Consider the following 57,671-nt stretch of genomic DNA (forward strand, 5'->3'; position numbering starts at 1 on the left):
AAATACTACAACCATTACAGATATCAATGGGGATTAAAAAAGATGACCCCTGTTCAGTACAGGAATCATCTTTTGAAGACGGCCTAGCTCACTCTTTTTTAGTGTCCTTGACAAGGGTACCAGTTTATAAGGCTAGCCCCTCCTTTTCATCCATATTACGCACTCCACATGTGTCGTCTGCTGGTCGTAGTAAGTGCCAATTGAGTAAATGCTAGAAATTAATCATTTGGTTTCTTTTTCTCTAACGATATCCAAACTAGACCAAATGCGATTAATAGTGCACCTAGAATTTGAATAACGGTAATCGACTCTTTAAATACTACATACCCCATTATTGTTGCAGTTAAGGGTACAAGATAGCGAAAGAAGTTAGCCTTCGTTGCTCCAACCTTAAACATACACAAGTTCCATAAAATAAATGCAAGTACTGTACATATAAGTACGTTAAATGCGATTACTATAAACTGGCCTGCAGCTAGATTAGTCCATTCAGTTTCGCCCCAATAAGGGAGTGTAAATGGAAACATAGCAATAGAACCAATTGCTATCGTCCAGGTACTTATTCTTAATGCTGAATAATGCTTCATCAATGACATCGACATCAGATTATAAATAGCGCCTATTATACTGACGAGGAATGCAAATAAATTTCCAAGCATATGTACAGAAGACAGATTAATCTTCTCTGTTCCACCTACAATAACAATTGAAACACCTACTAGTGCTAAACAGCCACCTACAATAATACCTTTAGTGAGCTGCTCTTTTATAAGAAGTGGTGCAAGAAGTGCAACAAAGATTGGCCAAGGTGCAACATTTAAAAGTGATGCATTCGCTAACGTTGTTAGCTTTATTGAATAAACAACCAATAACTCAAGAACTGCTATACCAAGAATTGATACAATAATCAACTGTGGGATATGTCGTCGCTCAATCCCAACGCTGCCTTCACGCCATTTAAGAAGGATAAAGAAAAGTGGTGCTGCAATACCAAACCGCAAAAACGTAAATACAATCGGGTGGAATGAATCCAAAGCTAGCTTCGAAATCCCAAAATTACTACCCCATATTATTGCTACAAATATTAATCCTAAGTAGTGCCATTTACGCCCCATGATGTTCTGATGTCCTCCGATTAATCTAATTTATAAGTGCATTAACTACTTTAGTATACATGGAAGCACTCTATAAACAACCACAAAATATGGTAAAGCTTATCATTACTGATAAGCTCTCTGTAATCTACGTTGTGGACTTTTTCAACGTAGTGAGATTAAATCATGAAGAACCTTGCTAATCACTCAAAAACATCACAACACAAAAAAACCCTTGCTACGCAAGGGTTCCCAATCACACTCTATATTCTTTTCAACCACGCCACGCACTCCACATGCCCCGTATGCGGGAACATATCAACCGGCGTTACCTCCACTGTGCGATATCCACCATCCTCAAGCACGCGCAGATCGCGCGCTAACGTCGATGGGTTACAGCTCACATATACAACTCGCTCTGGCTGAATCGCGAGGATCGTCTCCAGCAGCGCTGGATCACAGCCCTTGCGCGGTGGATCGACAACGATGACATCGGCATTCATACCTTCCTGCTTCCAGCGTGGAATAACGACCTCTGCTGGGCCTGCTTCAAACGTCGTATTGTCCAATCCATTCAGCTCCGCATTGCGCTTTGCATCCTCGATCGCTTCAGGCACAATCTCTACCCCATACACATGTCCCGCCTGTCTTGCGAGAAATAGTGAGATCGAGCCTATACCGCAATACGCATCGATGACCTGCTCTTTGCCTGTAAGCGCCGCATATTCCACCGCCTTGCGGTACAGCGTTACGGTCTGCTCAGGATTCACCTGATAGAACGAACGCGCTGATATCGCAAAGCGCAGTCCATCCAGCTCATCATAGATGACCTCACTACCCCATAGCACCTCGGTGCGCTCGCCGAATATCGCATTCGTTACTTTATTGTTAATGTTATGCACGATGCTCTTCACATTCGGGACACGCTTGCGCAGCTGTTCAATCCACTCGGTCTTGCGCGGCAGCTTCTCTGTATTCGTGATGAGTACGATCATAATCTCGCCTGTCACAACACCGATACGTGTCATCACATGACGCAGCACGCCGCTGTTCGTATCCTCATCGTATGGCTGAATGTTCAGCTCCTTCGCAAGCTGCTTAACGATTGCGATTACCTCATCATTAAGATCCTTCTGAATAAGGCAATTGTCCATATCGATAATACGGTGACTGCCCTTCGCATAAAAGCCTCCGACAAGCTCACCGTTATCTGCCGCAAGTCCAATCGGTACCGCTGCTTTATTGCGATACCTCCACGGATCACTCATGCCTATCGTATCATGCACGATTAAGCCAGCACGGTAATCAGCACCTGTATGTGGGTTAAGCGCATCATCTTTTTCAGCTTCACCTGTAACTGCTTCCTCCGCTACATTCAGTTTCCCGATTCGCGTCAGGCTGTCGATCACATGCTGCCTCTTCCACTTCAGCTGCGCTTCATAATCGAAATGCTGTAGCTGACACCCGCCACACTGCGCATAGATTGGGCAAGCCGGCTCAATGCGCTGCTCGCTCTTCGAATGATGGGACAGCAGCTTCCCATAGCCATACTGTTTTTTGCTCTTCAGCACCTTAGCCTCGACACGCTCACCTGGCAGCGCATGCGGGATGAACAGGGTGAAGCCCTGCTCTGTACGTCCGACACCATCACCATCATGCGTTAAGCCGATCATATCGACGGTTACAACTTCATTTTTCGCATGCAAGCCCTCAGCTGCCACTGGCTTGCTGCTGCGTTTTTTTCTATGCTGTTCTGTTTGTTTTCCTTGCTTACGCTTCATACTTACTCTCCGCTCTACGCTCTATATGCTGAGCCGCCTACACTTTATCTTATCATTCGATAACTAGCTGTAGGTCGACTCCCCTGTTTCATCCATATATATCTCAATATGCAATGGTAAATTTTCAAATACGGCTGGCAATGTTCCACCATACTCTCCATCGAGGTTCAGCTGAACCTTATCTGGAGATGTGACGGTTAAACGGTTTGTGCGGAAATGCACGACATGAGGATCTCCAAAATGCTCTCCGCGCAGCGCTAATGTGACGAGCCGAATAAATTCAGCTAAATTGCATTTGCGCACAAGCAGTACATCAAAGAGCCCATCATTCAGCTTCGAATCTGGAGCTAGCTGCTCAAATCCGCCTACCGAGTTGCTGTTGCAAATAAGGAACAGCATAAACTCACCAACAAATTCGCCTACACCTTCAGCTTCAAAGGTAAGCTCAGTCGGACGAAGATGCACCATCTTCTCCATCCCCTTTAAATAATAAGCAAGCTGACCAATCATCGTCTTCAGCTTGATCGGCACATCATAGGTCAGCTCCGTTAAGAAGCCGCCACCTGCAATATTAATAAAGTAGCGTTCATTCGCACGACCAACATCGATGTTTTCTTTATATTGATTAATGATAAGCTCACAAGCATACTCCCAGTGCTTTGGGATGCCCATCGCTCGAGCAAAATCATTCGTTGTCCCTACAGGTATAATGCCAAGCGGCAATCGATTCGGCATATTGGCAAGACCGTTAATAATCTCGTACAGTGTGCCATCACCGCCCGCTGCGATAATCATATCGTAGCCGCCTCTTGCAAGCGACCTCTCTACCTCCGCCGTTGCGTCGCCCTCGCCCTGCGTCGCATAGCAGGATACCTCAATACCGCCTTCATCCAGCTTCTGCAATATATCGGGCAATCTACGGCGCATCTCTTCTCTACCTGAGGTAGGGTTGTAGATTAATCTCGCTCTTTTCATTGCGTGCACTCCTTATCCAATGCATAGCTTTCGAACCTTCTGCAAAGCAGCTTAGACATCTCTGAGTGTGGAAGCAAGGTCGACCCTTTATACGTATAGTCTAGCCCATCTAACCGAGCTGGAATCACATGTCTTGTAAAATATCCTGGGCTAATAAACAGCGGAATAACGATCACATGAGGAGTTATCTGCTGCAGCTCAACTAGTGCTGCTCGTGAACCTTCTGGCAATAGCGGCGCGTAGGCAACCTTTTGCACGCTAAGCTTATCGCCTAACACAGCTGCAAGCTGCTTCATTCCCGCTTCCCACTTTTCATAAAAGTACGTCATACTGCTACCATGACCAAGCAGAAGCACTGCCTCCTGGCGCTCAGGATTCAGCTGCTCCTCGATCTGTTCCTGCAGAATACGCACCACTTCTGGCTCAACACCAATCGGCTCATCGAAGAAAATATGTGCCCCAAAACGAAATGGCTCCAGATCACCAATAAAATCACACGCCGGCTCAAATCCGAACGCCTGCTTGATCTCATCCACATGAGAGCTTCCACTAGAAACAAATAAAGGCATTACATGAATATGTGTAACGCCCTCCTTCTCAAGTGTATCTATTCCGTCTTGGATCAGATGCCCCTCAACCAATTCTAGATAGGAAGAATAGACTGGTATTACGCTTCGTCTTGCCCGCTCCGCTTCATCTGATGCATTCGCCAGCCACTGCTGCCTAGCTGCTTCAACCGCTTCATCAACAGCCTTCACCCATGATTGCTCTCTTGAGCCGTGACTTATAACAAGAATACCGTGCTTCATGTTCATCATTATTTCTTAATGCGGTCAAGCGCAAGCTTATACCCGTCGTTGCCGTAGTTCAAGCAGCGTTTTACACGTGAGATTGTTGCTGTGCTCGCACCAGTTTCCGTTTCAATTTGATTATAGGTGCTGCCGTTACCGAGCATGCGGGCAACCTCAAGACGTTGTGACATCGATTGGATCTCATTCACCGTACACAAATCCTCGAAGAACACATAGCACTCTTCCACATCCTTCAAGGTTAATATCGCTTCAAAGAGCTGATCGATCGATTTATCATTTAACTTTTTTAATTGCAAAGGGATCTCTCCTTACGGTCTGTATTTCTAATATTTATTGTAGCTTGATTTAAGCAATAGTTCAAACATTACCGTGTTCACGCTTTAAAGAATTACAGACTCTGCCAATATGAACATTTGTCTAATTTATTTCTGTTTATCTAGGCGAATATCCAGACCACGCTAATGCCTATCTCATATGCTATCATAACGAAATGTAAAAGGTTGTGATTGAAGATGAATTCCTCTCCACATACGCAAGCCTATGCTTACCGGAGAAATCCAGCACAAAGCGTTCACGCCTCAACCTTTCATCCTCAGCAATTCGGACATGGGCATGGGCATGTTGGCACGATTACTCAGGCTCGCCCACCACAAGGACACTATTCAACAAGTGCTAGCATTTCTCCGTTTCAGGCAGCACAAAGCAATGCTGTTGCCGTGCAGGAAGTAGAAACGAATACGGAAAAAGAAAAGAAGCCTTCAAGCGGCTTTAGCCTTGCCAGCCTAACTAAATACGCCAATATTGATGAATTGAAAGGTCTCGTTGATCGGTTTGGAGGACTAGAAGGAATATTAAGTACGGTTACGACAGTGCAAAAGGTCGTCAGCACGGTTGGTCAGATTGCGCCAATGGTTAAGGTTGTCACCGGTGTACTAGGTAAAAATAAAGCAGGTGCCGCGCCACCTACTGAAGCCTCTATCCCAGCTAGACGCCGAGTAAGGACAACGACAAAACCACGTTCGACTAGATCGAACCGTTCAGCACCACCAAGACGTAACGGGCAAGGTAGATCGAATTCAACACGCAGATCTTCCACTCCCTTAATGAAGCGTCCACCGTCACGTTAAGCTTCCCGAAGAACAGAAGAGACCTCAGGTTCATCATAGGATGAGCACTGAGGTCTCTTAGTTGTATTATAAAAACAATGCTTTATATAGATAGAAGCAGCCCATTGCAATACCAGAAGAAATAGGAATCGTTATAAACCAAGCGATAACAATTCGTCCAGCAACGCCCCACTTCACGGCTGCAAAGCGCTTCGCACTTCCTACCCCGAGAATCGAGGATGTAATGACGTGGGTTGTACTTACAGGCAAATGTAGGAACGTTGCGGAAATGATTACGAGCGCAGAGCCCATATCCGCAGCAAAACCGTTGATCGGTTCGATCTTAAAGATTTTTGTCCCCATCGTCTTAATAATTTTCCAGCCACCAACTGCAGTACCTAGTGCCATCGCAAGCGCAGCAGAAAATTTAACCCATAGTGGCACGTCCATATTATCCTGAATGCCAGCTGCGACTAGAGCGAATACGATAATCCCCATCGCTTTCTGTGCATCGTTCGTACCGTGTGAGAACGATTGAAATAGCGCAGTTACAACTTGTCCAGATCGGAAGCCCTTATTGATTGAGTGTGGACTCTTTCTTGCAAATATGATTTTAAGTATAGACATAATAATAAAACCAGCAACAAATGCAATAAGCGGTGAAATTAACAATGCTTTAAGAATATCTAAAAATCCATTAGCATTAATTTTGTCAAAGCCTTCTGCGGCAATGACCGAACCAGCTAATGCTCCGATTAACGCATGTGAGGAGGAGGAAGGAATTCCAAACCACCATGTGATAAGATTCCAGGCAATTGCACCGATAAGTGCACAGATAACCACCTCAACCCCATGCTGCAAATCCGCTGGGTTAGCTACACCGCTACCGATCGTTTTCGCTACGCCAGTAAAAGTAACAGCACCTAAGAAGTTCATCACTGCAGCAAGCATGATAGCAACTCTTGGCTTAAGTGCACGCGTAGAAACGGAGGTTGCGATTGCATTTGCTGTATCATGAAACCCGTTAATAAAGTCAAATGCTAATGCAAGAAAGACAACAGCTATTAATACATATATTTCCATCTGTATGACCTCTGCTCTCCCGCTTAGCTATTACGCATAACGATAGTTTCAAGTGTATTTGCTACATCCTCGCAGCAGTCCGTTGTTTGCTCAAGACGTTCATATATTTCCTTACGCTTGATCAATTCAATCGGGTCCGTTACATCCTTGAACAGCTTTGTAATACAAGAGATAAGTAAGTCATCGCCTTCGTTTTCAAGACCATGAATAGCAATATTATGTTCACGAATCGGTAACAGTTTCTTCTGCGTTAGAAGATCAATCGCACTTTTGATTTGATGTGCGGAACGAACTAGAATGTCAGCAAAAGCTGTAATATGCTCATCCTTCTCCTTCACACCGTACATGAGGAAACGCATGCTTGTTGCTTCTAGACCATCCATTACATCATCAAGTGATGTTGTTAGCGCCATAATATCATCGCGTTCAATAGGTGTAATGAATACTTTGTTCAGCTCACTCAAAATCGTATGTGTTTTTTGGTCACAGCTGCTTTCATATTCTTTCATTTTCTTTACAAATGATTCAACATCTGAAAGATCGGATACACCTTTTGCAAAGTATTCAGCCGCTTCTACTATAGTATCAGCCATTTCTTCAAAGGTTCTGAAGAAAATATCTTTTTTGGTTTTCTTGAACATGTCAATCCCCTTTATCGACTTAAGAATGGTAGCTCACGATGCGTTCGCCATGAAATAGTGTAACCTAGATTTGTTAACGCAATGTAAACATTAATGAAAAATTAATAATTATTTTCATATATTTTCTCATTCCTTGTCGAAATTGATGGAATCATAACGATTCAATCGTACTATTCCCAATTGACATGCTCTGTAATAGTCTTTCCTGTAGGTAGAATATGGATAATGCTTTGTCCTGGAAGCAGCTTGATCTCTTCATTATTGCTAACGAAACGAAGCATACCATCCTCAGCAGCTATCCATTGACCTTCTATCGACTGTCCATTCTGTATAACGAGTGCATTGCCGCCCGATTGTAAATCTACACTCAAGCGTCCTTCATTGTCGAGCACCTTATGATTAGTCTGCATAAAGATTAAGTTTACAGCAGATAGCTGCTTATCGTTATTTTTGTCAATATGCGGCTCATCATTAATGCTGCGTTTATATACCCCTTCGTCAAGTTGATAGCTGACTTTATATCCCTTTAGCTGAAACTGTACATCAAGCTGCTTAATAGAGCCTACTTGCATCGACTCTGCTTCAGCTTCAGTTAGAAAGCTATAGCCTTGAATGGTAGCTTCCTCTCTGTACCCCTTTTTACTTACGCCTTCACGCAGCTTGGACAAATTCGTATATAAGTTATGCGGGGCTTTACGCTCAGAGCTTCTCCAGTAGTAGCTGCCCGCGTTCGATATTTCATCTAAATAAGGCTTTCCTTGCTTTTGTAGGATCGCATAGGCATCATTACTTGCCCCAGCATGAGCAATAATCGCATCATAGCTATCGGCAATCTCAATAAAATATGGACGATTGCTTCGTACAGGACCAATATCAAAATCAGCAGTCTCCGTGCTTTGGAAGATTGCAATTAGTCTTGTAATTCCTCCTTCGGCAAGCACTTCCCAGATGATATCTGCCTCAGTTAAGCCGCTTTGCGGGCGTGCAGGCGCAAGATTATTAATAAGCACAGCAACCGGTCGGGTGTTATTCTGCTCCTCAAAACCGACTCCAGACAGGAGTGATGGATAGGTTGGCGGAGCAGGTGTTGGTGCAGCTTCCTCTGTCGGCGGCGGAGTTGATTCAAGTGGAGGAACCTCTTGCTTCACATCTTCCTTACCACACGCAGTTACAACCACCATGACTAGCACAAGTAAAATAAGACCAAATTTCAACTTCATTTTATGCCTCCTATATTATAGGTTTCCTATTTCATTTAACCACGGAATTGCCTCGATGTGTTGACTTTTCTCCAAATTGCGACTAAAAATCCAATAAATATCACAACATAACTTCATAATGGTATTTATTAGAGAGGAATTAGCAGTAATATGATCGATGTACAACGTGGCGGTATTAGTGTATGGCTAGCTTCTTCAATCATTATATTAAGCACAGGGATTTTGTCTCACGTAATGGCCTTGCCTGTTATCTTAAATATTGCAGGTCGAGATTCTTGGGTATCTGTAATCATAGCTGCCCCAATATATTTGATATGGATTTTTATATTTATTAAGCTTGTACACGGCTTAAATAAAATTTCGTTAATGGAGTGGATCGAGCAGCACTGGGGAAAATGGATGGGTTGGTTAATGAAAATTGTTTTTTGCGGGGCTTTGTTCTTTAACTCCTTTTACACGATGATCGATACGGTCATGTGGACGAATTCGACCTATTTACAGCAAACTCCAATTTTCGTTATTATGCTTTGCTTTGTTCTTGTTTGTTTTTTCATGGCATTCTCTGGATTGCAGTCTATTGCGATCGTTGCATCGATACTGCTTCCGCTCGTTTCATTTCTTGGATACTTCATTTCGTTTTCTAATATGAAATTTAAAGATTACTCCTTATTGTTTCCGATTTTTGATCAGGGGTTACAACCGCCTATTCATGGTAGCTTCTATGTTCTGTCGTCCCTGTTTGACGTGTGGATATATATCTTATTCGCTCATCATGTGAAGAAGAAGATTAAGCCTTGGCAGCTATTTCTATTCGGGTTGTTTATGCTCATGATTGCAATGGGACCAATTATTGGTGGAATTACAGAGTTTGGACCCGAGGAAGCGATGAAGCAACGACATACTGCCTACGACCAATGGAAAATACTTAGCCTTGGTCAGCTTCTACAGCATACTGATTTTCTATCGATCTATCAGTGGTTATCAGGATCGATTACACGCTCTGCCATATCACTTTATTTAATGGTCGATATCTTTCAATTCAAAACGAACAAGCAACGTTATATCGTCATGACGTTATTGAAAGTATTGATGATTGGGCTGCTGTTCCTACCGTGGCGATCGGAGATGATGCTTTACATCTTACAGAGCTTCTATTTTCCCGCGCTTTTTGGCTTCGTGATCGTCTTATGTCTTGCGATCGGAATAACACAATGGATTGTGAATCGAAAGGAGTCGATGGAGAATGACATTGAATCATGAAAGCACACTTGATATGAACAAGCTAGATAGGGAAACCTTTCAATCCTTGTATGAGGGAACGTCGGATATTTTCATATTCAGTAAATATTATTCTACTGACTCAGTAGCGAGCCGTTATTATATGAAGCCGCCGGTCGAGGTTTTATTTATCATGTCGGAGGTGCTTACCGATAATAACGAATTTAAGGAAACGATTCTTCCTGCTTTAACAAAAGTATATGAACAAACTGGCTTCTCCAATAAGATTCAGATGGAGAAATCTCCCTTGATTAGCTGGCTCGTTCAAGGTAGTAAGGAAAATCCAATTACCGTTCGAATGATGTCCAACCTGCTGTTTGAAGGGAATATAATCTGTGTGTTTCCTTCGTTAAGTTTAATCATGTCGATAAAATGTGCACAAATCCCTGTTCGCACGCCAGAGGAGTCATCATCGGAGATAGCGATTCGTGGTGCAAAGGATGGATTGGTCGAGGATATAGGTGTAAATATTGCTCTCATTCGAAAAAGAGTAAGAAATGAAGATCTTATCGTTGAGCCATATATGGTCGGCACCATAACAGACACTAAGCTAGCGCTTATCTATATAAAAAACATTGCGAATGAAGGGATCATCGCTGAGATAAAGAATCGAATCGCAAAGATTGACGTAGAGCAGGTTGTTACAACTGGGCAGCTAGAAGAGCTCGTGGGAGACAGTACGTATCTGTTTCCGACAATGGATTACTCCTCAAGGCCAGACTATATCGTTCAGAATTTACTAAATGGCCGCTTCGTACTAATGTTAGACAACAATCCAATGGCCATACTAGCACCGGGAAATTTCTTGCATCTGCTTATATCACCAGAGGACAGCTATTTTCCGCTGTTCGCCTCCAATGTAGGCCGGTTATTTCGTGTGCTAGCGATACTAGCAACGATCTTCTTGCCTTCTTTCTATATTGCGATGACGACTTTTCACCCAGATCAAGTGCCCTTTACGATGCTTGCTACCATTTCCTTAGCACGTACAGGTATTCCAATGGAAGCACCAATCGAGATGTTTTTAATTATGACCTTTATGGAGCTGTTTCGAGAGGCAAGTTTACGGTTGCCAAGTAATATGGCTCAAACCATTACGGTGGTCGGTGGTCTTATTATGGGAGAAGCCGCAATACGTGCTGGCCTAGTTTCTCCTATTATCGTAGTTGTTGCTGCCATTTCCATCATTACTGGGGCTACGCTCGTAAACCAATCACTAACGAGCAGTGTCGTATTTTTACGGTTCATAGCGTTTTTATTCGGCTCCACATTTGGGATCTATGGTGTGATCATCGCTTACATTTTGTTTATATTGTTTCTCTCTCGCTTACGGTCGTTCGGTATACCATATTTGGCTCCGATGGCACCATTTAATTTTAAAAACTTTATTATTGCGATCTTTCAGGTCCCGATGCGTTTTCGTAGGGGACGTCCGACCTTCCTTCATACGAAGAAAACAAAAAGGGATGAGTAGCCTTGAACATGTTCAGAAGCAGTATTAAAATCTGTTTGATATGTATTGTGCTGACGCTGATGCCTGGCTGCTGGAGCGCAGTAGACATCCAGAATCAGCACTATGTCACTAGTCTAGGTGTTGATTACGACGGTGAGATGTTTTTTGTGTATGCACAAATCGTTCGTTTTGAGAATATTGCTCGTATGGAATCACAGGGTGCAGGATCTCCTATCAATACATATGTTGGGAAAGGAGAAGGCACTTCACTTAATATTGCTGTTTCTAATCTGTATGCCACCTCTCAAGTCCGTATCGACTGGGGACATACGAAAGCGATTGTAGTAACGGAGCGTGCGATAAGGTCGCTTGAAAAGTTAGCTGGTCATATCTATCGTTCTCCAGAGACTCGATACAATACATGGTTTTATGTAACCGATGGTTCGATTGAGGAGATTTTTCTAACCAATTCATTCTATGATCGTACGTCTCTCTTTTCTATACTGCATATGCCGATGAATTCTTTTAGACAAGGATCAACGGTTCCTCCAATCCAAATGTTTAAATATATATCTATCTCCAATGAACCGGATCGTATTACCGTTATTCCAGTGATCGGTACAGACAATGAGCAATGGAAAACGAATGAGGGAGAATTAAAGCTATTAAAGATTATTGGAGCATATTTTGAGTCTCATAATGGTGTGAAGAAAATATTACCTATAGATCAGTTAGAAGGAATGCGCTGGATAGATCCTAGGTTGACAAGAACGATGTTAACTGTGAAGGATGAGGAGAAGGAATATGCGGTGTTAATTCTTCATAATACAAAAGTAAAGAAGAAAACAAAGCTAGTAAATGGAGAGCCGAAGTTTACGGTAGAAGCTCACTTCAAAGGCTCGTTGAATGAATATTTAAGTGAACTCGACTACCCTAAGATGATACAGCTTGCAAGAAAACAAATTGAAAAAGAAATAATGGAGGCTTATGAATTAAGTTTAAAAGAACAGCTCGATTTATTTTATCTCATGCACAGCTTTCGGATGAAAGATCCAGACGCGTGGAAGCGAATGACGAACAATGGTAAAAAATTTATATTAGATGAAAAATCACTTGAACACTTGGAAATCGATATAGACATCCCATACAACGGTAAATATAAACGTAGAAGATAAGCATGAAGCACATCGTATGCATCATTATACGGTGCGCTTCATGCTCTGTAATTTGGTGTCTTACTTCAATAATTTATGCTAATGATCCTATTCCTTCATTTGCATACTTCTAATATTTCATAGAACATACTTACTTAGATCGACCAATTCAACCATTCCTGCTTTTGTTCCTCTAGCTTGTTAAGCCAACCGATGGTCGCATGAATCGCTTCCTGTTGATGAGCATGCGTTGAATACGTATGGTTCGCTTGAAATATAATTTCCTTTTCACACGTCCCCTCTGCTCTTGTCCAGAACAGCTTCTGATATAGAAAGGTATAATCGACTGGGATAATATCGTCACTCGTACCATGAACTAAGAAAACATCACCTGAGAAACGAGTTAACGATTGGAAGGGCTGATGCTCCATCAATGAATCGAAGAAGATCGGTGAAAGTGAATAGCCCTGATAATCTGTTCGCCCCGATTGATAAGCCTCATCATAGCCTTCCCGTCCAACGATGCGGACAATATCATTGAAAGGATAGCCGACAGCGGACCATAGAATCAAGCGCTTTACTCGTCTGTCCTTAATCGCAGTCATAATAGATACCGCACCTCCAAGGCTGTGCCCAAGAAGTGTAACGCGTGTAGGATCAATGCAATCCAAACTCGTAGCATAATTAAGAACGGTGCGCGTCTGCTCAACCATGGAATCAAAGCCTAATGCACCATAATCGCCGTTGCTCTCCCCACAGCCGCCATAATCGAAGCGAAGGACAAAATTCCCTTCTGCTGCAAGCGCTCTGGCTGTTTTTACAAATAAGCGATCTACCCCAATTCGGCTTCCTACAAATCCATGGCAAATGACGATAATAGGGCGTTTTTCTTGCAAAGTTGTCTGACCTTCGCCAGCTGTAGGGTAATGGAGCGTCGCTGTTAGCTCCAGATGATCATGCGTAATTGTCAGTTGTTTTTCCATTAGACGGATTGCCTCCTCGTGTTCAACCTTAAGCTTCAAGCTGTATGATCTATCAAGGTTTTACTTTATCCATATATCATTATTCAATCTTCATTATTCCGACCTGTATACTATGAATTATAAATAAAAGATATCACGGATGCCGCGGTATGTCAACTTAAGCAGCAAACAAAAAACTGATTCTATCGCAGCTGCAATGTAGCTTTAGCTTACGATAAAATCAGTTATCTTATGTTCTTATAGTTTATTATGATTATTATAATTCATCAGCAGTAACAAATTCATATCCAAGTTCTCGAAGCTCATCGATAACTAGCGGCAACAAGGTTACCGTATTTTCAACATGCTTGCTGCCAAAGCTGTGAAGCAATATATTGCCCCCATCCTTCGCATTTGCAAGAATATTTTCCAGCATATCCTCAACAGAAGAGCCATCCCAGTCACGTGGGTCAATATTCCAGAGCATTACCGATTTATCCATTTCTTCGATCTGTGCATAGTTCGCATCGTTAATTGCACCATAGGGTGGACGTACGATTGTCGGTACATGCCCAACTGCTCCGAAGATAAGTTCATCGGTACGAGTGATCTCATCAGCCAGCTCTTCACGCGTTAATTTCGTAAAATTAGGATGATTATAGGAATGATTGCCAATTAGATGACCTTCAGCTTCAATTCTTTGCAGCACCTCAGGATACTTCTTAACTTGAATACCAACGACAAAAAAGGTAGCAACTACTTTCTTTTCCTGCAAAATATCTAATATTTGAGGTGTAAATTTCAAATCTGGTCCGTCATCAAATGTAATTGCAATTTTCATTGATTGCTGCTGCTCCTCTTCATGTATACTTGACGATGCTTCCTCTTGATCGATAGAAGAATCCGCTTTCTCAAGAACTTCCTCGATTGGCTCTATCTCATCAAATTCTGAATAATGCGCTTGCGAATCTGCAGCTACATTTCCCATTTTATCTGAAGCTCCCGTATAAGATTGTCCATCTGTTGCCTCTTGTTGTTCATTAGGCAAATCTACTAATTTGGAGTGAGAATCTGTTGCTACTAAATTAGTAAAAATAGTTGATGGCATAGAAGTAGGCTTATGCGGCTCAATAGAAGGATACAAGGAGCATCCTGCCATTACAATTAATATGAACGCTAAGACCGCAACTTGAAATGACCTGAAATAGAAGTTTTTGTGCATCATCATTCTCACCCTCTATTAACCTTTCTTCAGATCATATTCATGCAGCTACATGATAGAAAAAAGCTGTGATCCACTTCGCCACGTGCACTTGACGAGCTTCTTCGACAACGCTTTCTATATAACTCTATTATAACATAGATTTATGAGAGAATCTTAATCTTTTGCGAGAATTTTAGGGGAATTTGGGTGTTTCTTGAAATTGGTTCTTTCTGCCTAGTGCTAAATAAATGGTTTATGTAAATGGTGAGGTTACAATTGCTGTTGGCCGCTGATTTCAGCGCTACGTAGATGGTGAGGTTACTATTGCTGTTGTCCTCTGATTTCTTGAAGTATATTAATTGTAGAAATCAGAGGACAAAGGCAACCGCTTCGCTTTTCCACTCTCACCATTACTCCGCTGGGGCGGTGTGTGGGCGGTCGCTTCGGTGAGACTACCTCACCAGTTACTCCGCTGGGGCGGTGTGTGGGCATTGCTTCGGTGTGCCTGCCTCATCAGTTACTCCGCTGGGGCGGTGTGTGGGTGGCGCTTTGGTGAGCCTACCTCACCAGTTACTCCGTTGGGCGTGGCACTGTCGTATTTGGAGGTAATTGACAAGTAAATCAGAAATTAATTAGGACCATGCACAACCGTTCATTAGCTATTGAACATGATAGCTAGAGCTTCAACGGCTTCAGTAATGGTGGCGTCATACTGAGTTGCTGAACCGGTTTCTCCGTTATACCAGTATAGAATAAGAACATTCTCGACTTCATATATAGAAGGTACTGGCATGTCGTATTTGCTTGCTTGTTTATTGAAATCATCAAGTCCTTTAATTCTGTTCTTTTCTGAGTTGAATAAATAGATTGATATATTTTCACCATTGTCGAGTTTGTAGGTTATTGCTTTCTTTCCATTCAATTCAAAATAATTTACGTGCTCATTTTTATCGATTAGTTTTATTCCTTTGTTGTCGAAAGCCTCTATGATGTCTTTCATGCTTAACTTCTGCCCGGAGTTGCAGGCTGTAAGTAAAAGTATCGCAAGCAACAAATAACATACCCTCTTCACTAAACCCCTCCTTGTCGCATGATTGGTTAACGTGGTCACAATAAGGGAATATGTTTCTCAAATTATGGGAGTGATTATCATGTGAAGTGAAGCATCAACATCTATAATATTTTGGAAAAATAGATGCAAGGCATATTTGACTCTATCTCTTCGATAAGAACTTCCTGATCTATAGATATCTTAACACAGATAACATCATATAAATAGAAAATATGGTTTAATTAGGATATTATAATAATAATGAAAAGTTTGCTTGTCATTAAAGCGGGGGACTATCTAATTTGGGAGGGATAGAATGATTAAGGCATTAGTTATTTTAATGTTCGTTGTTGTACTTATCGGATGTGCTATCATATTAATGTTGGCTCAGGTTATCGCTCAGTTAGACGGTGGAGGTCTATTCAGTAACATTCCAATTATAGTGTATTTAATCATTGTAGTAGCTATTTGTCTGTGCGCGTGGGCACTTCCTTTTGATGAGAAGAAATAGAATTCTACTAACAAATTTGCATATAAAAAGCAGTGAGGCGACTGTGAAGTGCTCTCACTGCTTTTTATAATTATACATAATTAGCTTAAACCAAAGCCTTCATCGCAATATCGTTGCGATGCTGCATACCTTCGAATTTAATATTGACAATCGCTTCATACGCATGCTGGCGTGCAGATGCAATGTCTTGTCCACGACCAACGACTCCTAACACACGTCCGCCGTTTGTTACGATCTCATCATTTTCTTGTGCAGTACCTGCATGGAATACTAGTGCTCCTGTTGCTTCAGCCGCTTCAAGCCCCGTAATTACTTTACCTTTCGGATAGCTGCCAGGATACCCTTCTGATGCAAGTACGACACATACTGCTGCTTCAGCATCCCACTCAATCGTAAGATCAGCAAGCGTACCGTTCATTGCAGCAAGCACGATTTCCAGAAGATCCGTTTTCAGACGAGGAAGCACAACCTGTGTCTCAGGATCACCCATACGTGCGTTAAACTCAATCGTTTTCGGACCATCCTTCGTAATCATCAGGCCGGCAAACAATACACCGCGGAAAGGACGACCTTCGCTTACCATTGCTTTAGCTGTTGGCTCAATAATATTGACAATCGCATCCTCCACAATGGACGAATCAATATGAGGCAGCGGTGTATATGTACCCATACCGCCCGTATTTGGACCCTTATCGCCATCAAATATCGGCTTATGGTCTTGAGCAGGCACCATTGGCTTAACAGTCTCGCCATCTACAAATGCTAGTATAGACATTTCTTGACCTGCAAGAAATTCCTCAATAACAACTTGATTGCCTGCATCGCCAAATACTTTGTCCAGCATGATAGAGCGAAGTGCCTCTTCTGCTTCTTCAAGTGTTGCTGCTACAGTAACACCTTTTCCTGCTGCCAAGCCGTCCGCTTTAATAACGATCGGTGCTTCCTGCTCCTTCAAATAAGCAAGAGCCGTTTCAAAGCTTGTAAATGTCTCATATTTCGCAGTAGGTATATTGTATTTTTTCAGCAAATTCTTCATGAAAATTTTGCTGCCCTCAATCTCTGCAGCTGCTTTATTCGGACCAAACGCAGGAATGCCTGCCGCCTCGAATGCATCAACGATGCCTTGCGCTAGCGGATCATCTGGGCCAACGAATACAAGATCAATGCTTGCTTCCTTCGCAAATGCTACAAGCTCATCAAACTGAAATACACCAATCGGCACGCACTCAGCAATTTGAGCGATACCAGCATTGCCTGGCGCACAATATAGCTTGTTTACCTTGCTGCTTTTTTTCAAGGACCAAGTAATCGCATGCTCACGACCACCGCCGCCAATAACAAGAATGTTCACTATAACAATCCTCCTCTGGTACATTTCCAATAAGAGTTCAATAAGTTACCTTTAAATATGAGTTCAAACGCTTGGCTTTCAGGACCGAGAAGATAGCATGAAGCTAGGGAATGAGGAGCACAGCGTACGTTAGTTGGTACGCGAGCACCACAGGCTCCCGATGAATGCTATATTCGATGTCGAATAAACTACAATGCAACACTTCGTCATCAAAGTCAGGCTTTTGAACTTACCTATACAAGCTTGGCTTTCAGGACCGAGAAGATAGCAAGAAGCTAGGGAACGAGGAGCACAGCGTACGTTAGTTGGTACGCGAGCACCACAGGCTCCCGATGAATGCTATATTCGATGTCGAATACGCTACAACGTACTACTTCGTCATCAAAGTCGAGCGTTTGAACTTACCTCTAAATAAGTAGTTCAAACGCTTGGCTTTCAGGACCGAGAAGATAGCAAGAAGCTAGGGAACGAGGAGCACAGCGTACGTCAGTTGGTACGCGAGCACCGCAGGCTCCCGATGAATGCTATATTCGATGTCGAATACGCTACAACGCGCTGCTTCGTCATCAAAGTCGAGCGTTTGAACTTTCCTCTAATTAGTAGTTCAAACGCTTGGCTTTCAGGACCGAGAAGATAGCATAAAGCTAGGGAACGAGGAGCATAGCGTACGTTAGTTGGTACGCGAGCACCGCAGGCTCCCGATGAATGCTATATTCGATGTCGAATACGCTACAACGCGCTGCTTCGTCATCAAAGTCGAGCGTTTGAACTTTCCTCTAAATTAGTGTTTGAAATGACGTACGCCTGTGAATACCATCGCAATCCCATGGGCATTTGCCACTGCGATTGACTCTTCGTCCTTAATGGAGCCGCCTGGCTGAATGATTGCTGTAATTCCTGCTTTTCCAGCAAGCTCTACAGTGTCTCCCATTGGGAAAAATGCATCAGAAGCAAGTACTGCACCTTTTGCTTGCTCTCCTGCTTGCTCGATTGCAATACGAGCTGCCCCTACACGATTCATCTGACCAGCACCAACGCCAATCGTCATATCGCCTTTAGCAAGAAGGATCGCATTAGATTTAACATGCTTAACGACCTTCCATCCGAATAGAAGCTGCTTCATTTCATCTTCCGTAGGTTTACGGTCTGTAACAACCTGAAGATCATCCACTGATAAATGATGTACATCGCTTTGCTGTACTAGCATGCCGCCATCTACTGAAGTAACAACCCACTCAGGTTTACGCTCAGCAGCTGATGTGAATTCTCCTAGCTTCAGTAAGCGAATGTTTTTCTTCTTCGTCAAAATATCCAGCGCTTCTGGCGTAAAGTCAGGCGCAATAATAATCTCAAGGAAAATAGAGCCTAGCAGCTCAGCAGTATCCGCACCAATCGTACGGTTAGCTGCAACAATTCCTCCGAAAATCGACGTCGGGTCAGCATCATAAGCTTTTTGATAGGCTTGATGAATGTCTGTACCAATGCCTACACCACAAGGGTTCATATGCTTTACAGCTACGACCGCTGGCTCTTCGAATTCCTTCAAAATCGCAAGCGCTGCATTCGCATCATTAATATTATTATAGGAAAGCTCTTTACCGTGAAGCTGCTCTGCAGTAGTAATATTACCACTCGCTGCAAGCGGCTTTTTATAAAATGCTGCTTGCTGATGCGGGTTTTCACCATAGCGCAAATCCTGTACCTTTTCATACGTAACGGTATAAGTTTCCGGCAGTGGATCGCCTTGTAGGTTAGATAAGTAGTTAGAGATTAGAGAGTCGTATGCCGCAGTGTGACGGAATACTTTCGCAGCAAGGCGCTTGCGTGTTTCTAGTGTTGTATCGCCTTCAGCTTTTACTTCCTCCAAAATGCCTGCATAATCGGCAGCGTCAACAACTACCGTTACAAATGCGTGGTTTTTCGCTGCGGAGCGAAGCATTGTCGGCCCACCGATATCGATGTTTTCAATCGCATCCTCGTAAGATACATCTGGCTTTGCGATTGTTTCCTTGAACGGGTAAAGATTCACGACAACAAGGTCGATATAGTCTAGTCCAAGCTCCTTCATCGCCTGTTGATGCTCAGCGCTATCACGCACAGCTAGCAAGCCACTATGAACAGCCGGATGTAATGTTTTTACACGTCCATCTAAAATTTCTGGAAAACCTGTCACATCAGAAATCCCGATAACAGGCACGCCTTCCTTCTGCAGCAAATTGAACGTACCGCCTGTAGAAATGATTTCTACACCTTGCTCTGCCAATGCTTTTGAAAACTCCACAATACCTGTCTTGTCCGATACACTAATTAACGCTCTACGAATCGCCACTTATATACCCTCCTAAATGTATTTCAAGCTTTTTATGAAAACTTTATAGTTATGCTCAACATGCTATTCGTCCTGCCGTTGCAAGATACAGGTGATTCCCATCGCTGTGATCTACGGATTTCTTATAGAACTACATCCATAATCGAAATGCTAGGATAAAGGCGACCGCTTACGCTTGTTCACCTTCCTGTATCCCTCCACTTAATTTACCTTGGATCATTTATTGTACTAGTGTATTGTTTATCCTAATTGCTAATGGTGACATGTCTGCCGCTGATACTTACTTTGCCAGCCGCGATCCAGCTAATAACCTCAGGATACAGCTCCTGCTCGATAACATGAATACGCACCGCCAGTGTCTCCTCTGTATCATCAGCGAAGACGTCCAACGCTCGCTGAGCGATAATCGGGCCACTGTCCAAGCCGCCATCTACAAAGTGCACCGTAACGCCTGTTACCTTCACTCCATATTGCAGCGCCTGTCCAATAGCATTGATACCTGGGAAGCTTGGAAGCATGGACGGATGAATATTAATCATTCTGCCTTCATACGCTTCGACAAGCACTGGTGTAATGATTCGCATATAACCTGCAAGTACAACCAGATCCACCTGCTTTTCACGCAGCTTCTGCAATATTTCCTGCTCATACGCCTCTCGGGAAGCATAATCCTTGGGCTTGAATAAAAATGCTTCTACACCCGCTCGCTGCGCTCGTGCAGCTACTGGTGCTTGAGGCTTATCACAAACAAGAAGCTCGATGGAGACATCGAGCTTCCCTGCTTGTACTGCATCGACAATCGCTTGAAAATTCGAGCCGTTGCCAGATGCAAACACAGCAATACGTAATGACATTACACTTCTGCTCCTGTAAAGGTAACGATACGTTGACCTTCCGTCACCGTACCGATGCGATATGCTTTTTCACCTAGCTCGCCAGCGATGCGAATTGCATCCTCAGCTTGTTCAGCAGGTACGACCACAACAAGTCCAATGCCCATGTTAAATGTTGTGAACATATCACGGTTTGAGATGCTTCCTTTTTGCTGCATAAGCTCGAAGATCGGAAGAATTGGCCATGAACCGTAAGCAATATCTACATTTACACCTTCAGGAAGCACACGAGGAATATTTTCAATAAAGCCGCCGCCAGTAATGTGAGCCATACCCTTCACATTCACTTGCTCAATCAGCTTTAGAGCAGATTTAACATAAATTTTTGTTGGCTCAAGCAATACATCGCCCAGCTTAGCGCCGCCTAGCTCAGCTAGTTCATCCTGCAGATCATAACCTACTTCTTCAAGCAGCAGTTTGCGAACGAGTGAGAAACCATTACTATGAATACCGCTGGAGGCGAAGCCTAGCACAGCATCTCCTGGAGCAATGGTGGAGCCGTCAATCATCTTTTTGCGATCAACAATACCAACTGTAAAGCCCGCGATATCATATTCCTCTTCGGAATACATGCCTGGCATTTCAGCAGTTTCGCCGCCAATTAGGGCGCAGCCTGATTGCACGCAGCCTTCAGAAATACCAGCGACAATCGCCTCGATCTTCTCAGGCTCAACCTTGCCGCATGCAAGATAGTCAAGGAAGAACAATGGCTCTGCACCTTGAACGATAATATCATTAACGCACATTGCTACTGCGTCGATTCCGATCGTATCATGCTTATCCATCGCAAAAGCAAGCTTTAGCTTAGTACCTACACCGTCTGTACCAGAAACAAGGATAGGCTCCTCATACTTTTCCTTATTCAAGCTGAACAAGCCGCCGAACCCGCCTAGATCCGTTAAAACCTCAGGACGGAATGTGCGCTTTACATGTTTTTTCATACGCTCTACAGCTTCATTGCCGGCTGCAATATCAACGCCCGCTTTTTTGTACGCCTCTGACATATTGTCAACTCCTAAAAATTTATCAGCTTCGCTTATGATTCTCTAACGCTCGAACCTTCCTTCGTCAGGAGGTCGCTTTTAGAGAACATAAGCTCCGCAGTAGCTTAAAGATTATTACCGTCATCAAGCCTGTGCTTTTTGAACTTTCCATTTAAATAGAGGTTCAATAAGTTCAGGCTTCAGGACCAAGAAGATTGGACGCTAGTAGAAAACGAGTAGCGCAGCGTACGCTTTTGGTACGTGAGCAACGCAGTTTTCGCTAGCGTTCAAAATTAGATGTCGAGTCCGCTACAACGCCCTACATCGTCATCAAAGTCGGACTTTCAAGTTCCCACTTCCAATAGAGGGGAAAAAGCTTGGATTTCAGTACCAAGAAGATGGAGCAAAGCTAGAAATTACGGAGCGCAGCGTACGTTGTTGGTACGTGAGCACCGTAAATTTCGGCTGAGTTCCATATTCGATGCCGACTAAGCTACAACGGTTTACTTCGTAATCAAATTCGAGCTTTTTGCCCTACCTCTACTAGCAGGAGCAGCTTTTGTCTGACTCTTCGTCTACCACCGTCGGATAATCATTATCAAAACAGCCCATACATAGGCCGTATTTATACTTATCTTCATGACCGCCTACTGCTTCCATAAAGCCTACATCCGTTAGAAATGCAAGTGAGTCTGCATTAATCTGCTGACGAATTTCCTCGATGCTGCGGCTTGAAGCAATAAGCTCCTTGCGGTCAGGCGTATCGATTCCGTAATAGCACGGATTCTTAAATGGAGGTGAAGTAATTCGTACATGCACCTCAGTCGCCCCAGCTTCACGAAGCAGGTTTACGATGCGCAGCGATGTTGTACCGCGTACGATGGAGTCATCAATCATGACCACTCGCTTTCCTTCTACGACTTTGCGTACAGCAGAAAGCTTCATCTTCACTCCGCGCTCACGCAGCTCCTGCGAAGGCTGAATAAAGGTACGACCTGTATATTTATTTTTAATGAGCCCAAGCTCATATGGAATACCTGTTTGCTCTGCGTAGCCAATTGCTGCTGAAATACTTGAGTCAGGAACACCTGTAACTACGTCAGCATCAACAAATGACTCCTGGGCAAGTCGTTTACCCATCCGCTTGCGTGAAGCATGGATGTTAATCTCTTGAATGTCGCTGTCTGGACGTGCGAAGTAAATATACTCCATCGCACATACGGCACGACGAGATTCACCTGCGTCATAGCGATCGTAATGGATGCCCGACTCATCAAGAATAATCATCTCGCCAGGCTGGATATCACGCACATATTGAGCGCCTATCGTCTCGAAGGCACAGGTCTCAGAGGCAAAGGCATAGCCCTCACCAATGGTAGCCATAGATAGTGGACGCAGACCATGAGGGTCCGATGCTACAATCAGCTTTTCATTCGTCATAAGCAGAAAAGCGAAGCCTCCGACCAAACGGCGCAGTGCATCACGTGCAGCCTCTACGAAATCCTTCTTCGAGCGCGCGATCAAATGCGCAATGACTTCTGTATCGCTGGAGGTTTGAAAGATCGAACCGTTATCCTCTAGCTCTTTACGAATTTCAGGTGCATTGACAATGTTGCCGTTGGTCGCGATCGCTAAATCCCCATCACGGTATTTGAAAATAAGCGGCTGAGCATTCGATAGCTTGCTCTCACCTGCAGTAGAATAACGAACGTGACCGATTGCGCGCTCACCTTTCAAACGATCGAGGATCGCTTGATCGAACACTTCCTTCACAAGCCCCATCTCACGATGATAGTTAAACTTGTTGCCGTCACTGCCATCTACTGTGCAAATTCCCGCACTTTCCTCACCGCGATGCTGAAGGGCATGTAAACCGAAAAAGGAAACAGCGGCAGCATCGTGGTGTCCGTAGACACCAAATACGCCGCATTCCTCTCTTAATTTATCGAAAATATCGTCTCGACCGATGCCCTCGTTATAGTGATCTCCTGTCCAAAGCTTCAAGTCTGCTATTTCATTAGACATGGGATCGCTTCCTTCCACACTCTCTCCAAATTAGCTACTGGCGCTTGAATCGCTGCTTTATCATTGACCAAAATATTAAGATCCTTGCCGCCTACCGTACCAAGTACAGTTGCTTTAACACCATGGCTAGCAATATGAGCAACAAGCTCATCAGCTTTTTCTGGTGAAGCTGAAAGCAGAATACGTGATTGTGATTCACTGAACAGATAGTGGTCTGTACGAAGCTCTGTGCTTACAGTAACGCTCGCACCAATGCCGCCGCTCATGCAAGACTCAGCAATAGCTACGGCAAAACCGCCATCAGATAGGTCATGCGCAGAGGCAACTAGACCGCTCTGGATTGCAGAAAGCACAGACTGTTGAAGCTTTTTCTCAACCTCAAGATCAAGCGCTGGTGGACGACCTGAAGGAGCACCGTTCTTCACATATTGCAGCTCAGAACCGCCGAATTCAGCCTTCGTCTCCCCTAGAAGGATGATAACATCTCCTTCCTTTTTAAAGCCTTGCGTCGTAATATGATCAACGTCGTGCACTAGACCAACCATACCGATAACCGGCGTTGGGTAAATTGCACCTTTTGCATTTTCATTGTACAAGCTAACGTTACCGCCGATAACTGGCGTAGCAAGCGCATTACAAGCTTCACTAATACCGTCAGCGGATTTTTCGATTTGCCAGAATACTTCTGGCTTCTCTGGAGAACCGAAGTTCAAGTTGTCTGTAATCGCAAGCGGCTCAGCACCGGAGCACACGATATTACGTGCAGCCTCAGATACAGCAATGCTGCCGCCTACTTGTGGATCAAGATATACATAACGGCTGTTGCAATCTGTTGTCATTGCAAGCGCCTTGCGTGTACCATCAACTAGCACAACCGCAGCGTCAGAGCCCGGCTGTACAGCAGTAGCCGTACGCACCATGTAATCGTACTGATTGTAAACCCATTCCTTGCTCGCTACGGTAGGCGAAGCAAGAATTTGCTCAAGCGTTCCGTTCAGATCAGTAATCTCTGCAAAAGCACCAGTATCTACGTTAGCAAACTCGCTATAGTAAGCTGGCTCAGTAGACGGCTGATTGTACACTGGACACTCATCTACAAGCGCCTTAACCGGCATATTTGCAACTTCTTCTCCTTGATGGAATAGACGCAAACGACCATCGTCAGTTACTTTACCAACCTTCACGCAGATAACTCCCCAGCGATCGAAGATTTCCTTCGCTTGTGCTTCATGCTGAGGCTCGATAACGAACAGCATACGCTCTTGAGACTCAGACAGCATCATTTCATAAGGTGTCATGCCCGTTTCGCGCTGTGGCACTTCGTCAAGATATAGCTCTAGACCATTACCTGCTTTAGATGCCATCTCTGCGGATGAACAAGTTAGACCTGCTGCACCCATATCTTGAATACCTAGAACGATACCAGAGTTGATCAATTCCAAGGTCGCTTCCATAACAAGCTTCTCCATAAATGGATCGCCAACCTGTACCGCCGTTTTCTTCTCTTCAGACTCCTCAGTCAGCTCGACAGATGCGAACGTTGCACCGTGGATACCATCGCGACCCGTTGCAGGTCCTACGTAGAATACCGGGTTACCTACCCCTTTAGCGACACCGCGTTGGATTTTGTCATGATCGATTAAGCCGACGCACATCGCGTTAACGAGTGGATTACCTTCATAGCTCTCATCGAAATTTACTTCTCCACCAACGGTCGGAATACCGATACAGTTACCGTAGCCTGCAATTCCACTAACTACGTTTTCGAACAAATATTTCACACGCTCATTTTCAAGACGACCAAAACGCAGGCTGTTTAGAGATGCAATTGGACGAGCACCCATAGAGAAAATGTCGCGGATAATTCCACCTACACCAGTCGCAGCGCCTTGATAAGGCTCAACAGCGGATGGATGGTTATGCGATTCAATCTTGAACACAACCGCTTGATTGTCACCGATATCTACAATCCCTGCGCCCTCACCAGGACCCATCAATACTTTAGGACCTGTTGTCGGGAACTTTTTCAAGATCGGCTTAGAGTTTTTATAAGCACAGTGCTCAGACCACATTACGCTGAATACACCGATCTCAGTGTAGTTAGGCTTGCGTCCACCAAGGAAGCCGCAGATTAGCTCATATTCATAATCTGAAACGCCGAATTGCTGATAAATTTTTTGCTCCGCAATTTGTTCTGCGGTAGGTTCCTTAGCTGTTAATTGCTGTGCCATGTTGTTCCCTCCATGCATTCAAAATCGAAGTAAACATGCGTTTACCGTCCGCAGATCCAAGGATCTCATTCACTGCGCGTTCAGGGTGAGGCATCATACCAACGACATTGCCTGCTTTATTGCTAATCCCTGCTATATTAAGAATTGAACCGTTCGGGTTGGTATCTCCCGCATAACGGAAAATGATTTGATTATTTGCTTGCAGCTCTGCTAAAGTCTCATCATCGCAGAAGTAGTTACCTTCACCATGAGCGATTGGAATATTAATGATTTCCCCTTGCTCATATTCACTAGTGAGAGGATTATTGTTGTTCACAACCTCAAGCTGAGATTGGTGACAACGGAATTTCAAGCCAGTGTTACGAATAAGCGCTCCTGGCAGAAGGTTAGCTTCTGTAAGGATCTGGAATCCATTACAAATGCCTAGAATATATTTACCTGCTTCTGCAGCTTTCTTCACTTCACTCATAACATTTGCAAAGCTGGCCATTGCACCACAACGTAGGTAGTCACCATAGGAGAAGCCTCCAGGTACTAGAATACAATCGTATGTTGAAAGATCAGTAGCTGTATGCCATACATAGTCTACTTCTTGACCAATGGTTTGCTCTACAGCTTTATAGCAGTCGATATCACAGTTCGAGCCTGGAAATACAAGTACCGCAAACTTCATCACATTAGTCCTCCAGTTCAAATCGGTAGTCTTCTACAACCGTATTAGCTAGTAGCTTTTCGCACATCACTTTAAGACGAGCTTCTGCTTCAGCACGATCTGTTGTGTCTAGTTCAATCTCAAGATACTTACCAATACGAACCTTCCCTACTTCTGCAAAACCAAGGGAGTGAAGTCCGCCTTTCACTGCTGCTCCTTGTGGGTCAAGTACATTCTCTTTAATCGTTACATAAACCGTAGCCTTCATAATAGCCTCCTATAGACCTGTAGTAGTCGCGATCCATATCGCAGATATATTAATGGGTTATACTAATTGCTTGCCAGTTAGACGAGTATAAATATTACGATAACGTGCGGTTGTTTCTTCTACGACATGTGCAGGAAGAGGAGCAGGCATGCTTTCTCTGTCCCAATCTGAGCCTAGCAAATATGCGCGTACGGGCTCTTTGTCCATGCTGTCGATTTCAATATCATAAGCAAATTTATCTTCTGCCCAGAAACGCGAGGAATCTGGTGTGAAAATTTCATCAATTAAAATAATTTCGCCGCCAATAATACCAAATTCAAATTTACAATCTGCTAGAATAATACCTTTCTCATGGCAATACTCATGCGCAAAGTTATATAATGCAAGACTACGCTCACGCAGTGCCTCAGCAAGCTCCTTGCCAATCCGCTTACTCATCTCGGTGAATGAAATGTCTTCATCGTGACCGATATCATTTTTGGCAGAAGGTGTAAAAATCGGCTCAGGCAGCTTCTCGTTTTTCCGAAGGCCTGCCGGCAATGCATCGCCATTAATAGCACCAGTCTGTTCATACTGTCTCCAGCCACCACCAGTAATATAGCCGCGCACGATGCATTCCATATCAATGCGCTCCGCCTTTTTCGTAACGGTAACGCGATGTTTCAGCAGCTCAGGCTCCGTGATAAGATCTCCAAGCTTGTATACATCCGTATGCACGACATGGTTGGCAATAATATGCTCGGTAAGCGCGAACCAATAAGCTGATAGTGAGTTAAGCACATTGCCCTTGTCAGGAACTGCTGGGTCAAGCACATAGTCAAACGCTGAGATGCGATCTGTTACGACAATCAGAAAATGCTCTCCCAAATCGTACAGCTCTCGAACCTTGCCCTTATAAATAAGCGGGGCTCGCACATACTCAGCAGCAGACGAGATGGCCTTCACTTGCGTAGTCATGAACCTATTCCTCCTAAATGATGATGATCTAAAGCTTTGATTAATAGGGCGCATCTAGGCGACAGAAGATCTTTCGTGAAGCAGTGCAGCGAAGCTGCCGACCTTCACACCCCCACCGAGGTACTCACGAAGCTTTCCTGAGGTCGCTACCCACACGAGGACATCCTCGAACGTTCGGCGAGTCAGCACCGAGAAGATGCCGTGAAGCTAGTGACGTGAAGAGCGCAGCGTACGTAGTTGGTACGTGAGCACTGGAGCAAACGATGAACGGCATCTTCGACGCCGATTACGCTGCGTCAGCATCACTTCGTGATCACTCGCCGACTTCCCCGAGTTTCTCGGAGATTAAGACCGAGAGATCTGCGTGAAGCTAGTGACGCGAAGCGCGCAACGTACGGGTTAGGTACGTGAGCACTGAAGCAAGCGATGAACGCAAAGCTCGACGCCGAATCCGCTACACCAGCATAATCATCGTCCTAATCTTCGAGAAGACCTAAGCGGGTGAAGATTGTAGAGACGTGTTTTAGATGCCACGCCGGATTAAAGCAATCCTCAATCTCCTCTGGAGAAAGTACCGAAGTAATCTCCTCGGTCGCTTCAATGATTTCGCGGAACTGAACCTTCGTCTCCCAAGCCTGCATCGCACGTGGCTGAACCGTATCGTACGCTTGCTCACGGCTGAAGCCTTTATCAATCAGTTTCGTCATGACGCGGCCAGAGAATGGCACGCCATACGTTGCTTGCATGTTGCGTTTCATATTTTCAGGGAATACCGTTAAGTTTTTAATGATGTTGCCAAGACGATTCAGCATATAGTTCAGCAGCATGGTTGCATCTGGAAGGATGACGCGCTCTGCTGAAGAGTGTGAGATATCACGCTCATGCCAAAGGGTTACATTCTCATAGGCTGTTAGCATATGACCACGAATCACACGCGACAAGCCGGAAATATTCTCGCAGCCAATCGGATTACGCTTATGCGGCATAGCCGATGAGCCCTTTTGACCTTTCGCGAACGGTTCCTCTACCTCGCGGAACTCGCTCTTTTGCAACGCACGAATTTCTGTTGCGAATTTATCTAGAGAAGTTGCAATTAATGCTAGTGTCGCCATATATTCAGCATGACGGTCACGCTGCAGCGTTTGAGTCGAGATTGGAGCTGCCTTGATGCCTAGCTTTTGACATACGAATTGCTCTACGAATGGATCGATATTCGCATACGTACCAACTGCACCGGAAATTTTACCGTATTGCACATTGTCAGCTGCATGCTCGAAGCGATCAAGATTACGCTTCATTTCCTCATACCATAGGGCAAGCTTCAGGCCAAATGTTGTCGGCTCTGCATGAACACCATGTGTACGTCCCATCATCGGAGTATCTTTATACTTTTTCGCTTGGTCACGCAGGATCGCGATAAAGTTTTCAATATCCTTACGAAGGATTGTGTTCGCTTGACGAAGCAAATATCCATTAGCCGTGTCTACGACATCGGTAGAGGTAAGACCGTAGTGCACCCATTTGCGCTCAGGTCCAACCGTTTCGGATACGGCACGTGTAAATGCGATAACATCATGACGTGTCTCTTGCTCAATTTCATAGATACGATCAATATCGAATGTCGCTTTCGCACGCAATGCCTCTACATCCTCACGAGGGATCACACCAAGCTCTACCCAAGCCTCACATGAGCAAAGTTCAACCTCTAGCCACGCTTGAAATTTGTTTTGCTCTGTCCAGATGGCTCTCATCTCTGGTCTGCTGTAACGTTCTAACATTAAGTACACCCTTCCAACGTTTTTTATTTATTCCAGCTATTCCATTCCTCTGACCATATCCCAGTACGCTCAATCCACTGCATCGCCTGTTCTATAGAGGAAGCTAGCACGTTCACATGGCCCATTTTACGATTATGCACCGCGTCTGCCTTGCCATACAGATGAACCTTCGTACTCACTTGAAGCTCATTTGCTAGTGAATCCTGTACAGCCATGCGCTCCAGCAGCGGCTCTACATGCTGACCAAGCACATTGACCATAACGACTGGCTGACGAAGCGATGGATCACCAAGCGGCAAATTGCATACTGCGCGAACATGCTGTTCAAACTGTGACGTTATGCAAGCCTCCATCGTATAATGACCGCTGTTATGAGGTCTTGGAGCTAGCTCATTGACGAACAAGCTTCCTTCCTCTGTAACAAACATCTCGACTGCGATTAGCCCAACAGCCTGTAAGCCTTCGGCGATTTGAATCGCTAGCTGCTCCGCTTGCTGGCGCAGATCATCTGAGATACGTGCAGGAACAATCGATAAGTGTAAAATATTTTGCACATGAATATTTTCCGATGCTGGGAATACCTTTACTTCACCTTGTGGACTTCTTGCAGCAATTACCGAGATCTCTTTCGTGAAACGAATAAACTTCTCTAGCACGAGCTCAGTTTTCGCTTTTGAAAGTGCAGCGTAAGCTTCTTCGATCTCTTCCTCGCTGCGAATGACCCATTGTCCCTTACCATCGTAGCCACCCGTTGCTGTTTTCAAAACAGACGGTGTGCCGAAATGTGCAATGGCTTCTCGTAAATCATCCACGGACGTAATTTCACGATATGGAGCAACCTGTACCCCTGCCGCCTCAATTGCACGCTTCTCACGCAAGCGATGCTGAGTCGTATGAAGCAGCTTATTGCCTTGAGGCACATAGCTTTCCTTCATCAGCATTCCCGCTACTTCCGAGCTAACATTCTCAAACTCGTACGTAATCACATCCGCTTGTTGAGCAAGCATGCGTGCCGCATCTGCATCGCTATAGGCAGCAACAATTTGCTCTGATACCTGCCCCATCGGCCCGTTCGGCGTAGGGTCAAGCGTGATAAAGCGGTAGCCGAGCTCACTGCCTGCATTAGCCAGCATTCGGCCAAGCTGACCTCCTCCAAGTACCCCAATCGTCGCACCAGGAAGAATTGTCTTTATCATTGCCTGCTGCTCGATACTCATAGCTCCTCACTGCTTTCCAGCACTTCCTGCTTAACTCTTTCACGTCGTGCAGTCACACGTGCCTGTACCTCTTGATCAAAGGCTCCGATCATCTGCCCGGCCAGTAACCCTGCATTAGTAGCACCTGCATTGCCAATCGCTACCGTTGCAACAGGAATGCCGCCCGGCATTTGAACGATGGACAGCAAGGAATCTAGTCCATTTAGAGTTGAGGACTTAACGGGTACGCCGATCACTGGGAGTATCGTCTTCGCGGCTACCATCCCAGGCAAATGCGCTGCGCCACCTGCTCCCGCTATAATCACCTTAATACCACGCGCTGCAGCTGTTTCCGCATATTCGAACATTAAATCAGGGGTGCGATGTGCGGATACGACCTTTTTCTCATATGGAATCTCCAGCTCTTCTAGCACATCACAAGCCAGCTTCATTGTTGCCCAATCAGACTTGCTTCCCATAATTACGCCAACCAATGCAGACATTACGAAAAACCTACTTTCTTATATAAAGTGTTTACGAATAATTGACATAAAAAAAGCCAATAGCAATAAATCTCTCGAATTGCTACTGACTTCGATGAACAAGCGCAGAATTCTCTCGCTGTTCCCACTAATGGCTTGATCGAAGAATAAGTAACATGTCCATATAAATGCTACACCGATTGACAAGCAGCTATGCTATTCTGACAACTCTCATGCATGCTCCAACCTTTTCTTCTTCAATCTATTTACGAAGCTCGTAGTCCAGAAAGCTTTGGTTCCGGGTAGAAACGTTTGAGCCATTCCCTCAAACCTATACGAGATAATTATTTTCTTGTTAACAACAACTATAGTTTATCGAACTATATGTGCACTGTCAACAAAATACGAACATTAATTAATGTTCATTTATTATAGTTCGTTTTTCTGACATGTAGCAGCTATAAAATTTAGATTATCCGACGATTTTTCAGTAAGAAGTATAAAATCTCACATTAAACGTCATCTGTAGAGCGAATATTAATTCTGAACCTCTACCTTTGACTTAGCAACCGATCCTTTTGCCATCCGTGAAGCGTTACAGGAAGCTGCAGTCGCTTATGATCATCTTGGACTAAAAGTCGAATTTTTAGAGCGCCGCATAACGTATTTGATACTACAGTTCACCAATCAGGAATATACATTTAGCATATCGTGTGCTCACTCAATTTGTAGGAGCTATGATGATGACGAAAGGAGGCTTACTATGCAAATTCATACTGTGAGAAGGAATGATTCTTTGTGGAATCTTGCTCAAACGTATGGTGTTCCACTTCAGCATATCGTTGAGGTAAATGCGATCGAGGAAAGTGACCCGCTAGTGGTAGGTCAAGCACTAATCATTCCATCTCAGCCAGGAAATAGAACACATACTGTAGCAAGAGGGGAATCGTTATGGTCAATTGCAAGACAATATGGATTAACGCTCACTGAGCTTGCTGCTGCTAATCAGCTGACGAATCCAGCGATGATTCAAGTTGGTCAAACATTAATCATCCCTCCACCTAAGCTGACAACGATTGAGGTTAACGGGTATATGGAACGAATGGATGAAGAAGCGGCTGCTGAGATCAGGCAAATTAGCGATGAACTGACCTATGCAACGATGTTCAGCTATAAGATCAAAACGGACGGAACATTAATTGAGCTTAATGATGAAGTTGTGCGGGAGGCTGCCATTGCAAGTGGAGTTGCACCAATGATGGCCATAACGAACATTTCCGAGGAGGGGTTTTCTAGAGAGCTCATCCACGAGGTGTTAAATAATGACTTATCGTACACGCATCTAATCACCACGGTCTCTAATACGATGCAGGAGCGTGGCTTCAAAGCACTAAACATTGACTTCGAGTATATTCCTCCAGAGGATCGAGAGCTGTATAACAACTTCCTAAGAGATATCACAGCTCATCTACACCAATTTGGCTATCTCGTTTCAACGGCCGTCGCCCCTAAATATCGCGCCGATCAGCCTGGAATATTATACGAGTCTCACGATTACAGGGCACATGGGGAAATTGTAGACTTTGTCATTATTATGACCTATGAATGGGGCTGGACGGGCGGACCGCCTCGTGCAGTTGCACCTCTAAATGAAGTTGCTAAAGTAATCAGCTATGCGCTTACCGAAATACCAGCAAACAAAATTATGATGGGTATCCCGCTATACGGCTACCATTGGACGTTGCCTTTTGTTGAAGGTGAATCGAGAGCTGCCGCGCTTAGCACGAATGCTGCCATTAATCTAGCTAGAGAGCGAAAGGCTGCCATTGAATATGACAATACCGCTCAGTCTCCGCATTTTTCATTCTATGATACGGAGGGCAAGCAGCATATTGTTTGGTTCGAGGACGCAAGAAGCCTGCAGGCAAAGTTTAATCTCGTCAAGCAATACGGACTTCGAGGCGTTAGCTACTGGAAGCTTGGCATTCCAGCGGAGACAAACTGGTACCTACTTAGTGAGAATTTTACAGTTAAAAAAATATGAATCTACTTTCTAGACCTTATAAGTTTTTCTACTATAATATGTAGCGAACGTATTAGCTTATATTCAGTAATCCATAGAAGGTGTGCTGTATGTTGCTATGCTGTTACAATAGGGCGAATTACGTGGCATAGTGTAACGAGATAAATTGGTGAAACCTCAGTAAAGCCTAGTTATCATGCCTCCTATTGTTTCTTCTGTCATACAGCATACCTTTATTGTATTGATGACTTTACTAGTAACTCCTGCATCTCTGCTCGCTTATCACTCTATGAAGGAGCTATGGCGGAAGAGAAATAACAAGCGACCTGCTACAATAGCAGGCCGCACAGTTGTGTATCTGTAGTTTTAATTAAACCAAGCTTTCGCTAAATTATTTGTGAAATTCGAGTCCTTCATTGGAACATTAGCCGATCCGAAGTCAGTAGTATTTAATGCATTTCTAGCGGCAGACGTCAAATCATCCCAGTCAATCAAAGGCTGATAACCACCGGTTGTACTTGTTGTGAATAGAGCGTGATTGAGTGGCCATGTGCTCTTGTACTCGAGCTTAGGGTGAGTTCCATTCGTGTTGGAGCTGTTTGGAGCTACATTATAAAAGTTACCGTGCTGTGAATAGGAAATAGACAAAATCTGTGGATTAGCTGCTACTGGATTATCAATCCATACGACGGCTGCCTCCCAGTCATGTCTGTGACCTAATCCAGAAGAAGGCGAGTCTTTAGGCATATACCACGAATACATAATGGCGTATACTCCGTTGTACCATGCTGCGCGAGAGTAAACCTGTCCAGGACTGGAGCTGCAGCCTGAGCTAGAGCCTCCTGAAGGGGCTAGTCCTCCACTCGTATTCCCTTGTGCATCCACGGCTGGAAAGGGTACGCAGCCTGTGGTCACCTTCAATGTCGGCTGAAATGTCTTTGCTGCAATCTGTGCAGTCGTTGTAGGTGTGACCTCAGTAAAGCCTACAACTTGATCGTGAGGGATGACAGCTGCATACACTGTAGGAACAGCTGTAACTAGAAACGTCAAAACAAGCAAATAAGATAATGCTTTGAGTTTGCTGGTCATCTAGTCAATTCCTCCTTTTATCGTGATCTAACGCGCACTTACAGGATCAGTGACTCCGGAGTCCACCTGCACATTTACCATAAATTGTTACACCTCTAGCGTCAATATACTATATTCCGTTAGCATACTAAAATCTAGATCTGAGAGATTTTATTCTATAAAAAATAGAAGCCCCGATGACCTATCGAAGCATCATCGGGGCTTTATACTTGTTCCACAAATTGTTTTACTACTCGAAACTATAACGTCCTCGTTATTACATACACTATGCCTCGACCCACGTCGTTACATCAGCGACGGAGCGGCGAGTCGGTGCAGCTGGTACAAGCTCTGGATAGCCGACATATACAAGCCCAACTAGCTTTTCTTTATCTGATAGCTGAAAATGCTCATGCATGACTGGGTGATACAACGGTGCGCCAGAGCGCCATATTGCACCAAGCTCTAAAGCATGTGCAGCTAGCAATAGATTCTGAACTGCTGCGTGGGTTGCTGCAAGCTCTTCTTCCATAATCGCGCGTGGATCTTCAGACGGTGAACATATTGCTGCAATAACTACAGGAGCTCGAAATGCTTTTTTCGCTTCCTTCTCAAGCTTTTCCGCATCGGACTCACCAGTCGTTGCTTGATGTACCTTCGCGTAGCCTTCCCCAAGCAAGCTTCGCCCTTCCCCGGTCATCACAATAAATTTCCATGGCTGTGTATTATAATGACTTGGCGCATAGCTTGCAGCATCAATAAGCTGCTCAATGAGTGCCTTTGGCACCTCATCCTTCTTCACTCGACCTACCGTTCTGCGCTCCTTTAGCGCTTTTAAGATTGCTTCACGTTGTGCTGATGACACATTAGACATGTACATATCTCCTCTCCCCATCGATTGTATCAATGTATGTCGTTGTGCTTCTGTATTATTCAAACAACTTCAAGTACTTTGCATAGCCGCGTTCAACAAGCTTTGCCTTCGGTATGAACTCTAATGAAGCGGAATTGATACAGTATCTTAATCCTGTTGGCTGTGGCCCATCTTCGAATACATGCCCTAGATGCGAATCGCCAAACTTGGAACGAACCTCCGTGCGGATCATACCATGCGTTACATCCAGCTCCTCAAGCACATGGTCATCCTCTAGCGGCTTAGTGAAGCTTGGCCAGCCGCAATGTGCATCGAATTTATCCTTAGAGCTGAATAATGGCTCTCCAGAGACGATATCGACATAAATGCCTTCCTCCGTATGGTCCCAAAACTCATTACGAAACGGCGGCTCAGTCGCATTACGCTGAGTAACCTCGTATTGAATTGGTGTCAGACGAGCCTTAAGCTCGGAATCATCCTTTTTCACTGACCAGTGCTTTTTAATAAACTCATCTCTGCCTGAGCCTTTGCGGTACATTTTATAACGCATAGGATTCTTCTTGTAGTAATCCTGGTGATACTCCTCAGCTGGATAAAACTCTTTCGCTGGTACGATCTCTGTCACAATCGGCTTACTGAAAATCCCGCTTTCCTGCAGCCATTGCTTGGAGCGTTCAGCCTCCTGTTTTTGCTCCTCGGAGTGGTAAAAGATGAAGGTACGATAAGAGTGACCTTTATCGTGGAACTGGCCCTCAGCATCAGTAGGATCAATCTGCTGCCAATACTTCTCCAGCAGCTCCTCGTAGCTGATAATCGATGGATCAAACTCGATCTGAATTGCCTCTACATGACCCGTTGATTCGGAGCATACCTCCTCATACGTAGGGTTAGGTGTGTCGCCACCCGTATATCCTGAGATGACAGAATGTACACCTCTCATTTTATCAAATGGTGTAACCATACACCAAAAGCAGCCTCCTGCAAAGGTAGCTAGTTGTGTTGCCATATATATTACCTCCTTATAAGCGCTCCGCTTAGCCATCTCTATGCTCGAACCTTCCTGCGGAAGGAGGTCGCTTGTGAGATGGTAAGCTACGCTGATGTTTTTATTACATGCTAGAGATAAATGCTTTAGTTGGCATAGCTTCGGTTTTCGCGTAAGTTTCAGCGCTTCGCTTAACTGTCTCTAACGCTCGGACCTTCCTGCGTCAGGAGGTCGCTTTTAGAGATAGTTAAGCTACGCTGATGCCTACATTAAATCCTAAAGAACATGCCTGCTTGTAAGCTTATCCTTCGCATTCTACGATTACTCAGCGCTCCACTTACCATCTCTGCGCTCGAACCTTCCTGCGTCAGGAGGGTCGCTTAAAGATGGAAGCTCCGCTGGAGTCTTCTCTAGTATACCAATATTGTCACATCATCATCAAAGCCTTCACTTCAAGCTAACCTCTTTCGGCTTTCAGCGCTCCGCTTAACCATCTCTATGCTCGAACCTTCCTACGGAAGGAGGTCGCTTGTTAGATGGTAAGCTACGCTGTAGTTTTTTATATGCTAAAGATAAATGCTTTAGTTTGCATATCCTGCGCGTTTGTATGAGCATTCGGCGCGTTGCTTAACTGTCTCTAACGCTCGGACCTTCCTGCGTCAGGAGGTCGCTTTTAGAGATAGTTAAGCTCCGCTGATGCCTACATTAAATCCTAAAGAACATGCCTGTTGTAAGCCTATCCTTTGCATTCTACGATTACTCAGCGCTACACTTACCATCTCTGCGCTCGAACCTTCCTGCGTCAGGAGGGTCGCTTAGAGATGGAAGCTCCGCTGGGGTCTTCTCTAGTATACCAATATTGTCACATCGTCATCAAAGCCTTCACTTCAAGCTAACCTCTTTCGGCTTTCAGCGCTCCGCTTAATTGTCTCTAACGCTCGGACCTTCCTGCGTCAGGAGGTCGCTTTTAGAGATAGTTAAGCTCCGCTGATGCTTACATTAAATCCTAAAGAACATGCCTGCTTGTAAGCTTATCCTTCGCATTCTACGATTACTCAGCGCTACGCTGTAGCTAAAATCTCATCAAAGCCACCCTTTAAGCTAATCTCCATTCGGCTTTCAGCGCTCCGCTTAACCATCTCTACGCTCGAACCTTCCTGCGTCAGGAGGTCGCTTTAGAGTTGGTAAGCTGCGCTAGGGGTTATAGAAAACGAGTAGCGCAGCGTACGTTACTTGGTACGTGAGCAACAGAGTTTTCGCTAGCGTTCAACTCCGCTAAACTTCTCTAACGCTCGAACCTTCCTGCGTCAGGAGGTCGCTTTTAGAGAAGTTTAGCTACGCTGTTATTATCGTCATCAAAGCCACACCTTTAGCTAATCTCCTTTCGGCTTTCAGGACCGAGAAGATGGGGTAAAACTAGAAAACAAGGAGCGCAGCGTACGTAATTTTGGTACGTGAGCACCGCAGTTTTCGGTTGAACCCCATATTCGACGTCGAATCAGCTGCCATGAAGTTACATCGTCATCAAAGCCGAATTATGTAAAATTATACATGCCCCCATATATCCCCATCAAAATGTTACAATATTTTAATGTTGCAAACTTTATTCAACTAGACGCGTCTAATAGTATTGAGGTGAAACGTAGTGTCAGACATGCAAGTACAACAACAAGAAAGAAATTCCAATCCCGTTCTCCCCGCTGAGAAGCGAAAGGAGCGAGCAAAAAAGCGACGATCCAAGCTCTTATTCGTTAATTTTATGATGCTATGGCTGCTGCTTATCGCATGCGGTCTTTATGGCGCTCATACGTACATGAACCATGTAGAGCAAAGCTTAGCTGATCAGCTTAGTCAAGAAACTGAGCAGCGGCTAACTGAACTTGAGACAAGCTTTAACACAAAGCTCAGCGAGCTGGATAGCAGCTACAATGAAAAAATCGCCGCGCTTGGCGAGCAAATCGAAGAGTTGAATCAGCTGCTTACGTTCGTCAAGGATAATAGCAGTAATAATAATGACAACAGCAATCAGCTATACTCGCAAATCAACGATATTAAAGCTCAGCTGCAAAAGCTTCAAAAAAGCATGGAGCTGTTAAAATGACAAGTAGCATTCAGTATCTAAACCGTCTCATGCTGTTTGTCATTGCCCCCTTCATCGGGTGCTTTATCGCGCTTGTCTTATTAAACAGTACCAAAGCTTACATAGCTGATCCAGCTCCAATCAGCGAGCCAGTACTCGAAGCTGAAGCATACAACCATGCTGCGGAAGCACTTACTACAAGCACTGAGCTTGCTCAAGTCACACGTGCGAATATTGAGCATAGCTACTCTAAATATAGTGAAACGACAAAGCTCGTCAGCTCTATCGTACCAATGATTAAGGATACACTCAATTATCCGTATTCGATTTATGATCAAAAGCTTAATAAAAAGCTAGGAACTCCTTCAGCTACAATTAACAGCAGCAAGCTTAAGGCCCAGCTATATTATAAAAGCTATGAGCATTTTCAAGGGTACATCGTAAAGATTAAACTCAAGTCATCTAAGGCTGTCGACATGGTACTCGGCGGTGATGAGCTTGGAGATGCAATGACTACATTAAAAGCAGCCAAGACGTATGGCGCCGCTGTTGCCGTGAATGCTGGTGGGTTTGCGGATTCTGGCTCGAAGCGCTATCCGCTTGGAACTACGATCATTAACGGAAAGTACGTCAACGGCTTTCAACCTAGCAAGAACAATCTCTTCTTTGCTGGCTTCAATGATCAGAACGAACTAATCGGCGGTGTCTTCAAGGATAAAGAGAAGCTGGACAAGCTTAAGCCCCGCTTCGGTGCAAGCTTCGTTCCAGTTCTCCTGAAGGATGGGAAGAAACAAACAATTCCAGCGAAGTGGAAAACCTCCCCTAAGCGTGCACCACGCGTTGTGCTTGGGAATTTCAAGGATGATCAAATCATTCTATTCGTCACAGACGGCTATAATACGAATGGAAGCGCAGGTGCTACACTTGCAGAAATTCAAAACATCCTTCGTTCATACGATGTTCAATCCGCCTATAACATGGACGGAGGTGGCTCTGCGTCGCTTATATTTAATGGAAATATTATTAATTCGCCGTCAGACGGCAAGCTGAGAAAGCTACCTACGCATTTATTGTTTTATAAATAAGTAAGCTTAAGCTCCACTGCATTTTAACATCATGGCTGCCTTAAGCATCGCCATATCCTGCTCATACTCTAACAGCAGATGTTCAGCTTCATCAATGGTGACCGGTACGAAACGAATCGCATCACCTGGCTTTAGCTGGCCAAACATCGGAATATCTACCGCAGCAACGAAGGCAATGCGTGGATATCCTCCAGTGGTCTGTCGATCGGATAGCAAGACGATCGGCTGGCCGTTGGCAGGAAGCTGGATGAGTCCATGAACTGTTCCTTCCGAGATCATCTCTTTAGAGCCTTCTAGCTCCAGCATTTCGCCATGCAGACGATAGCCCATTCGATCGGACTGAGCATCAATACGCCATGTGCCATTCAGCCATTTCTGTTTACTATCCGCTGTAAGCAGCTCATATTCAGGTCCAGGAATAAATCGTATCGTAACCTGTTCTTCTGGAGCCATCGCGAATAGCTTAGCGTTAAACGCAGGCCCTATGCTCTGCTGCAGCTTCTTCCATAGCCTTGCACTGCGTGAGGCTTCATCAACATGACCAACCTCCAGCATATCTCCACTATGTAACGACCTACCATTAAATCCGCCCAATTGACCTCTCATATTCGTGCTGCTACTGCCCAACACTAACGGAACCCGGATACCACCAGCCATTGCAACATATACGCGACAGCCGCTTACATAGCTCGCAAACGTTAAGATGCTGCCTTTTTTCACAATGATCGGCTGCCACATAGGAAGCGAGGCTTGGTCCATCATAGGTGACATATTTGCACCACATATCGCTATCAAATGGTCCTCTGTAAACCTAAGCGCTGCTCCAGACAAGGTCAATTCAAGCACCGCCGCATCCTCTGGATTCCCTACGAGCAGATTCGCCACTCGAGCGGAGCCTTCATCCATCGCTCCATTCACATTGACTCCATATTTCTGATAGCCAAAGCGCCCTCGATCTTGGATGGTAGCCAGCATTCCTGTCTTTATCATTTCGATTGCCATACGATCTCTCCTTACGTCCAATGCAGCTCGCCGATACTAGCAAACTGCTCGTGCGTGATCGGGATAAATTTAATACGATCGCCTGTTTCAATTAATGTTGGAATCTCAAACTCGGGATGAAATAGCTTTAACGGCGTACGACCAATGATTCTCCAGCCTCCCGGTGTAGATATCGGGTAGATACCAGTCTGAGCTCCTGCAATACCGACACTACCCGCTTCGATAGATGCTCTCGGTATCGCCTTACGGGGCATTGCAATAGCCTTATTCATTCCACCTAAATACGGAAATCCTGGGGCAAAGCCCAGCATATGAACGAGATATGTGCCGCTCGAATGAATGGCAATTACTTCTTCAGGCGTAAGCTCATTATGTCTCGCCACATCTACAAGATCTGGTCCATAGCTGCCTCCATAGCATACAGGTATTTCAACAATGCGACCTCTACTATTGCTGCTCTCCTCGTTCTTTCCTTCAATATAAGGCTCGATGATCGCTTCTAGCTGCTTCTGGAGCCATACTCTTGGAGAAGACAGCTGCATATTATTGCTTCTTGCCCACTTCCATATGTGCCATGGATCATAATGAACCGTTATCGTGCAATATGCAGGCACATACTCTATCACACCCTGCAGCTTATGACCTTCCAGCTCAGCTAGCAAATGTACAACTCTATTATGTGTTTGTTCGTCGATGTCATCGCCTAACGTAATGATGATCGATTTTTCACCTAGCGCCATAATCTCAGCCTTCATCTATCTCACCCTTCCTCTCCACTGCTCTTATAGCTCCAGCTTTGAAGGATGGGCGATATCGACACCAGCCGCTTTAAGCGCTTGAGATAGCTCGATGACATGCTGCAGCGCATCCGGCGAATCGCCATGAACGCATATCGTATCTGCACGCATAGGGATATCCTCCCCTGTACGACTTTCGACTTTATGCTCCTTCACCATACGAATCATTCGCTCTGATGAAAACTTCGATTGTACAATAAGCGCCTGTTCATGAGAGCGTGGTGTTAACGCACCATTCTTTTCATAATTACGGTCGGCGAACACTTCATTCAAGGTACGCATCCCTGCTCTGGCACCTGCCTTGATGAGCTTACTGTTGGATTGACCAACGACATACATATCTGGATCTATCCGATATGCCGCTTCCGCAATCGCTTCTGCAATATCTGTACTTTCGTTCGCCATATGATATAAGGCGCCGTGCGGCTTTACATGCTTTATTCGGCTGCCTTCAGCAACCGCAAAGGCTTGCAGTGCACCCATCTGGTACAGGACAAGACCATAGATCTCCTCCGCAGGTATATCCATCATGCGACGGCCGAAGCCATGTCGATCTGGCAGACCTGGATGCGCGCCGATGGCAACATCGTATTTAAGAGCAAGCTTCACTGTTTTACGCATCGTCAATGGATCGCCTGCATGAAAGCCACAAGCAATATTTGTAGATGTTATATATTTCATCAGCTCTTCATCTTGTCCAAAGGAATAAATGCCAAAGCTTTCACCCATATCACAATTTAAATCCACTTTATACATATTTACACTCCCATTTATGTATTCGTATCCAATTCTAACGATATACAGAACCTTCCTAACTAAATTGTACCTTTAATAATAGAAGAAATGCAATTTGATTAAATACTGATTGACTGATCGTCAGTTGCAGTAGAGGTGATCTCGTGATCTAAGTAGTAAAGGTTATTAAGAGATAAACACTTTGCAATGTGGTTATGCTAATGGTGGCATATAACAATAGAGAGGAAGTTGCTTTTACATGTCGGTTGAAGTCTATTTAACGTTTAACGGGAATTGTCGTGAGGCTGTCCATTTCTATAAGGAGGTATTTCATGCGGAAGAGCCGAAAATAATGACCTTCGGTGATTCTCCTGATGGACCGAAGGAGCTATTTAATGAAAGCACGAAGGACTTAGTGATGCATACTCGGCTTATTATTAATGGAAGCACCGTTATGTTCTCTGATACATTTCCCGGTGTGGATTATATTGTCGGCAACAACATCACTCTTGCCTACATTAGCGATCATGCCGAGGAGCTTAAAGAAGTCTATGAAAAGCTCAAGGCTGGCGGCGAGGTTTTAATGGAGCTGCAGGAGACATTCTGGAGCAAGCTGTACGGTCAAGTGATCGACCGTTATGGGATTCAATGGCAGCTTAATCTCGGGCAATAAACATATAAAAAAGAAGCAGCGCCGGCCAAGCGCTGCTTCTTTATAAGTTCGTGCTTTAAGATAATGTAAGCTCTTATTCGCCACCCATGAATAGATAACGATAAGCAATAAGTACAGCAAGAATCCACATTAACCAGTGAACCTTATATTTGCCTTTACCTGTCACATTCGCGATAGTCGCTAGGACAACATAGAATACGATACCGAAAGAGATACCGTTAGCAATGCTGTAAGAGAAGCCCATGAACGCAATCGTGAAGAAGGATGGAATAGCATAAACCATATCTGTAAAATCAATATCCTTCACGGATTGCATCATTAGTACACCTACGATAATAAGTGCAGCTGATGTAGCAGCTCCTGGAATAAGTGCTACAAGCGGAGATAAGAATAGAGCAAGCAAGAAACAGATACCTGTTGTTACTGCTGTTAGGCCTGTACGTCCGCCTTGCGCAATACCTGAAGAGCTTTCAACGAAAGCTGTTACTGTACTTGTACCAAGCACCGCACCGCCGCTTACGCCGATTGCGTCAACAAACATCGCTTTACCTACACGTTTTTTACCTTCCACTGGATCCTTCATGATACCTGCTTTTGTAGCCGTACCAACTAGTGTACCGAAGGTATCAAACAGCTCAACGAATGTAAAGGTTAGAATAACTGTAATTAGACCAACTTCAAACACGCCTGCAAAGTCAAAGTCTGCAAAGTGCATAGTCGTAAAGTCAGGAATCCAAGTTTTACCTGCAAATGTTTCACTAACATTCACATTTCCTGTTACGATCGCAATTAAAGTTGTACCAAGAATACCCCATAGAATCGCTCCAGGTACACGAAGCACCATAAGAATCCCAATAAGAGCAAGAGCAACAATAGTAAGTAGCATCGTTGGATCTGAGAAGCTTCCAATCCCAATAACAGTCTCAGGACCTGTCACAGGTGTAAATGTAAATGCCTTAATATCTGCAAAGCTTTCAACAGAAATCGTCATTAAGCCGCTGTTTTTCATACCAATAACCGTAATAAACAAACCAATACCGACGGTAATTGCATGCTTTAAGCTGTCTGGTACAGCATCAATTAGCATTTGACGAACTTGTGTAATCGTTAGAATAATAAAGATAACACCTGAAATAAATACAGCTGTTAGTCCCATTGCCGGACTAATCGGTGCATCTGTAGCCGCTGAAGCTAAAATAACGGATGCGAAATACGCATTTAGCCCCATACCTGGTGCAAGCGCAACGGGGAAATTAACGAATAGACCCATCGCAATGGTGAAGATACCTGCTGCAAGAGCAGTTGCTATAAACACTCCCGTCCAATCAAGACCAGCATTTGACAATATCATTGGGTTAACTGCCAAAATATAAGCCATCGTCATGAAAGTCGTTAGACCTGCCATAATTTCAGTTCTGACATTTGTTCCTAGTTCCTTTAAACGAAAGAAACGCTCCATTTTGAATATTACCTCCCAAAATTGTGTTGGAACAAGCAAAAAAAGCCATAGAAAAATGCTTGTGTGTCGCATTCCCTAGGCTTTGCAAAAAGGAGAAAAATATACCACCGGCCGAGTGGTTTTCTCTCACCTTTCGTAGCCAGATCATTTACGGTGACCTTGTAGAGACTCTCAAGCCAATTCTTGAGATTATACGAAAGAATATGCTTTTGTTATATTCCGTCTACAATTTTATAGAAATTACGACATGCCGTCAATACGTTTTACGAATATTTTAATATAAAATTCTATTTAATATTCGTATTTTGATCGAAGAAGTAAGTCTGGAGCACTATTAAGTTACTTTTTCCCAACATAAATCATTGAATTTTATAGAAATATTGCTGGAATGAGGACAATCGCTAAAATTCCAATTGTAATTAACCATGCGATCGGATTACCGTAATTAATAGACCAGCCTACTCCGAATCTTTTCTCCACAAAGATCGCTGGATCGTTGCGATTAACATAAAAGATGCCAAGCTTCCAATGCTGATCTAGATCGGCAACCTCTACGGAGGCTTTTCCCTGCTGAGTATTACTATTCTTCAATCTCGAGCCGCCTTGCCCTAGCTTCACACTCAATAGAATAGACCCTAACAATATAATCCCAACAATAGCAAAGACGATTACCATAAAGGTATTGCTAGACCACTCTAATAAAGGAGAAAGCTGACCAAGCACCATTAGTATTACGACAAGAAATCCGGCAATAGCTAGAAACACAGACCATGAGTAACGAAAGATGACATTGCGTTGTAATGAACCGTGCGGATCTTGACTTTCAATCACTTGCTTAGATCTAGCAATAGACAGATGCGAGATGATGAACACGATAATCATCGCTATGGATAGCCACGATAATGTCAGCACAGAGCCTATGCTTTTCTCTACCGCTCTCGTCACCTCTCCGTTAAAGTCATATTGCATCGGTAAAAGCTCTGGAAACTTGTCGTAATGAATGATGCTGTATCCCATAGCTAAAGCGACGACAATGATATGAGGGACATACCAAACAAGTGAGATGGTTGTTTTTTCCTTATGAAATCTGGTTTGAACGACAATCTTCTGAGACGAGCTTGTCTCCTCATACCAGGGCTGCTGCTGCTTCCAAGCCTTAATTTGCAGATGACTGACGATATAAACCAGAAAGGTTAAAACTAAGTAGCTAACAATTATGACTGAATACCATATCGAATGATCTTGTTCACTACCCTCTGGCTTAATCAGTATGAACATCGCTGCTATAAGTATAATACCGAGGCCTAAGCATAACAGCATATAGCGCTTAATATGTCTCGCAATATAGGATTGTTGCTTTACACCATCTGGCACGGTAACGCCAAATGCTTCTGTTCTCCGTGTTAAATATGGAGTGAATGCCATTAATAATATTACCGGAATAAATATACCGATTAAAACTAAATTAGCTCCTGTCATCAGACCCATCTCCTTTAGAAGTATAGTTCTATTGCTGGCGAGGCTGCAGTGATTCATGTACCTCATAAAATAGCTCTCTAATCTGCTCCTGCGTCATACCTCGACATATTGCTTCAGCAATAATAGGCTTCATCCGTTCAGCCTGTCTGCGCTTAAACAGCTCATCGGCCTTCGGGAATTCGTTTGGTTCGATGACTACGCCCTGCTTTCGATTAATTTGAACGTAGCCCTCTTGCTTTAATAGCTGGTAGGCCTTATTGACCGTGTGTAAATTTACACCTAAATCTACGGCTAATGCACGAACAGATGGCAATCCTTCGCCTTTTGCCAGCTCTCCGCGTGCGATTCCTTCGATAATACTTTCAGCGATTTGCGTATAAATTGGCGTTTCAGATTGCAAATCAATAGATAAGAGCACGCATGCTTCACCTCACTTATCTGTATATATGTTCTATCTGTTATATATATAGTATAACAGATAGAACATCATGTCAATTATTTACGTTATTTAAATGTAGCTTAACTGAGCAACTTCCAATCTTTTGCACGTGACAATGTGTACTCGTTATGTAACTATTAATGAAGGCTTACATATTTTTACTTGAGCAGTTGTTCACAGAAAGTTAACAATTGGTTTTTGCGACATTTATTTCACTAGAGCCGCGCAACTTCCAAAGCGTACATGTCGTTTAACCTAATGTTATTACGTTTGATAGGTCTTATTTATTAGCAACCATCAATAAAGAATAGCCAGATGCATTTAAAGGAGATTAAATATGAAACGATACTTAAAAGTAGTTACAGCGAGTGTTGCTGTATTAAGCTTGACCGCATTACCTTTTATACAATCAAACGAATCTGCTCGTCCATTTGTAGCCTACGCTGCTCAGACGTCTGTAGAGCAGCAATCATTGGCTCTTACTGGTAACGATCGATTCCAGTTTACTAAAAATAGCAACCTTATCTATGTAAATGGTGTTCCTACCTCTTCAGATGAAGCTCTGAAGGTTGAAAAAGGGACAACCTATGTACAATTTAAAAGCATTGCTAAGCTTTTTGGATATAAAGTGAGCTATGATAGCCAGACAAAGCAGTCGATTGCATCGAATGGCAGCCATAAAATCGCATTTAAGCAAGGTGAAAGCACGATAACGGTTGATGGAAAAAGAACCAATGCTGGCGGTAAAGCATTTACAAGCAATGGTCATCTTATGATTCCTCTACGTGCATGGGCGAATGCTACTGGCAGCAGTCTGCAGGTAAGTGGCGGCTACATATCGTTAACGCTTAATACGCTGCCTAAAGCTAATTTCTCAGTCAATGAACGTTACATTGTCGCAGGGGAAACTACGGTAACAATTAAGGATCAAGCGGCAGCAACAGGTGGATTCAGCATCGTTGAAGAGAAATGGGATGGATTAGAGGAGACATACGCTGAACCTGGACAGTACACGATTACTCGACAAGTAAAAGATAATCGTGGAATATGGAGTGAGCCATATACGGTTACGATCACAGTTAATAAGCCTAATGTTGCTCCTATCGCTGACTTCTCTACGAATAAATTAACGTATAAAATCGGTGAGCCGATCTACTACAATAACTTGAGCTCAGACGATGGCAAAATTGTTCGTAACACTTGGACTGGAAATGAACCTGCTTTCTTCAAAGCAGGCACGTATACGGTAAAGCTTGAGGTTCAGGATGATTTTGGTGCTGTCTCGTCCGTTGAAAAACAGATCACTGTTTCGAATGAGGTCTTGTACACGAAGGATCAATTCTATTTGAACTTCGCCGTACCGGGAGATAAAATCCCTGTTGATCCTTCCTTCTCGTTATCGCTTCCTTCGATTGCATATGGAATTGTATCAGAGGACGTAACTTCTGTTCGTACGAATAGCCCTGAGCAGCTAACTGGAGCAGCCATTGATTATGCCGATACCATTTCTGGTGCCGTACGATTCAATATACACAAGCAAAATATTGCGGAGCAGCCTCTCCAGCTGCATCTTATTGCAACGAATGAAAGCGATGAGCCGACGACTGTTTCGACCAATCGCTTCGTCTATGCTGGCCCTGTAACTCATGTATCTACAGCGGGTAAAACAGCAGCTGCACGCTACCTAGAGAAGCTTCTAGAGCCGTTACAGCCTGAAACAGTTACTCTATTGCCTGGAGAAAGCGTGGAGCTTATGACCAATGTTCCTGCGATTACACCAGCTAAGACGCTAACCATCTTTGGTGAATATTACAGCCCTACTCCTATCAAATATTCATTAGTTGTTACTGAAAAGGATGGAGATGGCATCGCAGCGCTAGAAACACTACCACAAAGTGAGCATGATGGCAAGCATATTCGAGGAACATTCTCGGGTGGCAATAGAAGTCTTGTTGTTGATAAGGTGCTCGGTGAAAATCGTGGTGAAAAGCTAGTTCTAGGCGATAAGCAGCAAGAGCACGACAAGCTGCTTACAGGTGTTGACGCTGTAACAGGTGAGCCACTTATTAACTATGGCAATGGCGGTGTAGTTTACGATCTTACATTGGATATTGAGCCTCATACTGCCGTTCTATTAAACCCTCGTGGTGGTCATTATGGCGGCGCACTCATCGTTAATGACAAGGTTATCCCATTAACGTCTAATAGTATTCTTAAGGGTCAGGATGAAGCTGGATTTATTCATCGCAGCGGAAGCTTCCAAGAAACCATTAATATTAAGTACATTGTTGCACCTGGAAGCAATATGCCTCTTCATCTTATGTTCGTACCGATTCCTTCATTAGATGCTGCCGACAATGCAAATGCAACAAGCGCTGAGCAGGATGGTCAGCAGGAGAATCAGCAAGAGACTGTTCAATCTCAAAATTAACGAGTTGATATCGTAATGACAAAAGGTCAGTCTGTCGTACCACCTATCCGTGGACGACAGACTGACCTTGTTTTAACTCATGCTCCCTTAAATCATGTAATTAGATTCAAGCTTATTTTTACAGCGAATAAATATCCTCAATGATCGTTTTCAGCGTTGCCAGCTCAAGCTTGGCATCCATGGTTTCTCTGGCTTCGACCGCTGTTGTAAACCGATTGATACTTTCATGGAGACGTTCGTACTCTCCTTCATCACCGATTAATTGAAGCTTCCAATTATTTTTTGCATATATCTTCATTAAGTCGTCCATTTGATTATGTAGTGCGTCCCAGTCCTCAGCATGCAAGTGATGCTCTAGATTACTCAAGAATTGATTAAAATCACGCTGACCTGTAACACTAGAGCAGCCAGTTAGTACGAAACATAATGTAAAACCTACGATAATTACAGCTATAGCTTTATTAAAACGCATGAATATTCCTGCCTCCTTCTTCTATCCCTGCATATTTTGTCTTAGAAATTCCCATAATAAGCAAAACTTATGCAGGAGACTTCATTTTGCATGTAAGAGGAGGAGCAGTATGCCTGAGATCGCAGTTATTTTTATTCGCTCTGTTATCGCATTTATTGTTCTGCTTGTTTTAACGAGAATTATGGGTAAAAAGCAGCTATCGCAGTTAACCTTTTTTGATTATATCGTTGGGATTACCATAGGGTCGATTGCAGCAACGATGTCCGTGGATCAAAACATTAAAATATCGAATGGCTTGATCTCCTTAATCGTCTGGGGCCTTATTCCAATTCTACTTGGCTATTGGGGATTAAAATCTAGGGCATTCGCAAGGCTAACCGATGGTAGGCCCTCTATCGTTGTTCGAGAGGGAAAGGTTCTAGAGGATGAAATGAAGAAGAACCAGTTTAACATCAATGAATTAATGATGATGCTTCGAGAGAAGGGTGTATTTAAGCTGGATGACGTAGAGATGGCAGTCTTAGAAACGAACGGTGAGCTAAGTATTATGAAAAAAACTGAGGCCGATCCAATCACCGCTAGCTTACTAGGGATGAAAGTAAAAAATGAACACGCACCAGCCCTACTTATCGTCGATGGCCATATATTGCAAGAGAACCTAAGTGCACTCAAGCTCGATAAGCAATGGCTAACGAAAGAAATTAAAAATAAAGGCGCTTATGATGAACGAGATGTATTTATTGCACAGGTCGATGCCAATAAGCAGCTGTATGTCGATCTGTATCAAGATAACGTTGGCAAAAAGCATTAGTAACAAAGAAAAATTAAAGAAAATTCTTATTTATGAGCATGTCCGTCGCTACATAATCTATACTACTTTCATGTCATCAAAAAGCAGCTGACACTATATTACAAGTGTCAGCTGCTTTATTTGTTCTATACAATCTATGCTATTTTTGGGCTCGCTCATGTATCTGAAGCAGCTGTTCAACATTCAGCTCGGCTGTGCTTGCATAAACATGATGCGCATGAGGAAAGTGATCCTTCTGCCCAATCGCCACTGCTGTCATCTTAGCTGCTAGGATGGCATCCACCCCAGCAACCGCATCCTCGATGCCAACACAAGCCTGTGCATCAACCCCTAGCTGCTGTGCTGCAGCTAGAAAAACCTCAGGATCAGGTTTAGAATTTTTAATCTTGGCTGCATCGACAATGATATCGAATTGCTCCTCCATCTGAAGGTTTCTAATGACGGAAAATGCATTTTTGCTCGCTGAAGCGATCGCGGTCTTAATTCCACGCTGCTTTAGGTCAGCAAGCAGCTCTGGAATACCTGGCAATACATCCGACGGCTTAATGGTCGCAATTAATTCCTTATATAGCTCATTTTTTCGTTCTGCCAGCTCATGCAGCTGCTCATCGCTATAGTGCAGCGGCTCCTTGGATAGACTAAGCAGCAAACGTAATGATTCAAGTCGGGATACACCCTTTAGATTTTCATTGAATTCTCTAGTAAATGGTAGATTAAGCTCATCACCAATAGCTTTCCAGGCAAGATAATGATGCTCCGCTGTGTCTGTAATGACACCATCAAGATCGAAAATAACAGCCTGAATTGGAGTAGTTGTCATGTCTTGGTTCCCTCACTTTCTTTTAGAGGTTGTTCAAAAAGCTCGAGCCGAGCTTTTTGAACGTAATTTATCATTATATTTTTTGCTTGTAGGAGCCGCCCTGATTCAATGAAACAGACTGTCCGTAAAGCGTAATTGTTAACGCATCACCTGACAGCAAATTCAGTTCAACCTCGCCACGAGTAACTTTAACTTCGATGGAGCGTCCTTTATATTGCAGCTTGAACTGATAATCCTTCCAATCTGCCGGCAGCTTTGGCGCTAGAGACAACGAATCTTGTTTAATTCTTACGCCTCCAAACCCAAACACGATAGCCATCCACGTTCCGCCCATATTCGCAAGGTGCAGGCCATCCTTCGTGTTACCATGGGTATTATCTAGATCTAAGCGAGCCGTTTCTCTAAAGTAGTGGTACGCTTTTTCATCGTAGCCGATTTTTGAAGCCATTATGCTGAATATACAGCTGGATAATGAGGAGTCATGCGTCGTAATTTGCTCATAGTAGTCATAGGAATGCTTGATTGTTTCCAATGACTGCTCATCCTCTAGTAGGAAATGAGCAAGCACAGTATCTGCCTGCTTACATACCTGATAACGATAGATCGTTAATGGATGGTAATGCAATAGCAGCGGATATTTTTCCTTTGGTGTATTAGCAAAATCCCACACCTTTTTATTCATGAACGAATCGTCCTGAGGATTAATATCAAGCTTCTCGTCATAAGGCAGATACATCACTTGTGCTGCTCGACTCCACGAGTCGATCTCTTCGACGGTTAGCTCTAGCTTCTGAAGCAGCTGCTCATAGCTCTCAGGAAGACTTTGCTGCACTAGCTGTAGTGACTTTGCCGCCCACGCTAAGTTATTCTTCGCCATAACATTCGTATAATAGTTGTTGTTGACGCAGCAAGTATACTCATCTGGACCTGTTACTTCATCGATATAGAAGCGGCCATCACGCTCATGACCAACCTCCATCCAAAGTCTTGCAGTTTCTGCGAGCACTTCACTTCCGTAATCAGCAAAAAATTGAACATCCTCTGTTGCCATATAATATTGAATATAGCTATAGGCAATATCGGCGCTAATATGATACTGCGCTGTGCCCGATGGGAAGAATGAAGAGCATTCCGTTCCAGCTATTGTTCGCCAAGGATAAAGCGCACCCTTAGCATGCCCCATTTCCTTCGCACGTTCTTTCGCAAACGGCAGGATCTGATAGCGATACAGTAATAGCTGTTTAGCTATCTCTGGCTGAGTAAGTAAAAATACTGGGAACATATAAATTTCTGTATCCCAGAAATAATGCCCTTCATAGCCTTCACCAGACAAACCTTTCGCAGCGATGTTACTGTATTGGTCGCGACCCGCTGATTGCAGCAATTGGAATATATTGAAACGAATTCCTTCCTGCAACGCAGCATCGCCTGAAATGACAATATCTGATTTGTCCCAGAACTTACTTAATACTTGCTGCTGCAGCTCAAGTTGCTGGGTAAAGCCGGTACCAGAGAGCTCTCTTGCTTTTTGCTTAGCAGTCTCCAAGCTTTGCTCACCATGACGCAGCGTATCGGTATATACATTCCACTTCGTAAAGGTAATTGGCTGATCCCCTGCAAAGACAGCAGTGTAGCTAACCTGCTGCTGCTCAGCAACAAGCTCTCTTTGCTTAGCATCGGTATGACTATGCGCAACTGCACAGCTAACAGATAGCTTAGAGGTTAACGTTTCATTCTGAACATAAGCAATGTCATCCTCAGAGCCAATCGCAGTCGTCGTGAGCAGCTTAGCATGGCCTGAAGCTACACGTGGATCATTAACTGCTGTGTAGTTTTTAACATCCCCTTGAACGGTAGATACTACCGTAATATCGCCTGTCACTGCAATAGGTACAATGCTTACATCAATGACGAATAGCTCACGAGAAGCAAAGGATACAATACGGCGGAATACCAGTTCCAGCTCTTGGCCTGATGGAGATTTCCAATGAATGCGTCGTTCAGCATAGCCTTGATCCAGCTTCAGCTCACGCGAAAAAGCAAGCACTTCGCCAGAAAACAGGCTGAATCTTTCCTTCGCACTTCCTACGAAAATTTCAATGCCTTGTGCGTCAATTATGTTGACTAGCTTCTGCTGTGTTGATGGAAAACCATAAAGCTTCTCGCCGTATGGAATCGTAATGACGTCGTGATAAGCATTGATATAGCTGCCTCGTATGCTGTTCATATCTTCACGATAGCCTTCTTCAAAATTCCCTCGCACACCTAAATAACCGTTGCCTAGTGCATAAATACTCTCTTGATTTAGTAGATCAGCCTCTAGTAGCGACTGATTCACAATAGACCATGTCATAGCGTAAACCCCTATCCTGCTTATTATGAATGAACAACGACGTCCAAACCGGTCGTATTGCTTAAGATGGTTGCGCTCGTTGTGTCGGTTTCTTGATCAATGTATAGATAGATATCCAATGTTCCCTTACCAATCGTTAAGCCTACAATATTCAGCTCTTGAATATCGAGTGGCAGTGCTGGTGCTAAGCTAACTTCACCTTGCAGCATATTAACCTGCAAGCCAAGCATAGCTTGAAGCATCACGAAGGTTGTCGCAGCAGACCATGCTTGCGGCGAACAGGTTGTAGGATAGCGAACGAGACGATCATATTCCTGCTTGCTATAACCACAAAACAGCTCTGGAAAACGCTGATCTGGCACTTCGGCAGCTGCTCTTAGCAGCCCGGACACGATATGTCTTGCTTCCTTCTGAAGTCCACTACGCAAGCAGCCTAGTAGAATCATGCCGTTGTCATGCGGCCAGATACTACCGTTATGGTAGCTCATTGGATAATAGCCGGTCGACTGATTACTCATCGTACGAATGCCATAGCCAGAGAACATATCTTCTGATAGCAATCTGTTCCCAATCTTCTCTGCATATTGATTCTTTACGAAGGATGCCATCAGCAGATGACCCGCGTTAGACGTAACAGAACGGACAGGCTTTAGCTCGCCATCAAGCGCAATGCTGAAAAACTGCTCATCCTCCATCCAGAAATTCTCTACAATTCTCTCCTCTAGCTGCTCCGCCTGCTGCTTGAGCAGCTGGCTGCGTTCAGCCTGATTAAGCTTGGCGAATATTTCAGCTAAGCCTTGCTTCGCATAGCTGATGTACCCCTGAACCTCTACGAGCGCAATCGGAGCTGTAGCAAGGTCCCCATTTTCATTGACGATACTGTTGGCTGAATCTTTCCAACCCTGATTAGGGAAGCCCTGCTCTGCTTCTTGTTGGTAGGTTAAAAACCCTGCCGCATTCCGCTGACAGCGTGTATCGATCCATGATAACGCAGCATCAATAGAGTCTTTTAGTTCATCTACGATCGCTAGATCACCGCTCCATCTTACATACTCAACGAGCAGCACAAGAAACAGCGGTGTCGAATCAACGCCACCATAGTATGGTGAAAATGGCGACTGACCAGTCTGCACAAGCTCACCAAAACGAATTTCATGCATAATTTTTCCGAATTCCTCATCACGCCAAGGATTATCCGCTTTACCTTGATACGCTGCGAGTGTACGCAGCGTACCTAATGCATGCGACGGATGTAGCGGAAGCATAAAGATTGAAGTAATAATACTATCTCTGCCAAACACTGTAGCAAACCAAGGCAAGCCTGCAACCGTCGTTGCACCATAGCCGATATCCCGCTGAAGCATACGTAAGTCTTGTAAGCTTCTATCGTATAAAGTATTAAATAGAGAATTAGCGCTCATCACACGTGTATTGCTCGTCAACCACTGATCGTAGCTGCTAGTCAGGCTTTGTAATGCCTCGTTATAGGAGAGCAGCTCGCCATCTAGTAGAGTCTCTGCACCAGCATTAGCATTTAATGGTGTAAGCTGTGGTTTAATAACAAGCTGTATCGTTTGTTGCTCTCCCGGAGCTAAATCTAGCGTATATTGAAGCAGCTGCTCAGACTGGCGAACCTCTGGGCTGCCGTCCCAATGTATTGACGTTTTACGGATCTGCTCATCCTTGCCAACATATTGAAGCTGCATCATCTTGCCGTTATAGGTCGTATCCATACGTTGCCCAACTTCGCCAGTGCGATAGCGTCGTACGATGAACATATCTTGAAAATCCCCATCAAATTGCAGTGTAAGCTTAACCTGCTGCGGAGATAAGAAATAATTTGTAACTAGCAGTTGCTCATGCATGACATTGTCGTGCAAAAAGCTGCTGCGCTTAATTTCAACTGCTCCAACATCCTTTACCTCATGCTTTAGCATCGTCGTCAGCAGATAGCTTTCCGACACGCTGCTTTCTAGCAATTCTGGAAGCTGATCATTAATGCGCAGCTCATAGTGGCTTAGGAACCGGGTATCCTTCATATATAAGCCATGACCTGCTTCTAGCTTTGGATCGACATTACCATACGAATCGGTTACGTAAAATAATGCTCCCTCCATGATGACTTTATTACTCATACATGCTCCCTTTCAGCTAACAAAAGCTTTACTTAACCGCTCCTGCCGCAATTCCTTTAATGATGTATTTTTGTGCAAAAGCGTAGAATATGACGACTGGAATAATCGTTAAGGTTAAGCCTGCCATTGCCTGATTCCATACAATCGTAAACTCTCCGAAGAAATAGAAGGTTGAAAGCTGAATCGTGCGCAGTCCTTTATCAGAAAGCACTAGTGATGGTAGCAGGTAGTCATTCCATGAAGCGATAACGTCAAGTATAGCTACTGTAACCGTGATGCTTGTTAATAGTGGGAATACAATTCTCCAGAAGACACCAAATGTACTAGCCCCATCTAGAACAGCAGCCTCCTCAAGAGCGATCGGTATCGACTTAATAAAGCCATGATATAAGAATACGGCTATACCAGCATGGAAGCCGATATTCATAAAGATCAAGCCCTCATGCGTATTAAGCATTGGTAAATGTAAATTCGTACGAATCCAGTCCATAACCTGCATTAGCGGCATCATTAATGTCTGGAACGGAATTAACATCGTTGCTACAAACGAGAAAAATATAATTTTACTCATCGCATTGTCACGACGTACAAGCATCCATGCTGTCATAGATGATAGAATAACAACAAAAATCACGGTTGCGATCGTAACATAGAGTGAATTCCCTAATACGGTAAGGAAATTCATCTTCTTCATTGCGCCTGCGTAATATTCGAAGCTAAAGGAGCCTGGTAATGCAAGCACATTCTCATAAAGCTCCGAACGAGTTTTGAAGGAGTTGACGAGCATAATGTAGATCGGTGACAAGAAGAGCAGTGCACCGATGACAATTAGCGTTGAAATTACACCATTTCTAGCTTTGCCCATTACATCTGCACCTCTTTTCGTTTCGTAATCACCACTTGTGTAAGCGTAACAAGTGCTACGATCACAAAGAACACAATAGCTTTAGCCTGACCAAGTCCATAGTTACCATATCCGAATATTTCATTAAAGATATTCATTGCAAATAGCTCAGTTGTATGAATTGGACCACCATTGGTTAGTGATAAATTGACATCGTAAATTTTGAATGCACCGGACAATGTTAAAAATAAGCAAATTGTAAAGGATGGCATCAACAATGGGAAAACAATTTTCGTAATACGATGCCATAAATTTGCTCCATCTACTTTAGCTGCCTCCATCACTTCTTCGGAAATCCCTTGAATACCAGCGATATAGATAACCATCGTATAGCCTGCCATTTGCCATGTAAATACAATAACAAGAGCTAGCAAGGCATAGTTTGGATCAATGAGCCAATTAAAGAAGATGGAGTCTATTCCTGTTGTCTCACCTATCTGTTTAAATCCATCCGTGAAAATGAAGCGCCAAATGTAACCTAAGATTAGACCACCAATAAGGTTTGGCATAAATAGCAGGGTACGTGCTAGGTTGCTCGTTCTAAAACCTGCAGTTACGATTAAGGAGAAGATCAAGCCTAACAGATTGACGCTAATTAGAGCGAATACTGTAAATTTGATTGTTTGCCATGCGGAATCAAGAAAACGTTGATCCTGAAATAGTGTCGCGTAGTTATCCAAGCCGACGAATAATTTCGGGTTGCTCGGAATACCATCCCAGTCGATAAAGGAATAATAGATCCCGATCAAAAATGGAATGACGACGACCGTTAAGAAAATTAAAAATAGCGGCATTGTAAAAAGCATATACCATAGCTTGCTATTTCTATTCATAATTGAAATCACCCTTTCACCAGAATTGTCGTAGTAGATAAAACGAAAGCCTAACTTCATGTTTCAGAGTTAGGCTTTCCATATTGCACATCCCTGTATTATTTAGCAGCTTTTGCCCACACTTCACCAAGCTTCTCTAGATATTGCTCTGGAGTCATGGAAGTGTTAAGGAAAAATTCAGATGTTAGAGGCGCTAGATCATTAATGATAATCCCTTGTGGGAAATAATTTAGTGCCCAAGATATAGTGTTGCCTGACTGAGTTGCATCAAATACTTGTTGTGATAGTGGATCTAGTCCAGTTGGTTCGATTGTTGTTACAGCTGGAATGAATCCGAAATCATTAACTACTGTGTTTTTACCTGTTTCACTTGTGTATAGCCAATCAATGAAAGCATTTGCTGCTTTGATTTGAGCTTCTGATGCTTTGTTGTTAATAACCCAGCCAGCTGGAATATCAACCGCTAGTTTATCGTTTCCTAGAATCGGAAGTGGAGCCATACCGATTTCCATTTCATCATAATCAGCTAGCATACCGTAGCTCCAGTTACCTTGGTGAACAGCTGCTGTTTTACCAGTCGCTAGATCACCCATTTGCGTGTCGTACGTTACTTCCATTGGATTAACGGAGTTAGCACGGATCGCGTCCATTACTTGAGCAAACTCTTGGAATGCTGGAACTTCTGACAATTTCACTTCGCCTTTGTTCACTTGCTCGATGAAAGCAACAGGATCTTCCTGTAA

The 57,671-nt window shown here is 43.9% G+C and carries 51 protein-coding genes and 2 riboswitches (1 of these 53 running past the window's edge); of the genes, 12 read left to right on the top strand and 39 right to left on the bottom strand.

The features are described 5' to 3' along the window. Window positions 1-87 (top strand): IS3 family transposase (locus tag M3180_RS16780; protein WP_251669823.1); only part of this gene is annotated, 87 nt, incomplete at its 5' end. 131 nt (window positions 88-218) lie between these two features. Here the strand turns inward: M3180_RS16780 and M3180_RS16785 are convergent. From M3180_RS16785 to M3180_RS16805, 5 genes are all read right to left on the bottom strand, one after another. Next, entirely contained in the window at window positions 219-1,115 is an 897-nt protein-coding gene (locus tag M3180_RS16785) for a DMT family transporter (protein ID WP_251669619.1), read from the bottom strand. A 242-nt stretch (window positions 1,116-1,357) separates the two neighbouring features. Next, window positions 1,358-2,875, bottom strand: a complete 1,518-nt coding sequence (gene rlmD / locus M3180_RS16790) for a 23S rRNA (uracil(1939)-C(5))-methyltransferase RlmD (RefSeq protein ID WP_285855770.1) — start codon at window positions 2,873-2,875, stop codon at window positions 1,358-1,360. Window positions 2,876-2,938: 63 nt separating this feature from the next. Then, entirely contained in the window at window positions 2,939-3,850 is a 912-nt protein-coding gene (locus tag M3180_RS16795) for a diacylglycerol kinase (protein WP_251669620.1), read from the bottom strand. After that, complete coding sequence (locus M3180_RS16800; RefSeq protein ID WP_251669621.1) at window positions 3,847-4,659, bottom strand: sirohydrochlorin chelatase; 813 nt, start codon at window positions 4,657-4,659, stop codon at window positions 3,847-3,849. The genes M3180_RS16795 and M3180_RS16800 overlap by 4 nt, the downstream gene beginning before the upstream one ends. 8 nt (window positions 4,660-4,667) lie before the next feature. Continuing rightward, complete coding sequence (locus M3180_RS16805; RefSeq protein ID WP_251669622.1) at window positions 4,668-4,958, bottom strand: YerC/YecD family TrpR-related protein; 291 nt, start codon at window positions 4,956-4,958, stop codon at window positions 4,668-4,670. 216 nt (window positions 4,959-5,174) lie between these two features. Between M3180_RS16805 and M3180_RS16810 the strand changes: the two genes are divergently transcribed. Then, complete coding sequence (locus M3180_RS16810) at window positions 5,175-5,789, top strand: hypothetical protein (RefSeq protein WP_251669623.1); 615 nt, start codon at window positions 5,175-5,177, stop codon at window positions 5,787-5,789. A gap of 66 nt (window positions 5,790-5,855) precedes the next feature. Here the strand turns inward: M3180_RS16810 and M3180_RS16815 are convergent, their stop codons facing one another. The 3 genes from M3180_RS16815 to M3180_RS16825 all read right to left on the bottom strand — a co-directional run bounded on the left by M3180_RS16815 (window position 5,856) and on the right by M3180_RS16825 (window position 8,712). Continuing rightward, the gene (locus M3180_RS16815; protein WP_432806952.1) at window positions 5,856-6,857 is read right to left on the bottom strand and encodes an inorganic phosphate transporter; all 1,002 of its coding nucleotides are present in this window, start codon (window positions 6,855-6,857) and stop codon (window positions 5,856-5,858) included. Between the two features lie 17 nt (window positions 6,858-6,874). Then, on the bottom strand, window positions 6,875-7,492 hold the full coding sequence (locus M3180_RS16820) for a DUF47 domain-containing protein (RefSeq protein WP_251669626.1): 618 nt from the start codon (window positions 7,490-7,492) through the stop codon (window positions 6,875-6,877). A gap of 170 nt (window positions 7,493-7,662) precedes the next feature. Beyond that, a complete protein-coding gene (locus M3180_RS16825; RefSeq protein ID WP_251669628.1) occupies window positions 7,663-8,712 on the bottom strand; it encodes a DUF3048 domain-containing protein in 1,050 nt (349 codons plus the stop codon). Between the two features lie 150 nt (window positions 8,713-8,862). Between M3180_RS16825 and M3180_RS16830 the strand changes: the two genes are divergently transcribed. The 3 genes from M3180_RS16830 to M3180_RS16840 are packed head-to-tail and all read left to right on the top strand — an operon-like array spanning window position 8,863 to window position 12,618. Then, window positions 8,863-9,972 carry a GerAB/ArcD/ProY family transporter gene (locus M3180_RS16830; RefSeq protein ID WP_251669630.1) on the top strand — a complete coding sequence of 370 codons (1,110 nt, stop codon included), beginning with the start codon at window positions 8,863-8,865 and terminating at the stop codon, window positions 9,970-9,972. After that, window positions 9,956-11,464 (top strand): spore germination protein, encoded by a 1,509-nt coding sequence (locus M3180_RS16835; RefSeq protein ID WP_251669632.1) that lies wholly within the window; start codon window positions 9,956-9,958, stop codon window positions 11,462-11,464. The genes M3180_RS16830 and M3180_RS16835 overlap by 17 nt, the downstream gene beginning before the upstream one ends. Before the next feature lie 8 nt (window positions 11,465-11,472). Continuing rightward, entirely contained in the window at window positions 11,473-12,618 is a 1,146-nt protein-coding gene (locus M3180_RS16840; protein ID WP_251669827.1) for a Ger(x)C family spore germination protein, read from the top strand. A gap of 134 nt (window positions 12,619-12,752) precedes the next feature. On the opposite strand, the gene M3180_RS16845 is transcribed toward M3180_RS16840, so the two are convergent. The 3 genes from M3180_RS16845 to M3180_RS16855 all read right to left on the bottom strand — a co-directional run bounded on the left by M3180_RS16845 (window position 12,753) and on the right by M3180_RS16855 (window position 15,835). Continuing rightward, complete coding sequence (locus M3180_RS16845; protein WP_251669634.1) at window positions 12,753-13,580, bottom strand: alpha/beta hydrolase family protein; 828 nt, start codon at window positions 13,578-13,580, stop codon at window positions 12,753-12,755. Between the two features lie 256 nt (window positions 13,581-13,836). Further along, window positions 13,837-14,787 (bottom strand): polysaccharide deacetylase family protein, encoded by a 951-nt coding sequence (locus M3180_RS16850; RefSeq protein WP_251669636.1) that lies wholly within the window; start codon window positions 14,785-14,787, stop codon window positions 13,837-13,839. A 631-nt stretch (window positions 14,788-15,418) separates the two neighbouring features. Beyond that, window positions 15,419-15,835: a hypothetical protein gene (locus M3180_RS16855; RefSeq protein WP_251669638.1), complete on the bottom strand. Its 417-nt coding sequence runs from the start codon at window positions 15,833-15,835 to the stop codon at window positions 15,419-15,421. 295 nt (window positions 15,836-16,130) lie between these two features. Between M3180_RS16855 and M3180_RS16860 the strand changes: the two genes are divergently transcribed. Next, window positions 16,131-16,325, top strand: coding sequence for a hypothetical protein (locus tag M3180_RS16860; RefSeq protein WP_251669641.1), 195 nt, complete (start codon window positions 16,131-16,133; stop codon window positions 16,323-16,325). A gap of 85 nt (window positions 16,326-16,410) precedes the next feature. On the opposite strand, the gene purD is transcribed toward M3180_RS16860, so the two are convergent. From purD to purE, 12 genes are all read right to left on the bottom strand, one after another. Beyond that, window positions 16,411-17,676: a phosphoribosylamine--glycine ligase gene (purD, locus tag M3180_RS16865; protein ID WP_251669643.1), complete on the bottom strand. Its 1,266-nt coding sequence runs from the start codon at window positions 17,674-17,676 to the stop codon at window positions 16,411-16,413. Between the two features lie 781 nt (window positions 17,677-18,457). Then, window positions 18,458-20,005 carry a bifunctional phosphoribosylaminoimidazolecarboxamide formyltransferase/IMP cyclohydrolase gene (gene purH / locus M3180_RS16870; protein WP_251669645.1) on the bottom strand — a complete coding sequence of 516 codons (1,548 nt, stop codon included), beginning with the start codon at window positions 20,003-20,005 and terminating at the stop codon, window positions 18,458-18,460. Window positions 20,006-20,250: 245 nt separating this feature from the next. After that, window positions 20,251-20,859 carry a phosphoribosylglycinamide formyltransferase gene (gene purN / locus M3180_RS16875; protein WP_251669646.1) on the bottom strand — a complete coding sequence of 203 codons (609 nt, stop codon included), beginning with the start codon at window positions 20,857-20,859 and terminating at the stop codon, window positions 20,251-20,253. Then, window positions 20,859-21,902 (bottom strand): phosphoribosylformylglycinamidine cyclo-ligase, encoded by a 1,044-nt coding sequence (purM, locus tag M3180_RS16880; protein WP_251669648.1) that lies wholly within the window; start codon window positions 21,900-21,902, stop codon window positions 20,859-20,861. Before purM ends, purN begins: the two co-directional genes overlap by 1 nt. 522 nt (window positions 21,903-22,424) lie before the next feature. Beyond that, window positions 22,425-23,906 (bottom strand): amidophosphoribosyltransferase, encoded by a 1,482-nt coding sequence (purF, locus tag M3180_RS16885; protein WP_251669651.1) that lies wholly within the window; start codon window positions 23,904-23,906, stop codon window positions 22,425-22,427. After that, window positions 23,891-26,137 carry a phosphoribosylformylglycinamidine synthase subunit PurL gene (purL, locus tag M3180_RS16890; protein ID WP_251669653.1) on the bottom strand — a complete coding sequence of 749 codons (2,247 nt, stop codon included), beginning with the start codon at window positions 26,135-26,137 and terminating at the stop codon, window positions 23,891-23,893. The genes purF and purL overlap by 16 nt, the downstream gene beginning before the upstream one ends. Next, a complete protein-coding gene (gene purQ, locus M3180_RS16895) occupies window positions 26,115-26,810 on the bottom strand; it encodes a phosphoribosylformylglycinamidine synthase subunit PurQ (protein ID WP_251669829.1) in 696 nt (231 codons plus the stop codon). Before purQ ends, purL begins: the two co-directional genes overlap by 23 nt. 4 nt (window positions 26,811-26,814) lie before the next feature. Continuing rightward, the gene (purS, locus tag M3180_RS16900; RefSeq protein ID WP_251669831.1) at window positions 26,815-27,060 is read right to left on the bottom strand and encodes a phosphoribosylformylglycinamidine synthase subunit PurS; all 246 of its coding nucleotides are present in this window, start codon (window positions 27,058-27,060) and stop codon (window positions 26,815-26,817) included. 54 nt (window positions 27,061-27,114) lie between these two features. Next, window positions 27,115-28,014 carry a phosphoribosylaminoimidazolesuccinocarboxamide synthase gene (locus M3180_RS16905; protein ID WP_251669655.1) on the bottom strand — a complete coding sequence of 300 codons (900 nt, stop codon included), beginning with the start codon at window positions 28,012-28,014 and terminating at the stop codon, window positions 27,115-27,117. A gap of 476 nt (window positions 28,015-28,490) precedes the next feature. Beyond that, window positions 28,491-29,792 carry an adenylosuccinate lyase gene (gene purB, locus M3180_RS16910; protein ID WP_251669657.1) on the bottom strand — a complete coding sequence of 434 codons (1,302 nt, stop codon included), beginning with the start codon at window positions 29,790-29,792 and terminating at the stop codon, window positions 28,491-28,493. 23 nt (window positions 29,793-29,815) lie between these two features. After that, on the bottom strand, window positions 29,816-31,009 hold the full coding sequence (gene purK / locus M3180_RS16915; protein WP_251669659.1) for a 5-(carboxyamino)imidazole ribonucleotide synthase: 1,194 nt from the start codon (window positions 31,007-31,009) through the stop codon (window positions 29,816-29,818). Beyond that, complete coding sequence (gene purE, locus M3180_RS16920; protein WP_251669661.1) at window positions 31,006-31,491, bottom strand: 5-(carboxyamino)imidazole ribonucleotide mutase; 486 nt, start codon at window positions 31,489-31,491, stop codon at window positions 31,006-31,008. Before purE ends, purK begins: the two co-directional genes overlap by 4 nt. A gap of 237 nt (window positions 31,492-31,728) precedes the next feature. Beyond that, window positions 31,729-31,829, bottom strand: a riboswitch (purine riboswitch). Window positions 31,830-32,233: 404 nt separating this feature from the next. Between purE and M3180_RS16925 the strand changes: the two genes are divergently transcribed. Then, on the top strand, window positions 32,234-33,514 hold the full coding sequence (locus M3180_RS16925; RefSeq protein WP_251669663.1) for a glycoside hydrolase family 18 protein: 1,281 nt from the start codon (window positions 32,234-32,236) through the stop codon (window positions 33,512-33,514). A 345-nt stretch (window positions 33,515-33,859) separates the two neighbouring features. Here M3180_RS16925 and M3180_RS16930 read toward each other — a convergent pair whose 3' ends face one another. The 3 genes from M3180_RS16930 to msrA all read right to left on the bottom strand — a co-directional run bounded on the left by M3180_RS16930 (window position 33,860) and on the right by msrA (window position 36,441). Further along, the gene (locus M3180_RS16930; protein WP_251669665.1) at window positions 33,860-34,582 is read right to left on the bottom strand and encodes an NPP1 family protein; all 723 of its coding nucleotides are present in this window, start codon (window positions 34,580-34,582) and stop codon (window positions 33,860-33,862) included. Window positions 34,583-34,847: 265 nt separating this feature from the next. Continuing rightward, window positions 34,848-35,435 carry a nitroreductase family protein gene (locus M3180_RS16935; protein WP_251669667.1) on the bottom strand — a complete coding sequence of 196 codons (588 nt, stop codon included), beginning with the start codon at window positions 35,433-35,435 and terminating at the stop codon, window positions 34,848-34,850. Between the two features lie 55 nt (window positions 35,436-35,490). Further along, the gene (gene msrA / locus M3180_RS16940; protein WP_251669668.1) at window positions 35,491-36,441 is read right to left on the bottom strand and encodes a peptide-methionine (S)-S-oxide reductase MsrA; all 951 of its coding nucleotides are present in this window, start codon (window positions 36,439-36,441) and stop codon (window positions 35,491-35,493) included. A 1,633-nt stretch (window positions 36,442-38,074) separates the two neighbouring features. Here msrA and M3180_RS16945 point away from each other — a divergent pair. Together M3180_RS16945 and M3180_RS16950 are read left to right on the top strand one after the other, a co-directional pair. Next, window positions 38,075-38,521, top strand: a complete 447-nt coding sequence (locus M3180_RS16945; RefSeq protein ID WP_432806953.1) for a hypothetical protein — start codon at window positions 38,075-38,077, stop codon at window positions 38,519-38,521. Next, complete coding sequence (locus tag M3180_RS16950; RefSeq protein WP_251669672.1) at window positions 38,518-39,585, top strand: phosphodiester glycosidase family protein; 1,068 nt, start codon at window positions 38,518-38,520, stop codon at window positions 39,583-39,585. The genes M3180_RS16945 and M3180_RS16950 overlap by 4 nt, the downstream gene beginning before the upstream one ends. 6 nt (window positions 39,586-39,591) lie before the next feature. On the opposite strand, the gene M3180_RS16955 is transcribed toward M3180_RS16950, so the two are convergent. From M3180_RS16955 to M3180_RS16965, 3 genes are read right to left on the bottom strand one after another with little or no spacing between them, the layout of a single operon-like run. Further along, entirely contained in the window at window positions 39,592-40,587 is a 996-nt protein-coding gene (locus tag M3180_RS16955) for a 5-oxoprolinase subunit C family protein (protein ID WP_251669674.1), read from the bottom strand. Window positions 40,588-40,598: 11 nt separating this feature from the next. Further along, complete coding sequence (gene pxpB, locus M3180_RS16960; protein WP_251669675.1) at window positions 40,599-41,342, bottom strand: 5-oxoprolinase subunit PxpB; 744 nt, start codon at window positions 41,340-41,342, stop codon at window positions 40,599-40,601. Between the two features lie 27 nt (window positions 41,343-41,369). Beyond that, the gene (locus M3180_RS16965; RefSeq protein ID WP_251669677.1) at window positions 41,370-42,140 is read right to left on the bottom strand and encodes a LamB/YcsF family protein; all 771 of its coding nucleotides are present in this window, start codon (window positions 42,138-42,140) and stop codon (window positions 41,370-41,372) included. Window positions 42,141-42,378: 238 nt separating this feature from the next. On the opposite strand from M3180_RS16965, the gene M3180_RS16970 reads away from it, so the two are divergent. Then, complete coding sequence (locus tag M3180_RS16970) at window positions 42,379-42,792, top strand: VOC family protein (RefSeq protein ID WP_251669679.1); 414 nt, start codon at window positions 42,379-42,381, stop codon at window positions 42,790-42,792. A gap of 73 nt (window positions 42,793-42,865) precedes the next feature. Here M3180_RS16970 and M3180_RS16975 read toward each other — a convergent pair whose 3' ends face one another. From M3180_RS16975 to M3180_RS16985, 3 genes are all read right to left on the bottom strand, one after another. Beyond that, window positions 42,866-44,251 (bottom strand): NCS2 family permease, encoded by a 1,386-nt coding sequence (locus M3180_RS16975; protein ID WP_251669680.1) that lies wholly within the window; start codon window positions 44,249-44,251, stop codon window positions 42,866-42,868. A 116-nt stretch (window positions 44,252-44,367) separates the two neighbouring features. Then, window positions 44,368-44,468: riboswitch (purine riboswitch) on the bottom strand. 152 nt (window positions 44,469-44,620) lie between these two features. Next, on the bottom strand, window positions 44,621-45,730 hold the full coding sequence (locus M3180_RS16980; protein ID WP_251669682.1) for a DUF1648 domain-containing protein: 1,110 nt from the start codon (window positions 45,728-45,730) through the stop codon (window positions 44,621-44,623). Window positions 45,731-45,758: 28 nt separating this feature from the next. Continuing rightward, on the bottom strand, window positions 45,759-46,148 hold the full coding sequence (locus M3180_RS16985) for a GntR family transcriptional regulator (protein ID WP_251669684.1): 390 nt from the start codon (window positions 46,146-46,148) through the stop codon (window positions 45,759-45,761). Between the two features lie 358 nt (window positions 46,149-46,506). On the opposite strand from M3180_RS16985, the gene M3180_RS16990 reads away from it, so the two are divergent. Beyond that, on the top strand, window positions 46,507-48,600 hold the full coding sequence (locus tag M3180_RS16990; protein ID WP_251669686.1) for a stalk domain-containing protein: 2,094 nt from the start codon (window positions 46,507-46,509) through the stop codon (window positions 48,598-48,600). Window positions 48,601-48,718: 118 nt separating this feature from the next. Here M3180_RS16990 and M3180_RS16995 read toward each other — a convergent pair whose 3' ends face one another. Next, window positions 48,719-49,072, bottom strand: a complete 354-nt coding sequence (locus tag M3180_RS16995; protein ID WP_251669689.1) for a DUF4363 family protein — start codon at window positions 49,070-49,072, stop codon at window positions 48,719-48,721. A 109-nt stretch (window positions 49,073-49,181) separates the two neighbouring features. Here M3180_RS16995 and M3180_RS17000 point away from each other — a divergent pair, with 109 nt between their 5' ends. Beyond that, complete coding sequence (locus tag M3180_RS17000) at window positions 49,182-49,883, top strand: DUF421 domain-containing protein (protein WP_251669691.1); 702 nt, start codon at window positions 49,182-49,184, stop codon at window positions 49,881-49,883. Window positions 49,884-50,022: 139 nt separating this feature from the next. Here the strand turns inward: M3180_RS17000 and pgmB are convergent, their stop codons facing one another. From pgmB to M3180_RS17030, 6 genes are all read right to left on the bottom strand, one after another. Then, window positions 50,023-50,703 carry a beta-phosphoglucomutase gene (gene pgmB, locus M3180_RS17005; protein ID WP_251669693.1) on the bottom strand — a complete coding sequence of 227 codons (681 nt, stop codon included), beginning with the start codon at window positions 50,701-50,703 and terminating at the stop codon, window positions 50,023-50,025. A 73-nt stretch (window positions 50,704-50,776) separates the two neighbouring features. After that, complete coding sequence (locus tag M3180_RS17010; RefSeq protein WP_251669695.1) at window positions 50,777-53,056, bottom strand: glycoside hydrolase family 65 protein; 2,280 nt, start codon at window positions 53,054-53,056, stop codon at window positions 50,777-50,779. Between the two features lie 23 nt (window positions 53,057-53,079). Next, window positions 53,080-55,191: an amylo-alpha-1,6-glucosidase gene (locus M3180_RS17015; protein ID WP_251669696.1), complete on the bottom strand. Its 2,112-nt coding sequence runs from the start codon at window positions 55,189-55,191 to the stop codon at window positions 53,080-53,082. Window positions 55,192-55,219: 28 nt separating this feature from the next. Further along, complete coding sequence (locus M3180_RS17020; protein WP_251669698.1) at window positions 55,220-56,056, bottom strand: carbohydrate ABC transporter permease; 837 nt, start codon at window positions 56,054-56,056, stop codon at window positions 55,220-55,222. Beyond that, window positions 56,056-56,928, bottom strand: a complete 873-nt coding sequence (locus M3180_RS17025; protein WP_251669700.1) for a carbohydrate ABC transporter permease — start codon at window positions 56,926-56,928, stop codon at window positions 56,056-56,058. Before M3180_RS17025 ends, M3180_RS17020 begins: the two co-directional genes overlap by 1 nt. A gap of 98 nt (window positions 56,929-57,026) precedes the next feature. Continuing rightward, window positions 57,027-57,671 carry the 3' portion of a sugar ABC transporter substrate-binding protein gene (locus M3180_RS17030; protein ID WP_251669702.1) on the bottom strand. Its footprint extends 621 nt past the window's final position, so the window shows 645 of its 1,266 coding nt (coding positions 622-1,266); the start codon falls outside the window, past its right edge; it ends in the stop codon at window positions 57,027-57,029.

The sequence above is a fragment of the Paenibacillus camelliae genome (assembly GCF_023715345.1).
GTDB lineage: Bacteria > Bacillota > Bacilli > Paenibacillales > Paenibacillaceae > Pristimantibacillus > Pristimantibacillus camelliae.

Coding starts and splice junctions, on each gene's coding strand:
- M3180_RS16785 (WP_251669619.1), bottom strand. CDS start 1,115: ATGGGGCGTAAATGGCACTACTTAGGATTAATATTTGTAGCAATAATA.
- rlmD (WP_285855770.1), bottom strand. CDS start 2,875: ATGAAGCGTAAGCAAGGAAAACAAACAGAACAGCATAGAAAAAAACGC.
- M3180_RS16795 (WP_251669620.1), bottom strand. CDS start 3,850: ATGAAAAGAGCGAGATTAATCTACAACCCTACCTCAGGTAGAGAAGAG.
- M3180_RS16800 (WP_251669621.1), bottom strand. CDS start 4,659: ATGAAGCACGGTATTCTTGTTATAAGTCACGGCTCAAGAGAGCAATCA.
- M3180_RS16810 (WP_251669623.1), top strand. CDS start 5,175: ATGAATTCCTCTCCACATACGCAAGCCTATGCTTACCGGAGAAATCCA.
- M3180_RS16820 (WP_251669626.1), bottom strand. CDS start 7,492: ATGTTCAAGAAAACCAAAAAAGATATTTTCTTCAGAACCTTTGAAGAA.
- M3180_RS16825 (WP_251669628.1), bottom strand. CDS start 8,712: ATGAAGTTGAAATTTGGTCTTATTTTACTTGTGCTAGTCATGGTGGTT.
- M3180_RS16830 (WP_251669630.1), top strand. CDS start 8,863: ATGATCGATGTACAACGTGGCGGTATTAGTGTATGGCTAGCTTCTTCA.
- M3180_RS16835 (WP_251669632.1), top strand. CDS start 9,956: ATGACATTGAATCATGAAAGCACACTTGATATGAACAAGCTAGATAGG.
- M3180_RS16840 (WP_251669827.1), top strand. CDS start 11,473: ATGTTCAGAAGCAGTATTAAAATCTGTTTGATATGTATTGTGCTGACG.
- M3180_RS16845 (WP_251669634.1), bottom strand. CDS start 13,580: ATGGAAAAACAACTGACAATTACGCATGATCATCTGGAGCTAACAGCG.
- M3180_RS16850 (WP_251669636.1), bottom strand. CDS start 14,787: ATGATGATGCACAAAAACTTCTATTTCAGGTCATTTCAAGTTGCGGTC.
- M3180_RS16860 (WP_251669641.1), top strand. CDS start 16,131: ATGATTAAGGCATTAGTTATTTTAATGTTCGTTGTTGTACTTATCGGA.
- purN (WP_251669646.1), bottom strand. CDS start 20,859: ATGTCATTACGTATTGCTGTGTTTGCATCTGGCAACGGCTCGAATTTT.
- purM (WP_251669648.1), bottom strand. CDS start 21,902: ATGTCAGAGGCGTACAAAAAAGCGGGCGTTGATATTGCAGCCGGCAAT.
- purF (WP_251669651.1), bottom strand. CDS start 23,906: ATGTCTAATGAAATAGCAGACTTGAAGCTTTGGACAGGAGATCACTAT.
- purL (WP_251669653.1), bottom strand. CDS start 26,137: ATGGCACAGCAATTAACAGCTAAGGAACCTACCGCAGAACAAATTGCG.
- purQ (WP_251669829.1), bottom strand. CDS start 26,810: ATGAAGTTTGCGGTACTTGTATTTCCAGGCTCGAACTGTGATATCGAC.
- M3180_RS16905 (WP_251669655.1), bottom strand. CDS start 28,014: ATGACTACGCAAGTGAAGGCCATCTCGTCTGCTGCTGAGTATGTGCGA.
- purB (WP_251669657.1), bottom strand. CDS start 29,792: ATGTTAGAACGTTACAGCAGACCAGAGATGAGAGCCATCTGGACAGAG.
- purK (WP_251669659.1), bottom strand. CDS start 31,009: ATGAGTATCGAGCAGCAGGCAATGATAAAGACAATTCTTCCTGGTGCG.
- purE (WP_251669661.1), bottom strand. CDS start 31,491: ATGTCTGCATTGGTTGGCGTAATTATGGGAAGCAAGTCTGATTGGGCA.
- M3180_RS16925 (WP_251669663.1), top strand. CDS start 32,234: ATGCAAATTCATACTGTGAGAAGGAATGATTCTTTGTGGAATCTTGCT.
- M3180_RS16930 (WP_251669665.1), bottom strand. CDS start 34,582: ATGACCAGCAAACTCAAAGCATTATCTTATTTGCTTGTTTTGACGTTT.
- M3180_RS16935 (WP_251669667.1), bottom strand. CDS start 35,435: ATGTCTAATGTGTCATCAGCACAACGTGAAGCAATCTTAAAAGCGCTA.
- msrA (WP_251669668.1), bottom strand. CDS start 36,441: ATGGCAACACAACTAGCTACCTTTGCAGGAGGCTGCTTTTGGTGTATG.
- M3180_RS16945 (WP_432806953.1), top strand. CDS start 38,075: ATGCAAGTACAACAACAAGAAAGAAATTCCAATCCCGTTCTCCCCGCT.
- M3180_RS16950 (WP_251669672.1), top strand. CDS start 38,518: ATGACAAGTAGCATTCAGTATCTAAACCGTCTCATGCTGTTTGTCATT.
- M3180_RS16955 (WP_251669674.1), bottom strand. CDS start 40,587: ATGGCAATCGAAATGATAAAGACAGGAATGCTGGCTACCATCCAAGAT.
- pxpB (WP_251669675.1), bottom strand. CDS start 41,342: ATGAAGGCTGAGATTATGGCGCTAGGTGAAAAATCGATCATCATTACG.
- M3180_RS16965 (WP_251669677.1), bottom strand. CDS start 42,140: ATGTATAAAGTGGATTTAAATTGTGATATGGGTGAAAGCTTTGGCATT.
- M3180_RS16970 (WP_251669679.1), top strand. CDS start 42,379: ATGTCGGTTGAAGTCTATTTAACGTTTAACGGGAATTGTCGTGAGGCT.
- M3180_RS16975 (WP_251669680.1), bottom strand. CDS start 44,251: ATGGAGCGTTTCTTTCGTTTAAAGGAACTAGGAACAAATGTCAGAACT.
- M3180_RS16980 (WP_251669682.1), bottom strand. CDS start 45,730: ATGACAGGAGCTAATTTAGTTTTAATCGGTATATTTATTCCGGTAATA.
- M3180_RS16990 (WP_251669686.1), top strand. CDS start 46,507: ATGAAACGATACTTAAAAGTAGTTACAGCGAGTGTTGCTGTATTAAGC.
- M3180_RS16995 (WP_251669689.1), bottom strand. CDS start 49,072: ATGCGTTTTAATAAAGCTATAGCTGTAATTATCGTAGGTTTTACATTA.
- M3180_RS17000 (WP_251669691.1), top strand. CDS start 49,182: ATGCCTGAGATCGCAGTTATTTTTATTCGCTCTGTTATCGCATTTATT.
- pgmB (WP_251669693.1), bottom strand. CDS start 50,703: ATGACAACTACTCCAATTCAGGCTGTTATTTTCGATCTTGATGGTGTC.
- M3180_RS17010 (WP_251669695.1), bottom strand. CDS start 53,056: ATGACATGGTCTATTGTGAATCAGTCGCTACTAGAGGCTGATCTACTA.
- M3180_RS17015 (WP_251669696.1), bottom strand. CDS start 55,191: ATGAGTAATAAAGTCATCATGGAGGGAGCATTATTTTACGTAACCGAT.
- M3180_RS17020 (WP_251669698.1), bottom strand. CDS start 56,056: ATGGGCAAAGCTAGAAATGGTGTAATTTCAACGCTAATTGTCATCGGT.
- M3180_RS17025 (WP_251669700.1), bottom strand. CDS start 56,928: ATGAATAGAAATAGCAAGCTATGGTATATGCTTTTTACAATGCCGCTA.